Here is a 56032-nt window from a genome sequence, read left to right as displayed (position 1 = left end):
GCTGGCCGGCCTCGCCACCGCCTCGGCGCAGACCGACGGCACCAAGCCGGACGGCGGCAGCGCCGCGACCCCGGTTCCCGGCGCACCCGCCACCATGGCCGACAACCTGCGCCCGACCTTCGTGGCTCAGACCCCCGACGACATGGTCGCCAGCAAGCTGATCGGCTCCAGCGTCGTCAACGGCGCCAACGAGACGATCGGGCAGATCGCCGATTTCGTCCTCGACCAGAAGGGCGCCGTGAAGGCCTGGATCATCGGGGTCGGCGGCTTCCTGGGGATCGGCTCGAAATACGTCGCGGTCGACCCGTCCGTGCTCAAGCTCGACCGTACCGACGGCAAGACCCTTCAGGCACGGATCGACACGACCAAGGACCAGCTCCGGGCGGCGCCGGAATACGTCTATCTCGGCAAGGAGCCGCCGAAGGGCGCCGCTCCGGCGAGCCCCGCGGGGGAGCCGGCGCAGAAGCCCTGACCGCGCCGACGGCGCGGGGCCGGGCGGCCGGCGGCACCGCGCCGGCTTGCCTCCGTGCGCCGTTGTGTGCTGTGCCGGCCTCCCCCGGAGGTCGGAACCCGTCCCATGCGCCGCGCCCTCGTCCCGCTTCTCGCCTTCTGCCTCGGCCTCGTGGGCCTCACCGGGGCGGCGGTGTTTGCGTTCCTGCCCGACAAGGCGCCGGTGGGCGTACCCGGCGTCGGCGGCCCGTTCACCCTCGTGAACCAGGACGGACGCACCGTGACCGAGCGCGATTTCGCCGGGGCCACCCATCTCGTGTTCTTCGGCTTCACCCACTGCCCGGATGTCTGCCCGACCACCCTGCAGCAGATCTCCGCCGTGCTGGCCGCCCTCGGGCCGAAGGGCCAGGCGATGCGGGTCGCCTTCATCACGGTGGATCCCGAGCGGGACGATCCGGCGAGCCTGAAGACCTACCTGTCGAGTTTCGATCCGCGCATCACCGGCCTCACCGGGACCCCCGAGCAGGTCACCGCCACCGAGAAGGCGTACCGGGCCTATGCCCGCAAGGTGCCGGCCAAGGACGGCGACTACACGATGGAGCATACCGCCCTGGTGTACATCATGGACGCGCAGAACCACTTCCTCGGCGCCCTCGACCTGACCCGGCCGGCCGACGAGGTCGCTGCGCAGCTCGCCAGGAAGATCTGAGCGCGGGGTGGTCCGGCCGGGGACGCGCTACAGCGTCATCCCGGCATGGAAGCGGTCGGGGGAGAGGGGCAGCAGGAACTGCACGCCGAAGCCGCCCTCGAAATAGCGGACCAGCCGCCCCGGCGTGCTGCCCACCGTGACGGCGGCGCCAAGGGGCAGCGGCACCGGGCAGGAGATCGCCACGCCCGACATCGAGATGTCGATGAGGCGTGCCCTGATCTCGCGGCCGCTCTCGACGCGCAGGATCACGGCCGTGTTGGTCGGGACGAGACGCTCGTGCGAGCGCCCCTCCGGCAGCCCCAGCATCTCCCGGTTGGCCAGCCAGGTGAGCTGGGAGGCGAGCTTGTCCCGCTTGCGCGGCGTGGCGTTGAGCTGGACCGCAAAGCCGTCCGCGCAGGGGCGGGCGATCACGCCTTCGATCCGGCCGATATGCTCCAGGTAGAGCACCACGCGTTCGCCGACTTCGCCCTGCACCGCGCAGGTTAGCCGCACGCCGCCCGGCGACATGTCCACCGTCTGGCAGGGGTACTCCCGACGATCGGCCAGCATGTAGCGGCCGAGCACGGCGACCCGCACGCGCTGGTGCCGGCGCTGGTCGGCCGCACCGCGCGCCGGCTCGGGGGGCGCCCCGCGTCGATCTGTTCCGGCGGTGGCCGCGACCGCGATCATTCCGAGATAGGTCCTACGCCGAGATAAAGGCCGGTACAGACTAAGCTCGGACTGTTACGAAACCCTTTTTTCCTGCTTCTGCGTGTTTCGGCCCTGTAGAAGCATTCACTATCGGACGTTGCCTCGACGGGCGCGATCGACTTTCGCCGTGACGGTGTTCTCGGATTCCCGCGCGGATCCGCTCGTGGCAGCGAGCGTCATCCCAGTGAATCTTTGAATGAATACAATCCTCAGGCACGCCCGCCGGCGTGGACGAGGAGGTGACCGTGGCGCACCGGTCCGGGATAGGTGGCGCTCGTGCGCACGGCGGTGCGGGCGGGCGGCCCCGCCTCGGGACGGCGGCTGGGCAGGATGCGCAGGGAGGTTGTCTCGGCTTCCATCAGCGGGCGCAGGCCGAGCCAGTGCGGCGCACCGTCGAGGCTCAGGGTGCCGAGGGCGCGGACCTGGGTCCGGCCGCGGTGGCGCAGGGGCAGGAGCAGGAGTTCGAGGTCCGCCGCCTCGCCGGCCGCATTCGTGCCGCGCAGGCCCGCCACGACGCCGAGCGTGTCGCTGGCGACGATCTCGACGATCCGCCAGGGATCCGGGGCCCGGGAGCCCCAGAGCCGGGCGAAGGGCTCACCCTTCAGTTCACGGCCATACAGGGCGCAGACCCGCGTCCCTGCGAGCCGGATCGTCGCGGAACGGGCGAGCATGTCGAGTTCCAAAATCAGGCTGTCGGCGAGAAGGTGCCGGATCTCGCCCGGCTCGATCTCGGCGCGCTCCGGAGCAGCCCGCTCTCCGCGCAGGCGCTCCCAGTAGGCGTGGAGCATGCGGCTGGTGGGATGTTTCATCGGTGTCCCGATTCTCAACGCCTGTGGTTCATCCCCGGATCACTCTGGCACATCCGCGCGGGTGTGACGGGCCGATCCGGGCGCTCACCGCGTCTGGGCGCATGGGCCGTGCCGGCCCGGTGCGTCCGCGCATCGCTGGACCGACCGGCGACGCGCGGCCCGGGGGTTAGCGCGTCAGGGCCGGCGACACAATCGTCGCACCCCGCGCGGCGCTCAGCCGTCATCCGGGGCGGAACCGGTGCGAAGACAGATGGGCGCCGTGTGATGGACTGGTATCCTCTGCGTCTTTGCGAGCTTCAATACGTCGCCGGGGCTTGCCCAGTCGCGCCGTGCCCCGACATGGTGCCGCGATGGATGCCTCCCCCGACTTTCCGCGGCAGAGCCGCGTGCCCGTGTTCAACATGCCGGGGGTTGTCACCCTCGCGATCGGGCTTCTTCTGGCGATCCAGGCGGTGCGCGAGTTCCTGCTGCCGGACACCTGGGACATCCGCCTCGTCCTCGACCTGGCGCTGATCCCGGCGCGCTGGACCCTCTGGTTCGATCCCGGCCAAGCCACCGAGGTGATCCGCGCGGCCGCCGATACGGGCGATCCCAGCCTGGAGGCGGCCCGCGAGGCCTTCGCCCGCTACATCGTGGGCGAGCACGCCCTCCAGCCCTGGACGCTCGTCACCTACGCGCTGCTGCACGGCTCGTGGATGCACGTGATCTTCAACAGCGTCTGGCTCGCGGCCTTCGGCGCCCCGGTGGCGCGCCGCTGCGGCGCCCTGCGCTGGTGCGTCCTCGCCCTTGCCGGCACCGCGGCCGGGGGCCTGTTCCACATCCTGATCGATCCCCTGGGCGCCGGGCCGCTGGTCGGCGCCTCGGCGGGGATCTCGGCCCTGATGGCGGCCGCCGCCCGCTTCGTGTTCCAGCCGCCGGTCTCCGGCTACGGCGCGCCGGCCTGGCAGGTGCCGCCGGCCCGGCCCGCCGAGACGATCCCCGAATTGCTGCGCAACCGGACGGCCGTGTCGTTCCTGGTGATCTGGCTCCTGACCAACCTGCTCTTCGGCCTCGTCAGCATGCCGCTGGTCGGCGAGAACGCCGCCATCGCCTGGGACGCGCATCTCGGCGGCTTCATCGCGGGCTTCTTCCTGTTCCCTCTCGTCGATCCTCGGGAGCCGCGGCGGCACTGAGCACCTTGCCATCCGGCCGGATCGGTCACACACTCGCCACAATGTGAACGCGCCGGGCCCAACCCGGCCGAGAACGCAATCAGGGCGCCGCGGGCTGACGGCGTACCGGACGCGTCACAAGGGAGAGAGCCATGACCGTCGCACGCATCCTCGCCGAGAAGGGAAGCTCCGTCGTCACCGTGAGCCCCGACAAGACACTGGAGGACGTGATCCAGATCCTCGCCGACAAGCGGATCGGTGCCCTGGTGGCCGCCCATGCCGACGGGACGGTGGCGGGCATCATCTCCGAGCGGGACATCATGCGTGCGCTGGCCCGGCACGGAGGCTCGGCCTTCGACGCGCCGGTCTCGGCCCATATGACCACCGCGGTCACGACTTGCGGTCGGAGCACCACGATCGAGGAGGTCATGGCGCTGATGACCGATGGGCGCTTCCGCCACGTGCCGGTCTGCGAGGACGGGCGGCTGATCGGCCTCGTCTCGATCGGCGACGTGGTGGCGCGCAAGATCGCCTCCGTCGAGGCCGAGCAGCAGGCCCTGCGCGACTACATCACGATGGCGTAGGGGCGCGAAGCCTCACGTCTCTCGCGCCCTCCGCCCCCGGGCTTCACCGGTTCAGAGCAGGCGGCCGGTGCCGGAGCGCGACGCGCGCGCCCTCTCCCGCACGGGAGAGGGGACCTGCGCGTCTCCGCGTCGACGGACGAGCGGGCCGACAGCTCAAGCCCATGATCGCCCGCGGTCCGTTTCACGCCTTCACGGGATCGAGGGTGACGTGCCAGAGGTCGGTGTCGGCCGCGTCCTTGAGGGTCACGGTCATCTGCTCGGTCCGACCGTCCACCGCCACGTGCCCGAAGAACTGGTAGCCGGCGGCCGGCGACAGGTTCACCTGACCCTTGTCGGGCGCCTTCACGAAGCGCAGCTGCGGCCCGAACGTGTTGTCCAGGGCGTTCGGCCCGAAGGTGCCCGCGTGCAGCGGGCCGGAGACGAACTCCCAGAACGGGTCGAAATCCTGGAACTGCGCCTTGTTGGGGTCGTAGTAGTGGGCGGCCGTGTAGTGCACGTCGGCCGTGAGCCAGACCGTGTTGCGGATCCCCGCGCTCTTGATGAAGCGCAGGAGGTCGGCGATCTCCAGTTCGCGCCCCAGGGGCGGCCCGTCGCCCTGCGCCACCGCCTCCGAGCCGAAATTCCGGTCGACGTCGTAGGTCACCACGAGGCCGAGGGGCATGTCGGCGGCGATCACCTTCCAGGTCGCGCGGGAGTCGAGCAGCGCCTGCTTCAGCCACGCGAGTTGCTGCGGCCCGAGGAAGTGGGATTCGGGGCCGTACTCCGTCTGCTTGTTCTCGCCGTTCGGCCCCCGGTAGGAGCGCATGTCGAGCATGAACACGTCGACCAGCGGACCGTAGGCGATCTTGCGGTAGACCCGGCCGGGTTCCGCCGGCTCGAAGCGCATCGGCATGTACTCGTGAAACGCCTTGGCCGCCCGCAGCTGCAGGGCCAGGACGTTCGGGTCGGAGTATTTCTTCTTGAGGTGCTCGGCCCGGGTGAGGGGTTCGCCCGGCCACCAGTTGTTGGTGACCTCGTGGTCGTCCCACTGCGCCAGGATCGGCACGGCGGCGTTCATCGCCAGCACGTTCCGGTCGGTGAGGTTGTACTTGTGCCGGCCCCGGAACTCCGCGAGCGTCTCGGCGGGCTTGGCCACCTCCTCGGTGACCCGGTTGCGCCACAGGCTGCCGTCGGGGAGCTTCACCTCGGACTGGATCGGCCCGTCGGCGTAGATCGTGTCGCCGGAATGGATGAAGAAGTCCGGCCGGTTCTTCAGGATGGCCGAGTAGATCGTCATGCCGCCGCGGGCCTCGTCGATGCCCCAGCCCTGGCCCGCCGTGTCGCCCGACCAGCAGAACGACACCGTGCGCCTGTCCGCCGGCGCGGTACGGAACCGGCCGATCTGAGCCGGTCCGACAATCGTCGGGGCGGCGATGTCCTGGAGGCGGACCCGGTAGAACACGTCCTGGCCGGCCGGCAGCCCGGTCAGGGCCACCTTCACGGTGCCATCGGTCTCGGGCAGGGCGTCGGCGAAGACGCCGCCGCGGATGTCGGAAAAGCTCTCGGTGGTCGCCCATTCGACGATCGCCCGGGCGGGCCGGTCGGAGCGCGCCCAGACGACCGCCGAGTCGGTGCCGACATCGCCCGATTGCAGGCCGTGTGTGAGGACCGGCCGGTCGGCGGCACGGCTCAGGCCGGGGCGCCCGAGGCCGGAGGCCAGCCCGACGAGGCTCGCGCCCCCGGACAGCAGGATCTGACGGCGACTCGTATACATTGGAAGCCCTCCAGTATGCAGGGCGCCCATCGCAGGCGGTCGCGACAGCCGGATGACGGGCAAGCACGCAGGCGGGCTGGATCGGGGCCCGACAGCCTCACGCCCGAGCCGCGGCACCTTCCAGCATAGTGCGGATCCGGGGCAGGGCGGCCCGGGCGGCGCGGTGCCCCAGAGCAATGCCCTCCGCGGCGCGGTGGAAATCGAACAGCCCGAAGGCGCCGAGATCCGGGCCGATGGCGACGTCCGGCGGGTCGCGTTCCAGCCGCGCCCGCGAGATCCGATCCTGGGTGGTGTTGAAGGCGTCGAGCACCACCCGGGCGATGCCCGGTACGGCGAGCTCGGGCTCGGGACGGTCGAAACCCGGCAGGCGTCCGCGCACCACCTGCAGAAGGCCCCGGCGCGGGGGCGGGTGCGGCGCCTCGCGCACCACCGGACCGCCGGTATCGCCGTTGAGGTTCACGCAGATGACCAGGTCGGCACCCAGCGCCCGGGCCAACGCCACCGGCACCGGGTTGACCAGAGTCCCGTCCATCAGCACGCGGCCCGCGTGGGCCACCGGTGGGAACAGGCCGGGAATCGCGTAGGAGGCGCGCACCGCATCCACCGCCGGGCCCTCGGTGAGGCTGATCTCGTCGCCGGTGCCGTACTCGGTGGCGACGCAGCCGAAGCGGATGGGCAGCGTCTCGATGCGGCGCGCGCCGAGATCCGCGGCGAGGCGCTGGCGCAGGCGGTTGCCGGCGATCAGGCCGGAGCCCGGCAGACGGGGATCGATGAGCCCGACGACGCGGCGCCGGGTCAGCGCCCGGGCGAAGGCTTCGAGCCGGTCGAGGCGCCCGGCCGCGTAGCAGGCGCCGACCACCGCGCCGATGGAGCAGCCCGCCACAACGGTCGGATGGATGCCGGCTTCCTCGAGGGCACGGATCACCCCGATATGCGCCCAGCCCCGGGCCGAGCCGCCGCCGAGCGCGAGCCCGAACCGCGGTCCGGCACTCGGCGACGGCCGGACCGGCTCGACGGTTCCGGGAAGGAAATGGGGATCGGCGGATTCGTCTTGCCACCGTGTGGCAAGAGGGTGGTTCATCGCCCGGCGGCCTTCAGGACGACCTGGCCGTCCGTCTCACGGACGACGCTGCGGTAGAAGCAGTCCCGCCGGCCGGTGTGGCAGCAGCCGCCGTCGCCCCCGACCTCGACGCGGATCAGCAGGGCGTCCTGGTCGCAATCGACCCGCATCTCGACCACGCGCTGGATCTGACCGCTGGTCGCCCCCTTGTGCCAGAGTTCGCCCCGCGAGCGCGACCAGTACCAAGCCTCGCCGGTCTCGAGCGTGCGCGCCAGCGATTCGGCGTTCATGTGGGCGAGCATCAGCACCCGCCCGTCTTGCGCGTCCACCGCGATGCAGGCGACGAGCCCGTCGCGGTCGAATCGGGGCGTGAGGGCCGTACCTTCCTCGACCTCGGCGCGGGTGCCGGGGGGAGCGAAAGCGATGTCGCGGGCAGTCATGGGCAGGTCGTCGCCTGAGGCTACTTGGCGCCGCCGCGCACTAGGGTCAGGAAGCGGACCTGCTCGTTGGCATTGTCCTTGAAGACGCCGCGGAACTGGCTGGTGATGGTCGAGACGCCGGCCTTCTGGACGCCGCGCATCGCCATGCAGAGATGCTCGGCCTCCACCATCACGGCGACGCCGCGGGGCTTGAGGATGCTCTCGATCACGTCGGCGATCTGGGCGGTCATCGTCTCCTGGGTCTGCAGGCGGCGGGCGAAGGTGTCGACCACGCGGGCGAGCTTCGACAGGCCGACCACGCCCCGGGTCGGGTAGTAGGCGATGTGGGCGAGGCCCATGAACGGCACCATGTGGTGCTCGCAATGGGAGTGGAACGGGATGTCGCGCACCAGCACGATGTCCGAGTAGCCCTCGACCTCCTCGAAGACGCGTTCGAGGAGCTTCTCGGCATCGACCCCATAGCCGCCGAACAGCTGCTCGTAGGCCTTGGTCACCCGGGCCGGCGTGTCGAGCAGGCCCTCGCGGGTCGGATCGTCGCCGGCCCAGCGCAGGAGCGTGCGCACGGCGGCCTCGGCCTCGGCGCGGCTCGGGCGGCCGGTCTCGATCCCGTCCGGGACGCGGGTGGCGGAAGCCGGCTCGGGCGCGACCTCGATGGGACGCCCGTCATCCACCGGCCGATTGTCATTGCGCATGCCGTTCAGCCCTTGCCCATCACTCCCGTTCCGGCCGAAACCCTGGCCATCGCCCTGGTAGGACAAGGATTTGAGCGCGGCATCCATGGCATCTCCGGCCCGCGCGATGCGGGACTTCATCGGGGTGCTGTCGGGCTTTGCGTACATCGTCGGATCGGGTCGGGCGTTCGAGGGAAGTTCCCGGGCTCGAAAAGGTTTCAAGCCGGCGCCCCGGGATGGTCTAAAGCCGTGAGCACCACCGTGGCCGTGGGCGCGACCCTGGTCGACGGCCCGCCTCCTCGCGAAGCGACCGTACGGCGCCTATATCATCGTTCGCGGGGCAACGCGCAATGCGCGATGCACGCGGCAGAGTCCCGATGGGATTGACGCCTCCGGTTGAGGACCCGATGCTCGACGATATCTACAACCGCCGTATCCTGGAACTCGCCGCCGATATCCCCCGGCTCGGTCGGCTGGAGAACCCGGATGCCAGCGCCACCGCCCATTCCCGCCTGTGCGGCTCGACCGTGACGGTCGACCTCGTCCTCGGCGAGGACGGCCGGGTGACGGATTTCGCCCACGAGGTGAGGGCCTGCGCCTTGGGGCAGGCCTCCTCGTCGCTGATGGGCCGGCACGTGGTCGGTACCACGGCGGAGGAGCTGCGCGGCGTCCGCGAGACCATGCGGGCGATGCTCAAGGAGAACGGGCCTGCGCCCGATGGCGCCTGGGCGGACCTCGCGGTGCTGGAGCCGGTGCGGGCGTTCAAGGCGCGCCATGCCTCGACGCTCCTGACCTTCGACGCGGTGGTGGACGCCCTCGATCAGATCGCCGCCAAGCGACGGGCCGCCTGAGGGCATGGTCCGGCGCGCCGCCCATTGGGCGATCCGCCTGTATCAGCTCACCCTGTCGGGTCTGATCGGCCGCCAGTGCCGTCATTGGCCGAGCTGCTCCGAATACACCGATACGGCCATCGCCCGACACGGGGTCTGGCCCGGCGGCTGGATGGGCGTCGCCCGGATCTGCCGCTGCGGCCCGTTCGGAACCCACGGGATCGATCTCGTGCCGGAGCAGCTGCCCGCGGGATCGGCGTGGTACCGCCCCTGGGCCTATGGCCGCTGGCGCGGCGTCGAGGCGCCGCCGTCACCCTTCGCCTGTGAGGCGGTGGCGGAGGGGCGTGGAGCGGACGCACGGTGAAGGTCGCGATCCCGGCCTGTTTCAGCTGAAGCAGCAGGCGACGGGGTCGATGCCCAGGCGCCGAACAGCCCGCCCGCTCCGGCGTCTGGCCGCTCCGGCCCGTCACAGGGCCTCGTCCAGCCGGTACGGGATACGGTCCGCGAGCCGGCGGCGCTCGCCGTGCGACCGGCCGCAACCGAAGGCTTCGACCCCGGTTGTCCTTGCGGAGAGCCCGGCATGTCCGCGGCTCACGGCGAACCGGAGCGGGCACAGAATGTCCACCGAATTCAGAGGCAAGACGCATATCGACATCTATGACCGCGCCATCCGCGAGGAGTGGGCACAGCGCTTCGGCGTCAGCGAGGAGCGGCTGCGCAAGGCTGTGACCATGGTTGGAAGCCGGATCACGAGCGTGGCCGCCTATCTCGACAAGCCGGCCTCCTGAGCGCGGTGGCATCGTGGACGTGCCCCCCGATTTCCGACCGCCCCCGGAGCTTCCGGCGGCGGCGACGCCGTCGGTCGAGCCCGGGCCCTCGTCCGGATCCGACGACGCTGTAACCCAGCCTCCGGCCCGGTCGCCCGATGCCCTCACGTTCGAGCAGATCCGCGAGCGGGCCTACGAACTCTGGGAGCGCAACCACCGGCCGGAGGGTTTCGAGATCGAGTTCTGGCTGCTGGCCGAGCGGGAATTGCGCAAGGAGCGGGAGCGTCGGAAGAGCGCGGATCGGCCGAACCATCCGGCATCCGGCTCGCCGCCGGCCTGAGCGGCGGTCTAGCGAGACCGGGGCATCATCCGCCATCGACCAGGCGGCGCGGGATGACAGCCCCCGGGATGAGGCCGCCCGGGCCGCGGCATCTGGTCGGCGGGGACGGCCTGTGCGAGATCGGTGCAGGGCCACCACAAGGTCGCGGGGGATCGCCCGCATGGCCGCACAACGCGCAGGGCGCGATCTGCGCTGGGCCTTGCGCGGTCGCGCGCCATGAGAAACCTTCGGCCCCGAAGGCCCGGTCTCCACCGCAACGGGCCGTCCGCTCACCCGTGCGACAGGAGCCCCCGTTGAAGCCCTCCGTCCCCGCTGCCCGAGCCCGGCCCGGTGCCAACGCAGGACCGGTCGCGTGACCGGTCTTGCCGCCCTGAACGACATGGATGCGCCGGCCTTCGAGGCGCTCCTCGGCAGCGTCTTCGAGCATGCGCCCTGGGTGGCTCGGGCCGCCTGGGCCCGGCGGCCCTTCGCCGACATCGCGGATCTGCACGCGGCGATGATGGCGGCGGTGCGTGCCGCCCCCGTCGAAACCCGCCGCGCCTTCCTGAACGGCCATCCGGAACTCGCCGGGCCCGAGGCCCGCGCCCGCAGCCTCACCACGGATTCCGCGAGCGAGCAGGGGAGTGCTGGCCTCGACCGCATGGGCGAGGCCGACGCGCAAGTCTTCGACCGCCTGAATGCCGCCTACCGGGCGCGCTTCGGCTTCCCGTTCATCATCGCCGTGCGAGGCCGGGGACGGGCCGAGATCCGGTCCATCTTCGAGGCTCGTCTCGGCCGGGATCCGGCGGTCGAGGAAGCGACCGCGCTGGAGGAGGTCGCCCAGATCACCCGGATGCGCCTGGACCGCCTGATCACGCCGTGAGACGACCCACGACGCGGCGGTCGCGGAACCGGCCCGGGTCTCAGGCCTCGATCGCCGACCGGGCCTCCTTCACGGCCGCCTCGAAGGCGACGAAGGCCGTGGTCGCCTGATCCCAGGCCTGGCTGCGCACGTGGCGGATCAGGGCGGCTGCCTGTTCGCGGGCCTGCGCCAGCGGCCGCTCGATGGCGGTGGCGCGCGTCGAATCGGCGGGGATCCCCTCCGGCGGCGTGTCGGTCGAGCGCATCCCGACCAGGGTCGCCGCGATCGCGCGGCGCCAAGCCGCGCAATCCGCCGAAAGGCGGATCACTTGCTGATCCGCGCTGGTCCCGATCTGGCGATCGAGCAGGGTACGCCCCAGATCCTCGATCCGACTCAACTGCGCCAGGGCATCACCGATCTCCCGGCGCGCCTTGTCGGTGCCTTCCGCGATGCGGCCGACATTCTGGGCGATGTCGCCGGTGGCCTGCATCTGCTGGCCGAGGATCTCCGAGGCCTCGCGCATCTGCGCCGCCACATTCGCCACGGCGCCACTCTCGGCCTCGACGCGGGCATTGGCCCGCATCATCGCGGAGGCGCCGGCCTCGACCGCGTTGCGGCTGCGGGTCACCGCGGCCTGCATCGCCGCCATCTCCTCGCGCAGGCCGCTGACCCGCGCCCGGATCTCGTCGGTCGCCTTGGCGGTCTGCGCCGACAGCGTCTTGACCTCCGCGGCGACCACCGCGAAGCCGCGGCCGGCCTCGCCGGCCCGTGCCGCCTCGATGGTGGCGTTGAGCGCCAGCAGATTGGTCTGGGCCGAGATCGCCGCGATGGTGCCGGCCATCTCCTCGATCCGCAGGGCGGCGGTCGAGAAGCTGTCGAGCCGGCTGCCGATCTCTTCAGTCCCCTCTTCGATCCCGCGCATGCCCTCGGTGGCGCGGTGAAGGTCGCCCACGCAGGTGACGATACCGGCCCGGGCCGTCTCGGCAGTCTCGGCCGCCGAGGAGGAGCGGGCGGCGATCTCCCCCGTCGTCGCGGCGAGTTCCTCGCTCGCTGCCGCGATCAGACGGGCCTGCTCGGCGGTGCCGGAGGCGTCGTGGGTCATCCAGCCGATGGAGGTCCCGGCGTCGGAGGCGGAGGCGGACAGGCGCGCCAGGAGCGACAGCCACTCGCGATCGACGGTCGATTCGGGTTCGGGACGCAGAGGTTCCACGATCAGCGCCGCCGCCGGAATCGTGGACGGCGCAGGCGTTATGACCGGGGTTGCGACCGCGTCAGAAACGTGACGCTGCCGACGCAAACTGAACATGCGGGACACTCCGATATCCGAATCGAAGCGGACCCTCGCACAGAACCTTCAATCAATGGTGAAGGATAACCGGATCTGCCCGCCGCCGATATAGCACTCTGCGGAAGTGCAATCGGCGGCGCTGCCAGAGGTTGCGCCTCCAGATATGGATCTATCTGGAGGCGCAATGCTTCATTCGCCCGTCAGAGCGGCCTTGGTGCGCGACCACCAGCCCGCGCGCTTGGGACGGTCCGGATCGGCGGGCGGCGTCAGAACCACCGCCACGGGCTCCGCGGGGACCTCCGCCGGGGCAGCGGTCGCGGCGTCCGGCGCAGCGGCGGGCTCCCGGTCGGCCGGCACAGGGGCTTCGGCTTCCGCCACCGGCAGATCCACGGCGGTCTCGGTGCGGCCGGCCGCCGGGGCGGCCTCGACCGCCTCCGCCACCGCCTGGGCGCTCACCGGCTCTTCCGCCGACAGGGCCACCGTCTCGCCCACCGCGTCGGGAGCATCCTCCGTCTCGGCGGCGTCCCGCGTGCGGCCCTCGCTCCGTCCGCGACCGCCGCGGCGTCCGCGGCGGCGGCGGCGTCCGCCCTCGTCCTCGGCGCGGGCCGCCTCGTCGGGGCCGGCCACGGCCTCGTCGGTCTCCCCGGCCTCGGCTGCGACGGCTTCGGCCGGCGCCTCGGCTGCGGCCGGCTCCTCGCCGTCCCAGTCCTCGTCCCGACCGTCCTCGTCCGAACGCTCGCCCTCCTGGCGATCATCGTCGCCGCGATCCTCCTCGGCGCGACCGTCCTGACGCCCGCCCCGGCGGCGGCGGCGGCGGCGGCGGCGGCGGCCTTCACCCTCCTCGCGCGTCTCGGCGCGGCCCTCCTCGGCCTCGCCCTCGGCATCCGCCTCGACCTCGGCCTCGACCTCGTCGGCCTCCTCGTCCTCGTCCTCGAACTCCGTGGTGGGCGAGATCGCCTGGGCGCGCACACCCGTCACCGGACCCTCGGCGCGCTGAGCCGGCTCGCCGCGGTCGAGCTGGAAGGCCGCGGTGGCGGCCAGCCGCTCGTCGGCCGCGATCGTGATGGTCACGCCGAAGCGCATCTCCAGCTCGCGCAGGTGCCCGCGCTTCTGGTTGAGGATGTAGAGGGCGACCTCGGTGCGGGTCCGCAGCACGAGGTTGTGGCTCGCCGACTTGAGCAGCGCCTCCTCGATGGAGCGCAGGATGTGCAGGGCCACCGAGGCGGTGGCGCGCACGAAGCCCGAGCCGCCGCAATGGGCGCAGGGGATCGAGGAGGATTCGAGCACGCCCGTGCGGATGCGCTGGCGGCTCATCTCCATGAGGCCGAAGGGCGAGATCCGGCCGACCTGGATGCGGGCGCGGTCGTTCTTCAGGCACTCGTTCAGCTTCTTCTCGACGGCGCGGTTGTTGCGCTTCTCCTCCATGTCGATGAAGTCGATGACGATCAGGCCCGCGAGGTCGCGCAGGCGCAGCTGGCGGGCAACCTCCTCGGCGGCCTCCAGGTTCGTCTTGAGGGCGGTGTCCTCGATGTCGTGCTCGCGGGTGGCGCGGCCCGAGTTCACGTCGATCGAGACCAGGGCCTCGGTCGGGTTGATCACCAGATAGCCGCCGGACTTCAGCGAGACGTGGCTGGAGAACATCGCGTCGAGCTGCTGCTCGACGCCGAAGCGGGCGAAGATCGGCGTCGGGTCGCGGTAGGGCTTCACGACCTTGGACTGGCCGGGCATCAGCATCCGCATGAAGTCCTTGGCCTCGCGGTAGGCGTCCTCGCCGGCGACCAGAACCTCGTCCAGATCCTTGTTGTACAGGTCGCGGATGGCGCGCTTGATCAGCGAGCCTTCCTCGTAGACCAGCGCGGGCGCCATCGAGGTCAGCGTCAGCTCGCGGACCGACTCCCACAGCCGCATCAGGTACTCGAAGTCGCGGGCGATCTCGGGCTTGGAGCGCGAGGCGCCGGCGGTGCGCAGGATGACGCCCATCCCTTCGGGCACCTCCAGATCCTGCACGACCTCCTTGAGGCGCTTGCGGTCGGCCGCCGAGGTGATCTTCCGGGAGATGCCGCCGCCGCGACCGGTATTGGGCATCAGCACCGAGTAGCGGCCGGCGAGCGACAGGTAGGTGGTGAGCGCCGCGCCCTTCGTGCCGCGCTCCTCCTTGACCACCTGAACCAGGATGATCTGGCGGCGCTTGATCACCTCCTGGATCTTGTACTGGCGGCGGTAGTGGCGGGGCCGCTCGGGGATCTCGGCCAGGGCGTCGCCGTTGCCGCCGACCTGGGCGATCTTGGGCTCGGCGTCGGGATCGTCGGAATCCTCGTCCGACTCGTCCTCATCCTCGTCGGACTCGTCCTCGTCGTCCTCCGACTCGTCCTCGTCCTCATCCTCGTCGTCGGATTCCTCGTCGTCCTCGTCGGACGCGTCATCCGCCTCGTCGGCGTCCGCCGGCTCGGCGGTCTCCTCCGCGAGGGACTCGGCCGGCGCTTCGGCGACGGTCAGCGCCCCCGCCACGGCGATGCGGGCCTCGGCCTCGACCGGGGCGTCCTGCTCGGCGGCGGCGTCGTCAGCGACCGGCCCGGCCATGTCGTGCGCCGCCTGCGCCTTGGCAGGGGCGGCCTCGGCGGGGGCAGCGTCGAACGGCGCCTCGGCCGCCGGCTCGGCGGCCTGCGCCGGCTCGTCCCGTGCCGGCTCGTCCAGCGCCACGGGGATGTCGCCGGCCGCGGTCTCGGAAGCGAGGGCCTCCCGCACGGCCTCGGGATGCTCGGCGAGCGTATCGGGCTCGGCGGCCGGATCGAAACCGGCTTCCGTCCGGATCTCTGCCTGATCCTCGGTCTGGGACGCCTCGTGCCCGTCCTCGGCGCTCACGGTCTCGTCGGCGCCGCGGGCGCGGGCCTCGGCGCGGCGGCCGCGGGAGCGGCGCGGCGACCGGCGGCGGCGCTCCTCACGCTCGCGGTGCTCCTCGGCGTCGCGGGCGTCCTCCTCGAGGAGCGCCTGCCGGTCGGCGAGCGGGATCTGGTAGTAGTCGGGGTGGATCTCGTTGAAGGCCAGGAAGCCGTGGCGGTTGCCGCCATACTCCACGAACGCCGCCTGGAGCGACGGCTCCACCCGGGTCACCTTGGCGAGATAGATGTTGCCGCGCAGCTGACGCCGGTTGGCGGCTTCGAAATCGAACTCCTCGACCCTAGACCCGTGGACCGTGACGACCCGGGTCTCCTCCGGGTGCATCGCGTCGATCAGCATTTTGTTGGCCATGTCGGACTCTCGGCATGGCGGCCGACGTCGTTCTCCGTGCCCGTGGTCCCGGCGGCGCCTCGCCCGACGTCAAACCTGTCGGGTGGGGTGCCGGCCTCGTCGCCGAGGCGGATGGGTTCGAGGGGAAATTGCCGTCAACCGCCGTTCGGCGCCCTGGGCGCCTGGGGTTGAAACAGGCCGGGAGGAGGGACGGACCGGTGCGACGCGCCTCTTGCGCCTCCGGGGCACGCGCAGCTCTATGCTGGGCCGTGCGTCCGTCCATCGTGGTCCCGACCTCGCGAAACAATCTCGGCCGATGGGGATCGGCCGTGAATTCTGGGGTGCGGCGGAGAAGCTCCGCCGCGTCGTGTGACACCTGCCCGATCACGGGCGACACCCGTCGCCGTCAGGCGGACCGAAACGGCCCGCCGCGACACCGCGACCGTTTTCGCAAGGAATTCGGTCACGTCCGCGGGCCGTTGCGGCGACCGGCGGGACCGGAGAGGGGTCCTCATCATTACAGACCGCTGTGCGGATTTGGCAAGGGTCAAGCGTGAATAGATGTCACGGGGCTGTCATGGCGCGCGAGGGCGGAGCCGCCGTTCCTGCGTGCGCGGTCCTGCGTCGTAGCGCGTCCCCTGGGCCCGGTGCGTGCGCGCGCGATGCCGGGGCGGCGATCCGGCCGGGAGGATCCTATTCCGCCGCCGCGATCCGCGGTGCCACCCCGGCGAGCGCGGCGGGCTTCGGGCCGCCGGTCGCCCAGTCGAGCAGCTCGACCGTGTGGACGATCGGGATGCCGGTGCCCTTCCCGATCTGCGTGGCGCAGCCGATGTTGCCGGTGGCGATCACGTCGGGGCGCACGCGCTCGATGTTGGCGACCTTGCGGGCGCGCAGCTTCGCAGCCAGCTCCGGCTGCAGGATGTTGTAGGTCCCCGCCGAGCCGCAGCAGATATGGCCCTCGGGCACGTCCTTCACGGTGAAGCCCGCCCGCTTGAGCAGCGTCTTCGGCTCCAGCCGGATGCCCTGGCCGTGCTGCATCGAGCAGGCGGAGTGGTAGGCCACCACGAGGTCGTTCTCGGCCACCGGAGCGAGATCGAGCAACGCCAGATACTCGGTGACGTCCTTGGCCAAGGACGACACGCGCCGCGCCTTCTCGGCATAGGCGGGGTCGTCGCGGAACATGAAGCCGTAATCCTTGATGGTCGTGCCGCATCCGGACGCGGTGACCAAGATCGCGTCGAGGCCCTTGGCGATCTCGGCGTCCCAGGCGTCGATCGTCTGCTTGGCATGGGCGTGGGCGGAATCCTCCTTGCCCATGTGGTGGGTCAGCGCCCCGCAGCAGCCCTCGTTGGCGTGCACCACCTCGATCCCGTGCCGGTTGAGCAGCCGGATCGCCGCCGCGTTGAAGTCCGGCCGCAACACGCTCTGGGCGCAGCCGCGCAGCAGGGCGACGCGCTTGGTCGCCGGGCCGCCCGTCGGCGGGAACCGGCCCGGCCGGTTGGTCGGCTCGCGGGGCGGCATCCCGGCGGGCGCCAGGTCGAGCATGGCGGCGAGGCGGTTGCCGACCCGCGGCAGCCGCGCCACCAGCCCGCGGACCGGGCTTCCGAGCTTGGCGGCGGCGAGGGCGAGGCGGAACCGGTTCGGGTACGGCAGGACCTGGGCGAGCAGCGTCCGCAGGAACCGGTCGCCGGCCGGCCGCGCGTAGGTCTTCTCGATATGGGCCCGGGCATGGTCCACGAGGTGCATGTAGTGCACCCCGGACGGGCAAGTGGTCATGCACGACAGGCAGGAGAGGCAGCGGTCGATATGCTTGACCACCTCCTGCGAGGCCGGCTTGCCGCCCTCCAGCATGTCCTTGATCAGGTAGATGCGACCGCGCGGCGAATCGAGCTCGTCGCCGAGCAGCAGGTAAGTCGGGCAGGTCGCCGTGCAGAAGCCGCAATGCACGCAGGTCCGCAGGATCTTCTCCGAGGCCGCCATGGCGGGATCGGCGAGCTGGGCGGGGGCAAAATTGGTCTGCACGGTCTCTTCCTGCCTGCTCTCCGCCCCCCTTGCGGGGCGGAGTTCCGGGATCGCGGATCCCGCGTGGGGGTGGCGCAGGAGGCACCGTTGCGCCCGGTCCTCAGCCGCCCCGTTCCTGGCCCCTCCCCGCGGGGGGAGGGGATGAACCTCAAACCTGCGCGTACATCCGGCCGGGGTTGAGCACCCCGGCGGGATCGTGCGCCGCCTTGATGCCGGCGGTGAGCCGCATCAGCGGCTCGGCCAGCGGCTGGAACACCGGCACGGCGGCGCGCACGGCGTCGGGGGCGCGGACCAGCGTGGCGTGGCCGCCCTGGGTCTTCACGGCCCGGCGCACCGCATCGGCGCCGGCATCGCCCTCGGCACCGGTGGCGAGCCAGATCAGGCCGCCGCCCCAGTCGAAGAACCAACGCGCGGCGCGCTCCGCCGCCACCGCCGCCGCCAGGGCCGGCCCGTGGGTCGGCGCGGTGGAGATCCGCCAGAGGGCGGCGTCCCGGGGCTCGGCCAGGGGCGCGGCGTCCCGCACGGACCGCCAGAGGGCGGCGCCGGCCTCGCCGTCCACGATCTCGGGCTGGCCGTAGCGCTTGAGCAGGCGGCGCAGCTCGCCCGTGCGGTAGTCGATGGAGTCGGAAAAGCCTTCGAGACGCATCAGGGTCCGCGCCTCCGGGGCGCCGATCCCCGCCGGCAGATGCGCGGCGCCGGTGAGTTCGAAGGGCGAGCCGAGGGCCTCCGAAAGGGCCGTCACCGCCCGGGCATCGTCCAGCCCGGAGAAGACGAGGGTCGCCACGCGCTCGCAGGCCGGCAGCACCTTGAAGGTGACCTCGGTGAGCAGGCCCAGCGTGCCGTGGGCGCCGGCCATCAGCTTCACGAGGTCGAGCCCGGTGACGTTCTTCATCACCCGCCCGCCTGACTTGATCGCCTCGCCCCGCCCGTTGACGAAGCGCACGCCGATCAGGCTGTCCCGGGCCGCCCCGGCATTGATGCGGCGCGGGCCGGCATTGTTGATCGCCGCCACCGCGCCGAGGGTCGGCGCGCCGGAGCTGCCGTAGAGGCCGCGCAGGTCCATCGGCTCGAAGGGCAGCATCTGGCCCCGGGAGGCGAGCAGCGCCTCGACCTCGGCCAGCGGCGTGCCCGCCCGGGCCGCCACCACCATCTCGGCGGGCTCGTAGAGCGTGACGCCGGTCAGCGCCTTCGCGGAGAGCGTCGCGCTGTCCTGCGCGGGCCGACCGAGCCCCGCGGCGGTGCCGCCGCCCGCGAGCCGCAGGCGCTCGCCGCGCCCGGCGGCCGCCCGCACGATCTCCCCGGCCTCCGCCTCGGTGCCGGGCTCGTACACGCCCATCGTTTCCGTCCCGGTCCTGTTTGTATCCATTCCAGGACGGGTGTCGCCGGATCCGGCGGCGGATTCAAGCGGAGGTGGAGTCGCGGGGTTTCAGCGGGCGGGTTTCCTGTGCGGGGCTGCCGCGAAGGCGCCTGCCTGGGGCCTGGAACCCTGCTCCGCCGCCAGGGTCCGCGCGGGACGCAGACGCGCCAGGACCTGACGGCGCAGGCCGGCGATGTCGAAGATCCAGACCAGCGCCCCGTAGAGGGCCGTCCCGGCCGGGACCAGGACCGCCAGCGCGGTGGCGGGCGGCAGGTGCCGGAAGGGGGCGAGCGCGAGGCCCATCGCCGCGCAGGCGAGGGCCGCGACGCCGATCTCCCCCCAGGGCAGCACGATCCGCTCGGCGCCGGTGAGGGCGCGCCAGCCGAGCCACAATCCCGCGGCGGCGAGCCCGGCGGTCTGCGCCAGGGCGACGCCGATCCCGCCCATCCGGTCCGGCAGGATCAGAAGGCCGGCGCCGTTCACCGCGAGGCCGACCAGGGCGGCGGCGACCACCGGCAGGGTCCGGCGGCGGATCTGGAAGACCGGGTTGAGGGCGTAGAACATCATCGACAGGCAGAAGAGGCCCGGCATCAGCACGGTGCTGTAGGTCTCGAACGGCCCGCGATAGGCGTCCGGCACGACCAGTCCCTGGAGGGCCGGCAGCACCGCCCAGAAACCGACCGCGCAGGGTGCCAGCAGGGCGAACACCGTGCCGGCATTGGCGGCGACCTGCGCCTCGGCGGCGGCGCGGCCGCTCTGCTCCTCCGCCTGCACGGCGAGCTGGAACAGGAGCAGGTCGAGGGCGGTGCCGAGCGTCGTCATCGCGCGCGCGGTGACGTCGGCGGCCAGCGCGAAGTAGCCGGCCTCGGCGAAGCCGGCATGGCTGGCGATGGCGCCCCGGTTCACGAAGGCGAGGCACTGATAGGCGGTGTTGGCGGCGATGAGCGGCAGGCCGTAGCGGGCGAAGACCCGCCAGGTCGCCGACAGGCGCGGCCGTTCGAAGGGCGTGTGCGGGTCGCGCAGGGGGTGGCGCAGCAGGAGCACCGCGAGGAGCTGGCTGAGCCCCGCCGCCGCCAGCACCCAGGCCGGCTGGGGCAGCCACCACGCCGCCGCCGCCATCAGGGCGAAGGACAGGACGTTCTTCACCGCGACGAGGCCGAGATAGAGCTTGCCGTCGAACCGGGCCCGGGCGAGGGCCGCGTGGTAGTCGAACACGCCGATGCCGAGCGCCGCGAGGCCGGTTCCGCACAGCACCGCCTCGCGCCCGTCCGCGCCGCCGGCGAAGCCGAAGGCCCCGCACAGGGCGGCGGCGGCCAGAAGCAGCAGGCCGATGCGCAGATAGGCCCGGTCGAGCCCGTGGCGGATCCACGGCTCGTCGACGCGCACCCGTCCCGAGTAGAACCGCGTCGCCGAGAGGCGCAGCCACTCGAACAGCACCGTGTTCAGCACGATGGCGCCGGTGGTCGCGAGGGCGAACCGGCCGAAATCGGCCGGCCCCAGCAGCTTGGCGATCAGCAGGCCGAGGACGAAGTTGAGCCCCGCATTGATGACGAAGGCGGCGATCACGGCCATGGACGGCGTCTCATGCGCGGCGGGGTCGCCCCGCCCGTTCCCGCGCTGTAGCGCGCGAGCCGTAAGACTCCCCTAACCGGGCGAGATCGGGGCGGAGACCCGCGGGGCCTCCGACACCGTCCGGTCAGGCGGCCCGGACGGTGTCGAGGAAGCGCGTGACTTCGGCCGTGAGCGTCGCGGATTGGCGCGACAGCGCGGACGCCGCCGCCAGCACCGCGTCGGCGGCCCGGCCGGTCTCCTCGGCGGCCCCGGCGACGCCCAGGATGGTGCTGGTCACCGCACCGGTGCCGACGGCCGCCTGCCCGACGTTCCGGACGATCTCCCGGGTGGCCGATCCCTGCTCCTCCACCGCCGCGGCGATCGCGTTCGCCACGCCGCTGATCTCCTCGATCCGCCCCGTGATCGCGCCGATCGCCGTGACGGCCCGGCCGGTCACGCCCTGGATGCCAGCGATCTGGCCGGCGATCTCCTCGGTCGCCCGCGCGGTCTGCGCCGCCAGCGCCTTCACCTCGCTGGCGACGACCGCGAAGCCCCGGCCGGCCTCGCCGGCGCGGGCGGCCTCGATCGTCGCGTTGAGCGCCAGCAGATTGGTCTGCCCGGCGATCGCCGCGATCAGCCCGATGACGTCGCCGATCCGCGCGACCGCGCCGCTCAGGTCCCGGACCAGCGTGCCCGTCTGTCCCGCCTCCGAGACGGCCCCTTGGGCGAGCTTGGTCGATCCCTCGACCTGCCGGCCGATCTCCTCCACGGAGGCCCCGAGTTCCTCGGCCGCCGCCGCCACCGTGTTGACGTTGGCGGCGGCCTCCTCGGCGGCGGCCGCCACGGTGCTGGACTGGCTCGCGGTCTGGGTCGCGGTGGCCGTCATGGTCTGGGCCGTACCCTGCAGGGCGGTGGCCGAGTCCGAGACCTGAGCGATGATGCCGCCGACCGTCTGCTCGAAGCGCTCGGCCATCGCCCGCAGGTCGGACCGGCGCCGCGCCTCCGCCGCCAGCCGCGCCTCGGCGGCCTCGGCTTCGAGCTGGCGGCTGCGGATCAGGTTGTCCTTGAACACCTGGACGGCCCGCGCCATCGCGCCGATCTCGTTGCGGTAGGCGCGCGCCGGGACCGTGGCGGAGGCGTCCCCGTCCGCCAGCGCCTGCATCGTCGCCGTCAGCGCCCGGAGCGGGCGCAGCACGCCGCCGAACAGGGTCCACAGGCCGAGGCCCACCAGCAGGATCACCGCCAGCAGCGCCGCGACGCTGTGCACGACGTCGGTCCGGGCCGCGTCGGCGAGAGTCTCGGCGCGCGCCACCATCGCGTCGAGGGCCGCGTCGCAGAGGGCCACGAGGGAGCGCTGGTTCTCGGTGTTGCGGTCGCGCAGCTCCGCGAAGGTGTGGCGCGGGGGCGTGTGCGTGCTGAGCGCGTCGAAGACCGCCTGCGCGATGGCCTTGGTGTCGCCCTCGAAATTGTCGGCCTTCGCCCGCACGAACGCGGCCCGCACCGTCTCCGAGACGTCGGTCGCGGCCTCGGTCGTGCGCCGCCACGCGGACAGAAGTTCGGTCCGCTCCTCAGCCGCCGCGACGGTCTCGGGCAGGGACCACGACGTTCCGGCGATCAGGGAGGTCTGCACCCGCACCGCGACGTTGCCGCTGGCGACGCGCGTGTCCCAGGCCGCCTGTTTGAGGGCGAGATAGCGCTCCAGGACGGGATCGGACCGGGGAATGGCCGCGTCGACCGCCTTCAGCGTGGCCGTCAGGGCCTCGAGCAGGTCCTGGAAGGCGGCCATCGCGGCGTCCCGCAGCGCCGGCTCACGACGGGCCTTCGGCAGCCTGAGGGCCGCGTCGATGCGGGGGCGCAGGGCCGCCATCGCCTCCTGGGCCGCGTTCAGGCGATCGAGCGTCGCGCTGACCGTCGGCTCGGCCAGATCGCTCAGGCTGCGCTGAGCCTGGCGGTAATTCTCGATCAGCGCCTGCCGGCTGCCCGCGATGGTCGACAGGGTCTTCGCGTCCGCGGGCGCCTCACCCCCGAGGGCGAGGGTCGATCCGCGCTCCAGCCGCAGCGGCAGGATGGTCCGGAGGAGTCCCTGGCTCGCCTGCGTCAAGGTCACCGCCCTGACCGCACCCATCGCCTGCGCCCGCTCGTCGACGAGGGTCCTGACGGCATTGACCAGCGCCATGCAGGCCATGATGACGATCACCAGGGACAACAACGTCCGGATCGAGAAGCGCCCCAGCCAGCGAATCATGGGTAAAGTCTCAAGGTCTGCGATGCTTTGTCTTAAAACGTTAGGTTTCTTCAGGCAATCGTCTGATGATATGTTGAATACTTGCGATTTTATAATGATATTTTCATTCAGATTTTATAATAGAACGCGAATTTGATTGAGGGGCGAGTCAATTTACGGGGGTTGTGCCGAATTTATGGGCGCTGAAATCAGCGTGGCCTGGGCGGCGCGGCGGGGCTGCTCCCCGCGGTCGAACGGCGCGAGGCGGATCTGGCGCCCTGCGGTCGCATCCGCGAACGGCCCGAGGCCGAGCGCGGCCGGCCTGCCGGCGCCCTGCGGGAGCGTGCGGTGAAGCAGTCTCGGGCGGCGCTCGCCTGCTCGGCGTCCTGCTCGGTGTCCTGCCCGTCGGGCCGCCGCGTCCCCTCGTGATGACGAACAGGGCCGCGGGAGGGGACGGCTTCGATCGCATCCGGATGTCAACGTGATGGCTGCCGGCCCGCAGGCGGCCCGCGTATCGGCGGCAGCCCTGCGCGACGCCTACAGCCCGCGCTCGTAGCGCCAGGCTTCCATCCCGTCCTCGTAATAGTCCGGCCGCACGGCGAAGCGGGTATAGCCCCGGCGCTCGTAGAGGCGGATGCCGGCGCCGTTGTCGGCGCGCACCTCCAGCCGGAGCCGGTCGCAGCCCTGGCTGCGGGCCTGCGCCTCCGCCGCGTCGAGGAGTCGGCCGCCGAGGCCGAGGCCGCCGCGATTCGGCGCCACCGCGATCGACGCCAGCCGGGCGATCCGGCTGCTGCGCCGCCGCTCCAGCACCGCGGCGCCGACGAGGACCGGCGTCGGGTCCGCATCCGGCGCGTCGATCAGCGCCGCCAGCACGTCCATGGTGGGCGACAGGATCGCGTGGCGGATCGCCCGGCGCTCCGCCCGGTCTGTGGCGAAGGCGGCGTGCTCCAGGGCGACCAGGGCGTCGAGATCGGCGAGCGTGGCGGTCCGGATCGTCGGCTCGGGGAGCCCGTCGCCGACCGGGTTGCGCAGGGGGGCGCTCACGCCCGCGCCGTCGCGGTGGATCTGGTCGGCCCGGCCATCGCTTGCTTACCTGCGTGTTCTGCCCGCTCCGGTCAGATGCCCGCTTCCGCCCCGCTTGGGAAGCCCGCACGGCGCCTTCGGCCCGGTCGGGCTGCGTCGTTTTTGCAACGGGCCGCACGGGGTGTGGATTCCGGGCGGAAAAGCGGGCGGTCCGGGGCGTCTTCCCCTTGCCGGGCCGGGCCTGTCTCCGTATATGCGCCGTGCCCAATTTCGCACGTGCCTGTGGCCGCGTGTCGGTTGGTGGGCATCCGGTCAACTGCCGGACAGCCGCCAGGGGTCTTAAAGGATCGATGGTCGCAAGGGTGGATCCCTACGGCCGGCATCCAGGTGGCAACACCGGACCCCGACAACAACCGGCAGCCGGAGGCGAAACCGGCGAACCCCGCTCTCCACGGGGGACGCAGCTTAAAGCAACGACGAACGGGCTTTTTTGGTCTCGTCGGCCCTCCACAGGCCGGCACCGAAGAGGCTTGTTTCTCTTTGCCCGGCGTGCGGTGGGGGTCATCCCTTCCAATCCACGGCAGCTTCCGGGTGCTCTGCGCCCGCACTGACGCACGCGTCTCCAAAGCGCGTGGGTCCGCGCGACGCATCGCCCCCTGACGCCGACGGCCAGTCCTGGCCGTCATCTTCGACAGCGCGCCCCGCGTAGGGCGCTCGCGAACCCGTGCCGGGAGACGACTATGACCGACCGCATCCGTGACTTCCTGCGCGTGCGCCGCGACCTCGGTCAGGACGAGGGCCCCGTGATGGTCCTCGATCTCGACGTCGTGCGTGACAACTACACCGCCTTCGCGCGCTCCCTGCCGGACACCCGCGTGTTCTACGCCGTGAAGGCGAACCCGGCCCCCGAGGTGCTGCGGCTGCTCGCCGAGATGGGCTCCTGCTTCGACACCGCCTCTGTCGCCGAGATGGAGATGGTGCTGGCCGCCGGCGCCACCGCCGACCGGATCTCCTTCGGCAACACGATCAAGAAGGAGCGCTGCATCGGCCGCGCCCTGAAGCTCGGCATCCGCCTGTTCGCGGTCGACTGCCAGGCCGAGGTCGAGAAGATCGCCCGGGCCGCCGTGGCCACGGACGTGCCGACCGGCGAGATCCGGGTGTTCTGCCGCATCCTGTGCGACGGCGCGGGCGCCGACTGGCCGCTCTCGCGCAAGTTCGGCTGCGTGCCCGAGATGGCCGCGGACGTGCTGGAGCACGCCCATCGCCAGGGGCTGGAGGCCTACGGCATCTCGTTCCATGTCGGCTCGCAGCAGGGCAACACCGAGGCCTGGGACGGGGCGCTCGGCTCCGCGGCGGCGATCTTCCGCGAGTGCGCGGAGCGCGGGATCGGCCTGTCGATGGTCAATCTCGGCGGCGGCTTCCCGACCAAGTACCTCAAGGCGGTGCCGGGCGTGGAGAGCTACGGCGAGGCGATCTTCCGGGGCCTGACCAAGCATTTCGGCAACCAGATCCCCGAGACGATCATCGAGCCGGGCCGCGGCATGGTCGGCAATGCCGGCCTGATCGAGGCCGAGGTCGTGCTCGTGTCGAAGAAGTCCGCGGACGCCGACGAGGTCCGGTGGGTCTACCTCGACATCGGCAAGTTCGGCGGGCTGGCCGAGACCATGGACGAGGCGATCCGCTACCCGATCCGCACCGCCCGGGACGGCGACGCGACCGAGCCCTGCGTCATCGCCGGGCCGACCTGCGACTCGGTGGACGTGCTCTACGAGCGGCAGCTCTATCCGCTGCCGGTCTCGCTCTCGATCGGCGACAAGGTGCTGATCGAGGGTGCGGGCGCCTACACCACCACCTACGCGGCGGTGGCCTTCAACGGCTTCCCGCCCCTTCAGCAGATCGTCATCTGACCTGCTGCAGAACCTCCCGGCAGCGTGTCGCTGCCGGGGGCGATCTCCCGCTGTCGCATCGACGGATCGCCTTCGGCCGTCCGTCGGAACCCACCGCTTCTCCCGCTTGCCGGCCCGGGGAGGGCACAGCCATGATCGAGATCCGCGCGGAGCATGTCCACGACGTCCCGGCGCGCGAGCGCCTGCTCGACGCGTGCTTTCCCGGCAACCGCCATGCCAAGACCTCGGAGCGCCTGCGCGAAGGCCGTCGGCCGGCCCGCGGCCTCGCCTTCGCGGCGATTCGGGGCGGCCGCCTCGTCGGCACCCTGCGGCTGTGGCACGTCGAGGCCGGGCTCGCTCGCCCGGCACTGCTGCTCGGCCCGCTCGCCGTCGATCCGGCGATCCAGGGGCAGGGGCTCGGCTCGGTGATGATGCAGGCGGCCCTCGGCCGGGCGGAGGCCCTCGGCCACGGCGCCGTGCTGCTGGTCGGCGACGCGCCCTACTACGCCCGCTTCGGCTTCGACCGGGCGCTCGCGGAGGGCCTGACCCTGCCGGGGCCGTTCGAGCGCGAGCGCTTCCTCGGTCTCGAGCTGCGCGCGGGCGCTCTGGCGGGCGTCGAGGGGATGGTCCGGGCGACCGGCGTGCAGTCGCCGGTGGGCGCGGTGGCCAACGAGGCGGGGGTGGCGCGACGACGCGCCGCCTGAACGGGGACACCAGGCGCCGCAGGGGTGAGATCGGCTTTCCCCAACGCGATTTCATCCCGAGGTGCCCGCGTGAGCGGGCCTCGAAGGAGCCCTCGAGCCAGCCGCGCGAGCCCTGGAGGCCTCCTTCGCGGCCTCCCTGCGCTGCGGCACCTCGGGTTGCGGAGAGGGTCGGAGGGGCGTCCCTTCCGGATGGCGCAACCCGGTCATGCCCGCGACGGCGGCCGCGTCCACCCGCTTGGCCGGTCTCGTGCATTGCGCCCGGCGCCCGCGATCCCGCATAGACGGTCCGCCGGCCTCCCGGAGAAGGTTGCTCGACCGATGCAGATCGCCACGCCCTACCTGATGTTCCTGGGCGACGTGCCCGACACGCTGGCGGCCAAGACCGCCTACGGCATCAAGGACTGGCGCCCCGAATGGTGCGTCGGCCAGATGCGCCTGCCGGGCTGCGCCGCCGATCTCGGCATCCCCGACATGACACTGCCCGAGGCCCTGGCGAAGGGCTGCCGGACCCTTGTGATCGGCGTCGTCAATGCCGGCGGCGTGCTGCCGGATCACTGGGTCAAGGAGATCGTCGCGGCGATCGAGGCCGGGCTCGACGTGGCGAGCGGCCTGCACGTCAAGCTCGGTACGATTCCGGCCATCGCGGAGGCCGCCGCGCGGCGTAACCGCCAGCTCCACGACGTCCGCCACACCGACGAGCGCTTCCCCACCGGCAAGGGCACCAAGCGGTCGGGCCGGCGCCTGCTCACCGTCGGCACCGACTGCTCCGTCGGCAAGAAGTACACCGTGCTCGCCCTGGAGCGCGGCATGCGCGAACGCGGCCTCGACGCCGATTTCTGCGCCACCGGCCAGACCGGCGTGTTCATCTCCGGCCGGGGCGTCGCCATCGACGCCGTGGTGGCCGACTTCATCTCCGGCGCCGTCGAGACGATCTCGCCGGAGGCGGCCTCCAACCACTGGGACCTGATCGAGGGCCAGGGCTCGCTCTACCACCCGTCCTTCGCGGGGGTGAGCCTCGGCCTGCTGCACGGCGCCCAGGCCGACGCCTTCGTGGTCTGCCACGAGCCGACCCGCACCACGATGCGCGGCGTGAAGCACCCGCTCCCCACCATCCGCCAGGTGATCGACCTGACCGTCCAGCTCGGCAGCCTGACCAACCCGGCGATCAGGCCGGTGGGCATCGCGGTCAACACCCAGGCGCTTGCCGAGGGCGAGGCGCGGGCGCTCCTCGAGACGCTCGCGTCCGAGCACGACCTGCCCGCCACCGACCCGGTGCGCTTCGGCGTCGACGGGCTGGTCGACCGGATCGTCGCCGAGTTCCCGGAGATCTGACATGGCCCGTCGCCTGAGCCTCGCCGTCGAGCGCTTCCCGATCGCCGGCGCCTTCACGATCTCCCGCGGCAGCCGCACCGAGATCGCCGTCGTGGTGGCGACGCTCACGGACGGCGACACGGTCGGGCGCGGCGAGTGCGTGCCCTATCCGCGCTACGGCGAGAGCGTCGAGAGCGTCAGCGCGCTGATCGAAGGGCAGGCGGAGGCGATCGCGGCCGGGATCGGGCGCGATGCGCTGATGACCCGCATGAAAGCGGGGGCGGCGCGCAACGCCCTGGACTGCGCGCTGTTCGACCTCGAGGCGAAGCTCCAGGGCCGCCCCGCCTGGGCGATCGCCGGTCTGCCGGCGCCGCAGCCGGTCATCACCGCCTACACGCTGAGCCTCGGCACGCCGGAGAGCATGGAAGAGGCCGCCCGCAAGGCGGCCCACCGGCCCCTGCTCAAGGTCAAGCTCGGCGGGGTAGGGGATCCGGAGCGCATCGCCGCCGTCCGGGCCGGCGCGCCCGATTCCCGGCTGATCGTCGACGCCAACGAGGCGTGGCGGCCCGAGACCATCGAGGCCAACCTCGCCGCCTGCCTGAAGGCCGGCGTCGCGCTGATCGAGCAGCCGCTGCCGGCCGACGCCGATGCCCTGCTCGCCGAGATCGCGCATCCGGTCCCGGTCTGCGCCGACGAGAGCCTGCACGACCGCGCCGGCCTCGACGCGCTCGCCGGGCGCTACGACGCGATCAACATCAAGCTCGACAAGACCGGCGGCCTGACCGAGGCGGTGCTGCTCGCCCGCGAGGCGAAGGGGAGGGGGCTCGCGATCATGGTCGGCTGCATGCTCGGCACCTCGCTGGGCATGGCGCCGGCGGCGCTCCTCGCCGAGGGGGCCGACTTCGTCGATCTCGACGGGCCGCTGCTGCTCGCCCGCGACCGCGACCCGCCGCTCCGCTACGACGGTAGCCTGATGCACCCGCCCACGCCGGAGCTGTGGGGATAGGATTCGCCTCGCCTGTCACCGGCGGGGCGTCACAACGGGTTTGGGATTAGGTATACCAGAAGGCTTGCGTTCCGCCCGCCCGGCTGCCATCCATCGGCGGTGCGATGGGGCCGTGGCGTGGACGCGCTGTTCCCCGCAGCCAGACAACACAACAGCAGTCTTCAATGCTGGGGAGGAACGACGTGGCCAGAAACATCCTGATCCTGGGGGCCTCCTACGGCTCGCTCCTGGGGACCAAGCTCCTGATGGCCGGTCACAACGTGACCCTGGTCTGCCGCAGGAAGACCGCCGACCTGATCAACCGCGAGGGCACCGAGGTCCGCATCAAGCTCCGCGACGAGAAGGAGCACCGCGCGATCCACTCGCGCGACCTGCCCGGCAAGGTCGACGCCATGCCGCCGGAAGACGTCGACGTGTCGCGCTACGACCTCGTCGGCCTCGCCATGCAGGAGCCGCAGTACAACAACCACACGATCCGCGTCCTGATGATCAAGATCGCGGCGGCGAAGCTGCCGTGCCTGTCGATCATGAACATGCCGCCGCTGCCCTACCTCAAGCGGATCCCGGCGCTCGCCGCCATGGATCTTGAGGATGCCTACACCAATGCCGGCGTCTGGGACCGGTTCGAGCCGGGGCTGGTGTCGCTCTGCTCCCCCGACCCGCAGGCCTTCCGGCCGCCGGAGGAGGAGGCCAACGTCCTCCATGTCGGCCTGCCGACCAACTTCAAGGCCGCGACCTTCGCCGACGAGGCGCACAACACGCTTCTCCGCGAGCTGGAGGCCGACATCGACGCCGTGCGCCTCGACGGGCACGACGTGCCGGTGAAGCTGAAGGTGTTCGACTCGCTGTTCGTGCCGCTGGCCAAGTGGTCGATGCTGCTCACCGGCAATTACCGGTGCATCACCCCGGGCGCGCCGCAATCGATCCACGACGCCGTCCACGGCGACCTCGCGCGCTCGCGGGCGATCTACGACCATGTCGACGGGATCGCCCGGAAGCTCGGCGCCGATCCGGCCGATCAGGTGCCGTTCGAGAAATACGCCAAGGCGGCCGAGAGCCTGCTGAAGCCGTCCTCGGCGGCGCGCGCGGTCGCCAACGGTGCGCCCTACATCGAGCGCGTCGACCTGCTGGTGAAGCTGATCTCGCACCAGCTCGGTGATCCGAACGCCGAGATCGACCGCACCGTCGAGACCGTCGACCGCAAGCTCGACGAGCGCATCATCGAGGGCTGACGGGCGCCGTCGCTTCGCTCCGCCCCGGTATCACGGGCGCAGCGAAGCGATTGAGGTCGCGCGACATCGGCGGCCGTGGCGTCGCTGGATTGCTTCGCTGCGTTCGCAACGACGGCGAGCGGGCGCTGGAGCCGCTCCCCCGGAGCGCCTCGCGTCACGGGACACGGCGTTCTGGCCTTCGGTCATTCCGGCCCTCCCCTCATCCTGAGGGGCCGGAGCGCAGCAGAGGCCTCGAAGGAGGGTTACAGCCAGCCGCGCGATCCCCGGAGGGCTCTTTCGAGGCCGCTGCGCAGCACCTCAGGATGCGGGCGATGTGTGGGAGGGCCCTCCGTCAGGCGCAGCCCGACCGGGCGCGGCCCTCCATCACTCCGCCAAGTCCAGGAAATGCCGCCCCTGGCGGTCGTCGATCTCGATGATCCAGAGATCGGAATCGAACCGGATCTCCTTTGTCAGGCGCTCCTCCACGTCGAGCGGGCTGCCGCCGGTGACGATCCCGGCGAAACGGCGGTCGCCGCTCTCCTCGGCCTCGAACAGGGCCTGCGGCGCCGGTCCGTAGAGGTCGGCGCTGCCGTCGAGCCGATCGACCTTCACGAAGATCGCACCCGCCTCCGCGGACCCGCGCCGCCGCAGCACGGCCGGGATGCCGGCGACATCCAGACGCCGCAGATGGGCCGAAACCCAGAAATCGGAGCGCAGGCGCATGCGTCTGTAGCCCTGTGAGGATCCGTTCGCCGCAGGGCCTGTGTCCCGGCGGATCAGCCGGATCCGGAACCCTGCGAGCGCCGGGTGGCGCGTCCTCCGCCATGCGCGAAAGCGCCGGTCCGGGCAACCGCCGGTGCACGGCCCGGCATCTCCATAACGGTTCAGGCGGCGGAATATTCCTTCAGAAAATCGAGTATTTATCGGGATTAAAATAGAATTGATCGATGTGCGACAACGCACATCTATAGTATTGTTCGCTGATTATCTGAGCAAAGGGCGCCCGAATTTGCATCTCACGATGATTTAAGGAGCACTCCGATGTGGAGAATGACCTCGCTTGCGGCGCTGATCGTCGCCGGCCTGTGCGGTGTTGTGCCGTCGGCCCACGCCCGTCCGGAGACGCTCATGGATTTACTGGGCAACCGCGATTCCGCATCCTGCCCGCGCTACCAGCGGACGCCGCAGGATCGCTGCAACATCGTCGTGCATCGACCCGGGGGTAATCCCACGCAGGACATGACCGGATCGATCGGACACGCGAAGTCCTGGCAGGCCAATGGCGGTCCACGCTGCAAGACGATCTGCCGGTTCACCGGCACGCAATACTGAGGGCCCGCCTCCGCGCTCTCACGCCGATCGGCACCCGCGCCGCAAGCGCGGCGGGGGTGCCGCCCTGTCTCGCTAACCGTGGCCGGCCCGGGCCATCAGCTCGCGCAGGGTCCGGCCCGTCGCCTCGCCGGTGACCGGCAGCTTGGCGCTGCGCTCGAACTTCTCGATCGCCGCCCGCGTGCCCGGTCCCATCGCGCCGTCGGGCTTCACCGCGTAGCCGAGCTTCGACAGCGCCTTCTGGGCCCGCATCACCGGATCACCGTCCTTCTCGGGCTTGGCGGTCTTGGCGGCGTCCTTCGTCTCCTTCGGAGCCGGCTTCGCGGCCGGGCGGACCGGCGACGCCTTCGGGGTAACCGAGGCGGTGGTCTCATCGGATCGGATCAGCTCGCCGATCGCGTCCCGGGCCGCCGGCTTGGCGGGCGCCGGCGCGGCGACGCGTTCGGGATCGATGACGCGCACCGGATCCCGGGCCGCCTCCCGGACGGGCTCCTTGGCGGCCGGGGCCGCCTCGCGCGCGGCAGGCGCCTTCTGGGCGAGCTTGGGCAGGATCGGCGCCGGATGGCGCCCGGTCTGGTAGCCGAGGGCGTTGACGCAGACGAAGCCCGCCGCGCAGAGGGCCGCGAGGCTGCCGAGAACGGTGCCGGGGCTGGTCCGGCAGGTGGCGCCCGTCGCCTTCAGCGCGCCGACGAGGACGGCACGCCAGTCGCCCTGGACGGCGGCGCGGCGCGGCGCGGGACGGCGTGCGCGGCTGGGTTCGCCCGGTACGGTGATCTCGCGGTAGCCTGACATCATGTCTCCTTCCGGGGGATCTGCCGATCAGGCGGTGCGGCGCAGGACCGGGTCGGCCGGGACCGAGGCGGCGCTCGGCTCCGCGTCGAACAGGCCGAGCGGCAGGCGCACCACGCGGCGCGACACCGGGGCGCCCCGCACGGCGGTGCGGATCGGGGCCGGCCCATGGTCGGCCGCCGGAGCCGGGCAGACGAGGGGCAGGGTTACGGTCACGACGGTCCCGGCCTGCGGGGCGCTCTCGATCAGCAGGGCGCCGCCGTGCAAGCCGACCAGGCCCTGCACCACCGAGAGTCCGAGGCCGGTCCCCTCGTGCTGGCGCTTGTAGCCGCCGCTGCCCGCCTGGAAGAACGGGGTCCCGAGCTTGGGCAGGTCGTCCGTACCGATGCCGACGCCGGTATCGGCCACGACGATGTCCAGGCTGCCCGCGCCGCGGCGCAGGGACAGGTCGACCCGGCCGCCGCGCGGGGTGAACTTCACCGCGTTCGAGATGAGATTGATCAGAACCTGCCGGCAGGCGGCGGGATCGGCGGTGATCTCCACCGGGCCCGACGGGGCGACGGTGAGGACGATGCCGGCGGCGTCGGCCTTCAGGCGCATCAGGTCGCAGCAGGCCCGAAGCAGGCCTGCGATGTCGAAGCATTCGGGGGCGCAGTCGAAATTGCCGCTCTGGATCCGGCTCATGTCGAGCAGCGTGTTGACCACGCCGAGCAGATGGTGGCCGGAGGCGCCGATAATGCCGGCATATTCCCGCGCCTGGTCCGGGCCGAGGCTGACGGCGCCTTGGCCCGCCAGGACCTCGGAGAAGCCGATGATCGCATTGAGCGGCGTGCGCAGCTCGTGGGTCACGTTGGCCAGGAACCGGCCCTTGATCGCGTCGGCGCGTTCGGCCTCGGCGCGGGCGCGCTCCAGCTCCACGGCATGCCGGTGGTGCTCGGTCATGTCGCGGGTGACCGCCACCACCGCCATGGCGGCCTCGTGCGGCCCGTGCTCGATCCGGTGGGCGCGCATCTCGGCGTGGATCAGGCTCACGCCGTCGGGCCGGCCGGCCTCGGCCTCGACGTGCAGGCGCAGGGGCAGGGTCGCGGGCCGCCCGGTCGCCGCCACGTCGCTCACCGCCTTGAGGAAGGCCGGCCGGTCGGCGACATGGACCCGCTCCAGCAGCCCATGGCCGCGCAGCCGGGCCGGATCGCTGCCGAGCAGCCGCGTGGCCGAGACCGAGGCTTCCAGCACGCGGCCGTTGCGGTCGTGCCAGGTCACGAGATCGTCGATCGCCGAGAGCAGCAGCCGGTCGCGGGCCTCGTTGTCGCGCAGCCGCTCGCGCCAGACGCCTTCGTTGCGCATGTGCTCCAGAGCCTGGGCGGCGACATGGCCGATCGCGGTGATCGCGAAGGCCGGGAGCGCGATCCCCGCCGAGATGTCCATGACCGGCAGGGCGCCGGCCCAGGCGCCGAGGGCCACCACGGTCAGCACGCCGAGAACCGCCATGACGGAGGCCGCGATCGTCGCGCGGAGCGAGCCGGAGACCAGCGCCTCCAGGGGGATCGCCACCAGCCAGACCGCGGCGGGCGAGGTGGCGCCGCCGGTGACGCCCGCCAGGGCGACGACGAGGCCGGTCAGGCCCGCCGAGGAGACCGCGTGGGCGATCCAGAGGGACCCGGTGCGGGCGAGCAGGACGGCGGCGAAGACCGGCAGCAGCAGGCTCGCGATCGCCAGGACCTCGAAGCCGGACGGCACCCCGCGCCAGAGCAGATAGGGCGGCAGACCGACCATCATGACGGCGCCGGTCGCCAGCCGCGACACCAGGAAGCGCTGGTGGCGCGCACGGGCCGGCGCATTGTCGGCCACGGATTCGTGGACGAGACCCGCGAGCCGGTCGTCGATCAACGACGTCAGGACAGTCTTAATGGTCAAGGTTGGCACGCGCCGCGCAGAATGCGTTCCCGCATCCGTCGCGCCTCCGGTTCGACTTCGAACGACTTCCGGACGGTCGCAGAGCCGGCTTAAACGAGTGTTGCGGGACTTGTCCGATTGATCGGGATGCTTTCCGCGAGGTAACCAGCCGATTGCGGACAAGCTTCATTCACCATCGCGCGGAAAAGCTCGGGTCGGTTGAGGCCCGGTTGAGGAAATCCGTCGAATGCTTCCGCTTGATCTCGAGCGGAGGAATCGTCTCATGACCGTCCTGCTGCGCGCCGCGCTGGTGATCGGCGTGCTCTCCTACTTTGCCTTGCTGCGAGCCGGGACGGATCCGGCCGCCGAGGCGAGACGGCTCGCCGACGCGGTGCCCAGCGCCCAGGCGGCGCTGCCGGCGGCCCTTGACGCGGTGCCAGCCGAGGCCCGCGAGCGGGCGGTGCGCGCCGTCCTGGCCCGCGGCCTGATGGCCGAACTGAGCCGCCGCGCCGCGGAGCCGACGGCCTCAACCGACACCCTCGAGGAGACCGATCGGCAGCCTGCTTGGCGGGGCGCCGATCCGCAGCGCGATCCGCCCGTGGATCCCCGCTGACGTCCGGCCCGTCAGGCCGGCTCCCCGCCGCCCGCCGCCCGGGCGCGCACCGGCAGGGAGGGGCGCTGCGCGGCGACGCGCTCTGCGCCCTGGCGCAGCTTCGCCTCCGGGCCGTGCAGCGGCTGATGGGCCTCGCCGCGCCCGCGCTCGGCGAGGGGCCGGTCGAGGATCGCGGCGATCAGGTCCCGGGAGGCTGGCCGGCTCACGGTGCGGAACAGCCGGACGAGGTCGGCCACCCGCTCGGCCGAGCGCGCGACACCCTGGTTGAGGGTCAGGAAGATGTAGACCGCCTCCTCCTCGTGCAGGCCGGCAGCCCGCAAACCCAGGGTCAGGAGGTCGTAGCGGGCGCTGGCGTCGGCGACCACGGTCAGGAAATCGCGCGGCAGGCCGAGACCGTCGGCCAGGGCCGCCATGAAGGCCGGCACGTCGCGGGCGGCGGACAGGCCGGTCAGGGTCTCGCCGAGGCCGCGGGGCGCCGGTGGGCAGGGGCGCAGGGCGGCGGTCGCCTCGACGGCCCGGCCGATCACCGTGCGGCGGATCGGATCGGCGTGCAGGTACAGGGGCACGAGGTCGGCGGCCGAGACGTCGGGCCGGACCAGGAGGAGCCGGGCGAGGTCGGGGGCGCCGCGGCCGCGGTTCACGAGCCGCGCCAGGGCTGCCCCCCGCAGGGTGTGGCCGAGATTGGCGGCCAGCGCGCGGTCGATCTCGGGGCGGCCCTCGCGGGAGAGCTCGTCCACCGCCTCGCGGCTCAACCCGGCCCGGGCGGCGATGCGGGCGGCGATATCCGATCCCTCGGCCAGGGCCGCCTCGATCAGGCGATGGCTCAGGGTCGGGGCCAGTTCCACCACCGCGTCGCGGGCCTCGCCGCCGCGCAGCGCGAGCGCCTCCAGCACTGCCGGCGGCGTCTCGGGGCAGGGGGCCAGCTTGCGGGCCACCACCCGGGCGGTCTCCTCATCCACCGTGGGGATCAGGCCGCAGGCGAGCGATTCGAAGATCTCGATCTCGGTCCTGTCCCGGGCCGCCGCCCGGACGAACAGGTCGGTCTGAACCCGGAGGATCACCGGCTTGAGATCGAGATTCTCGATGCGTGAGAGTTCGAGGAGCCCGGACAGGTCCGGCGGAGCATCGACGGATGGGGGCATGGAGGATCGGTTACGCAAGACTGCAGTAAGGTCACGCTAACCGCATCGACGTGAATCGACCTTTAAACCGCCTCCGCCGCGACCGTGCCGTCCTGCATCATGGTGGCCCGCGCGCGGCCCCGCTTCGGCCTCAGCGCGTCAGCCAGAGAACGAGGCCGAGCCCCAAGGCCGCCGCGACGATGATGCCGACATAGAGCGGCAGGACCCAGGGCTGCCGCTGGTGCACGTAGCCCTTCGCCGCCCGCTCCGAGGGGGCACGCTCGTTCTGCCGGGCGATCCGGACCTCCTGGGGCGTCGGCGGCGTCCCGCCGGCCTCCTCGCAGGTCCCGAGCGGGGCCGCGCCGATATCCATGTGCGGGGTCTTGTCGGCGGTGCGGCCGCTGTCGATGTCACCCTTGAGCTGCGCGGCGGTCGGCGCGTCGGAATCCGGTGGCGGATCGCAGGGCAGGTTCGCTGGGGGCGGCGGGGTCTCGGATCGCAGCGTCATCGGGGGGACTCCAGTCTCCGGTCACAACGCCCGATGGGCCCGGTCGGCTGCGGCCAGGATGTCGCGGCTTTCAGGCCTCTCCGGCGCCGCGCTTCAGCAGCGGCCGCGCGAGCATTTGCCCCGCATCGGTGAAGCCGGCCGCCCTGCAGAAGGCGCGCAAAGCCTCCTGGTCCGGCGCCGCGGCCAGGAGCAGCCGGTCGCAGCCCGCCTGTCGCGCCGCCCGGCCGGCCGCCTTCAGCAGCACCCGGCCGATGCCCCGGCGGCGGGATTCGATCGCGACCGCGAGGCTGGTGATCAGGCCGAAGGGCCGCGGCGCCTCGAGGGTCCGGACGGGGGACACGGTGATGAGGCCGCTCGGCGGTCCCCATTCCACGGCGACGAGGGCGGTGCCGCCGTCCTGTTGCAGGGCGTCGAGCCGGGTCGCGAGGTCCGCGGCGCTGACCGCGATCCCCGCCTCACCCAACAGGGCCGCGAGCCCGGCGGCGTCGGGACTCGCGGCAGCGCGGATCTCCAGCCCGTAGCGAGTGCCCAAATTCCGCTCCTGATCGGCCGGCCCGGACGTGCAACGCGGCGCATCGCGATCCGTCCCCCGCGGGCGCAGCCCGCACGGGCCGCGTCGAGGCCGGTGCCGTCGCGGCCCTCGGCCTCGTCCTTCGACGGGATCTGGAGAGCGTCTTCAGGAAGGCGAACGAGCGCCGGACCGGGCTTCGGCGGGGTCACCCGCAGTGTTCGCGGGAGTGTTCGCGGGGCGGAACACGCACGGGCTTTGGCGCTTTGCTTCCCAGTTCAAGTTCGGGGAGCGCGCAGCATGGCGGGTCGGGTGACGGATCAATCCACCGACGACGCGGCCGGCAAGGCGCATCCGGAGACCGAGCGGCCGGTGCCGCGACCCGGGACGGCCGAAGAGGCCGAAGCGGTCGAGCGGCACAGGGCCGAGACGGACGTCGCTGCGGGCGACGTGGCCGACGATCTCGCCGACTTCGCGTGATCCGGCCGGCACGCGGGCTGCGGGCCGGCCGGGATCCAGGGGCCCGGCCGAGGGGCCGGGCTCAGGCCGTTTCTTTGGCCTTGCGGGGGCGGCTCACGCGCTTGGGCTTCTCGGCCACCTCCGCGACGGGCTCCGGAGCCGGCGCCGGCGCCGGAGCAGCGGACTTGCGGCGCTGCTGGCCGAGGCCGAGGCTGCGGGCGAGTTCCGAACGCTGGGCCGAGTAGCTCGCGGCCGTCGACGGGTAGTCGCGCGGCAGGCCGAAGCGCTCGCGATACTGCTCGATCGTCAGGCCGTTGCGCGACAGATGGCGCTTCAGCGTCTTGTACGGCTTGCCGTCGATGAACGAGATCAGCGCGTCCGGCGTCACCGACTTGCGGATCTGGGCCGGCGTCGGCTTGTCGGCCGTCTCGGTCACGGTCGCCGCGGGGGCCGAAAGCTTCGTCAGCGCGGCGTGAACGCCGGCGAGCAGACCGGGCAACTCGCTGATGGGCACCGAATTGTTCGAGACATACGCCGAGACGATGTCCGACGCCTGCTCGATAAAGGTCTGCTGCTGCTCAGTGGCGGTGTCGTCCATCGATGATTCCCTCTATCCGACCGTGGTGAGACGGTTCTAACGTCTGTGCAGCAAAATCAAGTCGTCGTCGAGCATTTCCCTACACAATGCCCCGGTCATGAACACGCATATTGTTGAAGCCGTGGGTCGAGCTGAAATCGTTGGTCGAGCAAACCGACATGCCGGAGGCGAGGTTGGATGTGGCCGCGGCCTGCGGACGGGCGCCGATTATGCCTTCTGTCGCGATCTAGCGGCGGGCTTCCTCTGCGAAGATCCGTTTCGGGTCTGATGAGACGCCCGGAACTTCACGCGGCGGCCCGCCGCGATGTCCCGTCAGCGCATCGACGCGGGATGAACGTTTCGGCCGGACTGTCACGTGATCTGCGCGTGGCCGGTCCTGGCCTCGGGCGCATCTGGGCCATAAACGTCCGGGTGAGACGGGATCCGGGGCGATCGACGTGGACCAGCAATCGGAACCGGGCACCGTCTTCGGCGCCACCATCCCGTTCGTGGATCATTGCGGCATCGAGGCCCTCGACGTGCGCGCCGGCCGGACGCGCCTGCGCCTAGCCCTGCAGCCGGAGCACGCCAACAATCTCGGCATCGCCCATGGCGGCGCGCTCTGCACGTTGCTCGACGTCGCCCTCGGGACGGCGGCCCGGCTGCAGGCGGGGCGCCCCGTGGTGACCCTCGACATGCAGACCCGCTTCCTCGCCCCCGGGCGCGGTGTCCTGATCGCCGAGGGGCGGGTGACCCGGGCGGGGCGGTCGGTGATCTTCTGCGAGGCCGAGATCCGGGATGCGGCGGGGGATCTGGTGGCGACGGCCACGGGGCTGCTCAAGCCCGTCGGCGAGCGGCCGGGACCGGCGTAGGCCGCCCGCGCCGCCGCGGCGGGTGGCGGCTCCGGACGCCTGCGCGGTCACGTCGGGCCGCGCCCGCATTGACGTGCGCCCGGCACGGTGGAAAAGCCTGTGTCATGACGATGCCGGATGACGCGCGCGCAGCCCTGGCTGCGCCTCCCTCAGAGGCCGACGTGGCGGCCATGAAGTCCGAGGCCGCGGCGTGGTTCGAGACGCTGCGCGATCGCATCCTCGCGGCCTTGGAGGCCATCGAGGCTGAGGCGACGGGCCCGTTCCATCCCGATGCGCCCGAGGGCCCCGGAACCTTCGAGAAGACCCCGTGGAACCGGACCGACCATACCGGCCGGCCCGGCGGCGGCGGCGTCATGGCGATGCTGCGCGGCCGCGTCTTCGAGAAGGCGGGGGTGCACATCTCGACGGTGCATGGCGAGTTCGCGCCGGAATTCCGGGCCCAGATGCCCGGCGCCGCCGAGGATCCGCGCTTCTTCGCCACCGGCATCTCGCTGATCGCCCATCCGTGGAATCCGCACGTGCCGACGGTGCACATGAACACCCGGTTCGTCGCGACGACGCGGGCGTGGTTCGGCGGCGGGGCCGATCTGACGCCGGTGCTCGACCGGCGCCGCAATCAGGACGATCCGGACAGCCGCCATTTCCACGCCTGCCTGGCGCGGGCCTGCACGGCGCACGGCATCGATCACGCCCGCTACAAGGCGTGGTGCGACGAGTATTTCCACCTCAAGCATCGGAACGAGCCGCGCGGTATCGGCGGGATCTTCTACGATTATCTCTGGAGCGGCGATCCGCAGGCCGACCTCGCCTATACCCGCGACGTCGGACAGGCCTTCCTGGAGGCCTATCCGAAGATCGTGCGCGACAACGTCACCACGCCCTGGACCGAGGCGGACCGCCACGAGCAGCAGGTGCGGCGCGGCCGCTACGTCGAGTTCAACCTGCTCTACGACCGGGGCACGATCTTCGGCCTGAAGACCGGCGGCAACGTCGCCTCGATCCTCTCCTCGATGCCGCCGACCGTGCGCTGGCCGTGAGTGCGGGGCTGCCGGCCGCCTACGCCCCGCAGCAGGACGCGGCGCTGAAGGCGATCGCCGCGTGGCGGCGGGACGGGGGATCCCAGGTGTTCCGGCTCTTCGGCTATGCCGGCACTGGCAAGACCACGCTCGCCCGCCGGATCGCCGAGGATGTCGACGGCACGGTGGTCTACGGGGCCTTCACCGGCAAGGCGGCCTCGGTGATGCGCCAGAAGGGCTGCTACGACGCCGCTACGATCCACTCGCTGATCTACCGCACCAAGGAGGCGGAGGAGGGCGGGCCGACCTTCACGCTGAACCGCTCGGGGCCGGCCGCCAAGGCCGATCTGATCATCATCGACGAGTGCTCGATGGTGGATTCCGATCTCGGCAACGATCTTCTGTCGTTCGAGCGGCCGGTGCTGGTCCTGGGCGATCCGGCGCAGTTGCCGCCGGTGCGCGGCGGCGGCTTCTTCACCGAGGCGGAGCCCGACGTGATGCTCACCGAGGTGCATCGGCAGGCCAAGGATGACCCGATCGTCCGGATGGCGATGACGATCCGCGAGGGCGGGCGGCTGGAACTCGGCAGCTATGGGCAGAGCCGGGTCGTGTCGCGCCGCACCCTGGATCCGGCCGAGGTGCTCGAATGCGACCAGGTGCTGGTCGGCCTCAACAAGACGCGCCGCCTCTACAATGCCCGGCTCCGGGAACTCGCCGGCCACACGGATCCGATGCCGGCGATCGGCGAGAAGCTGGTCTGCCTGCGCAACGATCGGGTGAAGGGCCTGCTCAACGGCTCGACCTGGACGGTCCAGGCGCTGCGCGCACCGCCGCGGCCGGATCTGATCCGGCTCGACGTGGTGCCGGAGGACGATCCGGCCCTGCGCCGGAAGCCCACCGACATCAAGGTGCTGCGGGCGATGATCACCGGCTCGGACGAGGAGATCCCGCTGTTCCTGCGGCGCGAGACGGACGAATTCACCTACGGCTACGCGCTGACGGTGCACAAGGCCCAGGGATCGCAATGGGACCGGGTAACGTTGTTCGACGAATCCTACGCGTTCCGCGAGCACCGGGCGCGCTGGCTCTACACCGGCCTGACCCGCGCCGCGCAGGCGATCACGGTGGTGGTCTGATCCGGCGCAGGCGGGCGACGTCTCGCTTGTGAAGCTGCGCCGCGCGTGCTAGGCACCGCCGGTCTCATCGAGGCACCTTGCGGAGAGGTGGCAGAGCGGTTGAATGCACCGCACTCGAAATGCGGCATGCCTGCAAGGGCATCGGGGGTTCGAATCCCCCCCTCTCCGCCAGTCGTCCCGTGACGCACGCCATAGATTTTCGTTTTTGGGCGCGTTTCCGGCTACGATCTCATCATAATTTATCGCTGAGGCGCGTGCGTCATCGATAAATAAGGACTGTTCGCCCTGGCAATTCGATGCCTCGCGATCCGATCGTGGCAGGCCTGGAACCCGCCGCGCTCCTGTACAGGCTGAACCGCATCTACTGCTGAGACATGAGGCAGGAGGATGCCCTCTCGCATCCAATGCGTGTGTTCCGGCGGGCGATGGATTTCGCTAGAGCGTTTTCGATTTGATCTGGCTCATATCCTGCGGCGGCGCAGAAGTTGGCACACTCATCGGGCGTGATCGTATCGATGAGCCGACCGATGGCTGCCCACAATCCCTCGACAGTGCGCTCGGCGGCCTTGCGCAGCAGCGCCTTGAGCTTTGAGAAGGCCATCTCGATCGGGTTGAAGTCGGGCGAGCCGGGCGGGAGGAAGAGCAGCCGCGCGCCGGCCGGCCCTGTGTGGCTGCCGAGGTTGTCCATCACGACGGTGTCGCCGGGAGCGAGTTCGGGCACGAGCACGCGCTCGACGGAAGTCTGGAAGGCGTCGCGGTTGATCGAACCGTCCAGCACGAACGGCGCCGCGAGGTCCGACAGGCGCAGGCCCGCCACGAAGGTCGTGGTCTTCCAGTGACCGTGCGGCACGCTCGAGCGAAGCCGTTTGCCGCGGGGGGGCCGCAGGTGCGGGCCATGTCGGTCGAGGGCCAAGTCTCGTCGAGGAACACGAGGCGGGCGAAGTCGAGATCGGGCTGGCCCTCGAACCACGCCTCGCGAGCGGCCTTCACGTCCGGACGGTCGTGCTCCGTGGCGTGGGCTGTCTTTTTGTGTACGTCAGGCCGCGCGCGTCAGGAAACTGCACAGCGTGCGCAGCCCAACCGTTCGGTCGTGCTCATCCTTCAAGCGGACCTGCATCTCCTCCAGGGTGACGTCATCCCGCTCGGCGATCAGGGCCCGCAGAAACGCCTCGTGCGGATCGAGCTTGCAGCGGCGTGCCCGACCTTGCGGACGGGTCGCCACCGTTCGGGTCGTGGCCAGTGCCGTCATAAAGCGGATCGCGGTCGCAGCACCCACCTCGAAGTGCTTGGCCGCTTGCCGGCGCGAGGTCGCGCCTGCCGCGTCAACCACCCGCTCACGCAGATCCTGGCTGTCGGGTCGGCCCATGCCGTGCTCCTCACAGGGAGCGCGCAATGAATCAGCCCAAATGCCCGGTGTGAACCCCAGCCGTCCGACTCAGCGCATTCCGAAAAATCTCTAGTCGGTCTGGAAAATACTTGAATATAATGTTAGATGAAATGTTTTATAGTTTTGTTGATTTCAAATAATCTTGGATTTTTTGGTTCAAAAAACAATCTCTCCGCTAGCGATCCTTTGCGACATAAGTTTTCGCGAACACAGAGACCGCCTCGGCGACATGGTCCTTGATCTGATCGGGATCGATGGCGAAGGTGTGCGGGGTGAACAGCATCAGCGGAACGAATTTGCCCATGATGCTGCCGGTGAAGATCTCCGCCGCCCGCGCCGGATCGTCGCCGGTGAATTCCCCGCGGGTCCGGGCCTCGGCCAAGTAGCCCGTGAGCTTCTGCAGGGTACGGCCCGGCGCCATCGCGTAGAAGGCCTCCCCGAGCGCCGGATGCCTGTGAGTCTCGTTCACGATCATGCGAGCCAGCGCGACCACCATGGGGCTGCACATGCATTCCAAAAGTGCGATGCCGACCGATTGCAAGACGATTGGAATGGGCCCATCGCTCTCCAGAGTTGAGTCGAGAACTTGTCGGACTTCGTTGTTCCGGTTGTCCACCACTTCGATGAACAGATCTTCCTTGCTGCCGAAATGCCGATAGAGCGTTTCTTTGGACGACCCAGCCGCGAGAGCGACCATCTGCATCGTCGTCTCAGCGAAACCGTGCTCGAGGAATACCTTCTCGGCAGCCTGGGCAATCTCCGCGCGGCGCCGCGCCCCGCGCGGGATTGGCCCACGCGCGGCCTTCTGATCGACCTCTGCGGCGCTTGACATCGCTCCGTCCACCCTCGCACATCCGAACCGCCGGGTTCGGTTATGTTGACCGCGTCTAAGGCAAGTGGGCCGCGTGATCGAGTGTTCCTTCGGCTGCGCGGTCGATAGGGTTGCGAATCCGATTCATGGCCGACGATGATACTGACCGTCGATCGCGCTCCGGTGGCCGCCCGCGCGACCGCCGCGACTATATCGATCTCGGCTCCGAAGCCGATGATCGCGGGCGCCGCGCGGCACGCGCATCCGACCGCGAGGAACGGTGGGACGGTGCAAGGTCCGTGGCGTTCGAGACGAGCCGCCGCAGCTCCGACCGCGCCCGGGACGAAGCGCAGGACAATTATCCCGATGACGATCAGGACGATGACGGAGGCGAATCCGTAGGAGATCGCGGGCGTCGGGACGCGGATCGATCGGCCGATGCCGATCGCCGCGGGCGTCAGCAGAACGAAGAGCACCCCCGCGGCAAAGGATCGGACGGGCAGGACGGATCGGGCCGCGATGGGCGGACCGGCAATGCGGAACAGGGCGGCCGGGATCAGGATGCTGAACGGCGCAGCAAGCGCCGACCGCTCGTGATCGGCATCGGCGCGGTCGTGGTCCTTCTGATGGTGGCTGGCGGCCTCTATTTCTGGTTGTCGACCCGCGGCAAGGCCTCGACCGACGATGCCTATACCGACGGCAACATCGTCAGCATTGCGCCCCAGGTCGCCGGGCAGGTGATCTCCCTCGATGTCACCGACAACCAGTTCGTCCACAAGGGCGACCCGCTGTTCCGCATCGATGCCCGGCAATACGTCTACCGACAGGAGCAGGCCCAGGGTCAGCTCGACGCGAGCAAAGCGCAGATCGCCAATCAGAAACTCGGCGTCGAGATCGCCAAGAAGAACTTCCCGGCCGCGCTGGCGCTGGCGCAGGCGAACCTCGCCTCGGCCAAGGCCAACCTCGCCCTGCAGCAGGCGAATTACGACCGGCAGAAGAGCCTGCCGAAGCTGGCCACCACCCAGCAGGATGTGGATACGACCGCCGCGAACTACCAGCAGGCGAAGGCGCAGGTCGAGCAGGCCGAGGCCCGGGTCATCCAGGCGATGCCGGTCCAGCAGAATATCGGCCAGTCCGAGCAGCAGGTCGACCAGCTCCAGGGGCAGGCCGAGCAGGCCAAGGGCCAGCTGGACCAAGCCGTCCTCAACGTCGAGTGGACTGTCGTGCGCGCGCCCCAGGACGGCTGGGTCACCCGGCGCAACGTCAATGCCGGCGACTACCTGACGGCGGGCCAGCAGGTGATGTCGCTCGTCACCACCGACGTCTGGATCACGGCCAACTTCAAGGAGACCGAGCTGGACGGCATGCGGCCCGGCCAGCAGGTCACCATCACGGTGGACGCCTATCCCGACCTCGACTTGCATGGCCATGTGGACTCGGTCCAGCGCGGCTCGGGCTCGAAGTTCTCAGCCTTCCCGGCCGAGAACGCCACCGGCAACTTCATCAAGATCGTCCAGCGCGTGCCGGTGAAGATCGTGATCGATTCCGGGCTGAAGAAGGACGAGCCCCTGCCCCTCGGCGTCAGCGTCGAGCCGACGGTGCTGCTGAAATGAGCGGCGATCCGAACCAAGGCTGGAAACCCGCCTACAACCCCTGGCTGATCGCCATCACGGTGACGCTCGCCGCCTTCATGGAGATCCTCGACACCACGATCGTCAACGTGGCGCTGCCCTACATCGCGGGGTCGCTCGCCGCCTCGAGCGACGAGGCGACCTACACGCTCACCGCCTATCTCGTCGCCAACGGCATCGTCCTGACCATCGCCGGCTGGCTCTCCGACACGATCGGGCGCAAGCGCTACTTCCTGATCTGCATCGCGATGTTCACGGTGTCGTCCTTCCTGTGCGGCATCTCGCAGAGCCTGGGCCAGATCATCGTGTTCCGCTTGATGCAGGGCTTCTTCGGCGGCGGCCTGCAGCCGAGCCAGCAGGCGATCATTCTCGACACGTTCCCGCCCGCCAAGCGCGGGGCGGCCTTCGGGGTGACCGCCGTGGCGACCGTGGTGGCGCCCGTGCTCGGGCCGACGCTCGGCGGCTACCTGATCGAGCACCTGGACTGGCGCTGGATCTTCTTCGTCAACGTCCCCGTCGGGATCCTGGCGGTGATCGCCAACAGCATCCTGGTGCAGGACCCGCCCTCCGAGCAGGAGAAGCGCAAGACCAAGCGCGGCATCGACTATATCGGCCTGTCCCTCATCGTGATCGGCATTGGCTGCCTGCAAATCGTGTTCGACCGCGGCGAGGACGACGGCTGGCTCGGCTCGCCGTTCATACGGATCATGGCGACGATCGGCTTCCTCGGCGTGTTCGGGGCGATCTGCTGGCTGCTGACGGCGAAGAAGCCGATCATCGACCTCGACGTGTTCAAGGACAAGAACTTCGCCATGGGCTGCGTGCTCATCGGCGCCATGGGCTTCGCCCTCTACGCCAGCGCCGTGGTGATCCCGCAATTCGCCCAGAACGTGCTGGGTTACACCGCGCTGAAATCCGGCCTGATCCTGTCGCCAGGCGGGATCGTGGTGATCATCCTGATCCCCATCGTCGGGCAGCTCATGAAGGTCGTCCAGACGCGCTTCATCGTCATGTTCGGCTTCGCCTTCATGGGCGCGGCCCTGTTCTATTCCAGCCGGCTCGCCCCCGACATCGACTTCAGGACCCTGGTGCTGATGCGCTCCCTCCAAACCGCGGCGCTCGGCTTCCTGTTCGTGCCGATCTCGACCATCGCCTACCTGACCCTGCCGCAGAAATACCGCAGCGACGGCGCGGCCCTGTTCTCGATGTTCCGGAACGTGTTCGGGTCGCTGGGGATCTCGCTCTCGACCGCAGCCATCACCGAGCGCACGCAGGCCGACCAAGCGCACCTGTCGGGGTTCATGACGCCGCTGCGCTCCGGCTACAACACGCTGATCCAGGAGAGTGAGCACACCCTCCGCTCACTCGGCCGCGCAGCCTCCGTCGTGCATCAGCAGGCGGTCGCCCACACCTACCAGACCTACATGAAGCAGGCGCAGGTCTTGGCCTACAGCAACATCTTCCAGTACACGGCCGTCATCGCCCTGATGGTCGTGCCGCTCTGCTTCCTGATCTCGGCCAAGACCGCGCAGGGCGGCGGGGGAGGACACTGACATGACCTCCCGCATCTCCTCTCGGCCCCGCCCGTGGCTGCGCGGCGGCGCGGCCCTCGCCCTATCCGGGCTGACGGCTTGCACAGTCGGACCGAACTTCCTGCCCCCCGCGGCGCCGCTCGCGGAATCGAGCGATTACCTCGATACCGGCCAGCCGGCCCGGGCCCCGCTGCCGCTTCTCGCCCACACCAGCGCGGTGGAGCCGGCGGTGACGTGGTGGCTCGCCTTCCGCGATCCGATCCTGGCGCAGCTCGAGGACCGCGTCGCGGCGCAGAACCTCGACGTGCAGACCGCCACAGCGCGCCTGTTCCAGAGCCGGGCCCAGCTCGGCACCGCGGCCGCCGCCGGCCTGCCAACCCTCAACGGCCAGGGCAGTGTCTACCGGCAGCAATTCAGCAAGAACGGCACGATCGGCCTCCTGTCCAACTCCCTCGGCGGCGTCACGGGTGGCAGCGGCTCCAGCGCCTCCAGCAGCGACCTGACGGCGCCGCTGACCAACGGCTTCGAGAGCTATACGCTGGGCTTCGACGCCTCCTGGGAACTCGACCTGTGGGGCAAGGTCCGCCGGTCGGTGGAATCCGCCCAGGTGCAGGCGGACGCGGCCGCCGAGCAGCGGCGCGACGCGCTGGTCTCGAGCCAGGCGGAACTCGCACGCGACTACGTGCAGCTGCGCGGGACGCAGGAACAGATCCGGATCGACCTCACCAACATCAAGGTCAACGAGCAGATCCTCGACGTGGTGCGGATCCGCCAGCAGCGGGGTCTCGTCACGGGCCTCGACACGGCGAACGCCGCCCAGCAGGTCGAAGCGATCAAGGCGCAGCTGCCGCAGCTCCAGCAGCAGGAGATCCAGCAGATCAATGCCATCGCGCTGCTGCTCGGCGAGCCGCCGCTCTCCCTGTCGCAGGAGCTGGTGACCGGCCGCGCGATCCCGCCGGTGCCGCCGCGAATCCCCGTGGGGGTACCGTCGAGCCTCGTGCTGCGCCGCCCCGACATCCGGCGGGCCGAGGCCAACCTGCACGCGGCGGTCGCCGAGATCGGCGTCGCCGAGGCGCAGTTCTTCCCCTCCGTGACGCTGTCGGCGAGCCCGGTCGTCAACGCGGTCGATCCGGGCAAGATCTTCCGGGGCTCGTCCCTGCAATACATGAATGTGGGGCCGTCGATCTCCATCCCGCTCTTCGAGGGCGGTCGGCTCAAGTCGAACCTCGTCCTCCAGCGGGCCCGCCAGCAGGAGGCGGCGATCGCCTACCAGAAGGCGGTGCTCCAGGGCTGGCACGACGTCGTCAACGCGTTGGCTGCGCTCAGGGGCGACGAGGGCCGCCGGGCGCGGCTGGCGCGGCAGGTGGCCGATGCGCGGCAGGCGCTGGCGCTGTCCCGGGCGCGGTACACGCAGGGCGTCGAGATCTTCACCACCGTCCTCCAGGCCTCTCAGACCGTGCTGCAGGCCGAGACCAACCTCGTCCAGGCGACGGCGGCGATGTCGACTGACTTTGTGGCTCTGTCGAAGGCGCTGGGGGGCGGCTGGGAAAGCACCTTCCCGGCGGGTCCGACACCGGCGCTAGACCTGTCCCGGGTCTCTGTCCCGGCTGCCGATCTCACCCATGCGGGCGCCGGGCCGATTCTGTGAGATCAGGCCCGAGCGGCCTGGTGTCGGCGTCGCCTTGAATGCTTGCCCGAACGGCTTCTTCGCCTGGAAGAGCCGCCCGGCTGCGAGGCGGCAGCGCGAGGATCTCGTGCTGCTCACCCCTGTTCGCTCCACCTTCGCGCTCTCGCACGAGACCTATGGCAGCCCCGTGTGACGCACGAGCTGCACCAACAGGGCATGGCGGCAGGCCGGCGACGCGTGGCCTGGCTGATGCGGGGCGACGGGCTCAGCGACGATGTGTTCCCCGGTCACGGAGAGCCTGCGATCCCTTGCCTAACGAGAATGTGTAGCAGTTGAAATTTATCGCCAGCATCGAAACAAAAATGGCAGTTCATGGCATAAATTCACGTCTATTTGATCCTGAATGCGAGTTAAATTGCTACCGATGGTCATTTTTGGAATCATTTATGGGGCAGTGCAGAGATACGGAAACAAAGAGAAACGCGATTTGCATCCAAATTGCTCGATTGTTTCTGATAAACAGGGGTATTTTGTTGTAAAATGACCACATTTTCTTCGCGCTGTTCTTGAGATGGATTAAGCCTCATTGCTCAACCGTGCCGACCCGCGCATGCTGATCCTGCATCGGGGCATCGCAGTCCAACGCCCCGTACAAGCCTGCCTTCAGATGCAGGCGGCGATGCACTTCGCGGCGAGATCCGGAAAACGGGCGCTGCCGCACCACGGGTCTCGAAGCTTTGAGGATATCGATGAGTGTCTTGAAAAGCGCGCTGCTTGCGTCTGCTGCAGCATTCATAGCGGCGGGGGCAGCCCATGCCGCAGACCTGCCGGTCAATAAGGCTGTCCCCGTCGAGTACGTCCGCGTCTGTGGCGCCTATGGCGCCGGCTTCTTTTACATTCCTGGGACTGACACTTGCCTCCGTATCGGAGGCCGTGCGCGGTTCGAAGGTGGCTACCAGCCCAGCTACACCCGCCAAAGCGGCACCAACAGTGGTGACACCTCGGGATACCAGGGGCGCCTGCGCATCAATCTCGATGCCCGCACGCAAACCGCTTATGGGACCCTGCGAGCCTTCGTGCGCCTCGATGCCGGCGCCCGGACGGGCTACTCCGGTGTCGGCACTTCAGGGACCCAGCAGCGCATCGGTCAAGCCTTTCCCGGTCTCGGCATCGATCAGTTCGGCCGCGATCAGCAGTATGTGAATGTCGACAAGGCATTCATTCAGTTCGCGGGGCTCACCGCTGGTCGCGCCTCCTCATTCTTCGATTTCTACGCCCACGATTTCGAGTTCGCCGGCGCCACTCTCGGATCCGACGTGTTCTCTACAAATCTGCTGGCCTACACGGCGACCTTCGGCAATGGTTTGTCGGCGACCCTGTCCATAGAAGACCCTGTGTTCCGTCGAACCCCGATCTTCTCGCCGACGAACAACCCAGCTGGTGTCACGGTCAACGCCAGCGTTGCGAACTTCGCACAAAGCAATTCGCCAGCTCCGGTGTTCATCGGCTATACTAACGGTATTCCAACCCGCTATAGTCAGGTCGATGTGATCCAGCGCGAGCGGATGCCCGACTTTGTCGGCGTCCTGCGCGTCGATCAAGCCTGGGGCACGGCCCAGCTCTCAGCTGCGGCGCACGAGTTGAACGTCGGCGACGTCGCCAACGGCGCCGGTACGGGCACGGGCTCAAACGTGAGCATCCCACACACCAACAGTGTGTACGGATGGGCCGTACAGGGCGGCTTGAAGATCAACACGCCCTTCATCGCGCCGGGCGACTCTCTTTACTTGCAGGGCGCCTATGGAAATGGCGCGCAGATGTACACCGGGTACTGCGCCTATACCGGCTGCTACACGCAGAGCACGCAGACCATTCAGGGCCAGAAATTCAATCAGTATTTTGCCGACGCTACACTCAATCCATTCACTGGTCAGCTTGAGACGTCAACGAGTTTCACGACCACGATCTCGTATCTGCACTACTGGACGCCGGAATGGCGCTCGGCCTTCTTCGGCTCGTATGGCGAGCAGAGCTTCTCGAATGGGGCCCGCCTTGTGCAAGGTGCCATCTTCAGCCTAGAAAACCCCAACGGTACGAATGCCTTCGGCTCCAACGCCGTCGGTGTGCCAGGCACTCGGTTCTACCAGCTGAGCCAAGCGCTGCGCGACACCTACCAGTTCGTCGCTGGTGGCAGCATCATCTGGTCGCCGGTCAAAGACCTCGATATCGGCGTCGAGGCGTTCTACACGCAAATCGGACTGAAGAGCGGCCGCGCTATCGATTTGGACAAGAGCCCGACGGCTTACTCCAATATCTCCGGCATCAACAACGGAACCTTCGCTGTTGCCACCGCGACGAAAGACTCGATCTCTCAGGTTCGTTTCCGCGTCCAACGCGATTTCTAATTCCAGATCGAGACCGGTTATCTCCAAAGCTTCCCGGTCTTGATGTCCCCGTGCAAAGGGACCTTACTCACCCGGCCTTTGTGCCGGGTTTTTTGTGTCCGACGATGCGACAATGCGGCAATGCGGCAGCGACGACATCCATCGCCGCCCGATGCCCTCCGAAAGGGCCTGGGCAAGGTCCAAATACTCTTTGGGATAGGCATGAATATATAAAAGATTTAGCGCGCGGATCTGACGAATTTCATGCAGAAATGAATCGGCAACATCGATCGCGATATTGTGTTCAATGTACGGTCATGCCGTGTGGATTGGCACACTGTGTTCAAGGTGCGACCGCTCAGGCCGGATCGATAGTGGCCAATCCGTGTTTGACACCACCCAGGGGATAATGCCCCACGTTTCTCTACGGTGCATTCTGTGAACAAGATCGTTTTGTGTGCAGTCTTCGCTGCAATCCTCGCGACCCCTGCCGTCGCACAGGCGGTGATCGAGACGCCGACCAGCACAACCGTCGTCGTCCCGCCTGGCGCGCCAGGTGTGATCACGCGTCAGCCGGGCTCCACCGGCGATGAGGATGCGTTCACCTACTCGCCGTCCGGCCGAGCGGAAGATGGCATCGCAACGGACTCGGCCGCCGCCGGCAATGAAGCACAGCCCTCACGCGTCGGTTCGACCGGGAGCGGCGGAGGCAAGTGACGCTCTAGGGTGTGGACTTGATCAGCACCAGAAGACGATGACGGCGGCCAGAGCGAGGGCCAAGGCGTAGTTGCGGGCGAGTTTGTCGTAGCGGGTGGCAATGCGGCGGAAGTCTTTGAGGCGGTCGGAGGCTGCTGTCGAGGGCGGCTGCATCGCCTGCCCATTCGGCCTTGGCCAGCGCGGCGAGCGTGGATTTCCAGAAGCCGCGCCGCGATCGGCGGTTGAAGCGGGCGTAGACCGTGGTACGCGGGCCGTAGGCGACCGGGCAATCGCGCCAGCGAGAGCCCGATGTCAGCACGTGCAGGATGCCGGAAATGATCTGCCGGTCGTCCTTCCGCTCGGGTTCGGGATGATCCTTGGGCATGAACGGTTCGATCACCGCCCACTGCTCATCGGACGAGCCAGAACAGGTCCGCCATCGCCACCTCCAGGCCGCAAAACGGCCGCCCGGAATCACAAAACGACAAACTCTGCAACGCCTTGGTTCGGTCCACACCCAGCCGAAAGACCTGAGATTTGCGTGTTCCGGCCCCTCGGCTTCAATGGCGATGGGCTTCGAAACCAGCCCGGGAGCAATGCGTCCAACCCGGACGGTCAAAACCGATGGACAACGCCCCCGAAGCGGACGTCGAGCCAGACAGATTCACAGGTCAGGGCGGGCCGGAGCACCGCGTCGGCGGCGTGCTGGTTGGCGGAGATTCGCAGGAATTCGAAGGGCGCGCGATCGCTCCGGCGTGATGTCGACGCCCCGTGACTCGTCGTCAGGGGACCAAAGCGGTGGAGCCCCGTCTCACACCGCGCCCCTGAATCGAACCGTAGGCGGTGCACCCGCCTCAAGCAGGCCCGCCAATTTCTCCAGTGCCTCTCGAAGCGTTTCGCGATCGGGCGCTGCGTTGACGCAGACCCGGACGGTATCGCTTTGGTACAACGACGACACCTCGAACAGGCTGATCGGCGTAACCCCGACCCCGGCTTCCTCCGCGGCCTGCGTATAGGCTTCCGCCGACCAGCCGTTCCCCAACTTCAGACAGAAATAGTACGCGTTCGGTTGGGTGAGGATGGCTTGCCGAGGCAGGAGACCAGCCACGAGTGCCTGCCGCGCTTGCGTTTCCGCACGCATCGCGGCGACGACTTGATCGATCCGCCGCGACTCCAGAAGGCGCGTCGCCCATTCCGCGTTGAACGGCGATGCCATCAGCGTGGTCGCACGCAGCGCGATACCGAAAGCAGAGACCAGTTGCCGGGGCACCCGCAGGAAGCCGATGCGCAATCCCGGGCCCGCAAGCTTCGACAAGCTTGAGATGTGCACGACCCGGTCCAGCGCTGACGCAGCCAGCGGTCTCAGGATTGGGTCGGGCAGGAAGCCGTAGACATCATCCTCGACGATCAGGACGTCGTGGCGCGCACAGATTTCGGCCACCTCCCGCCGCCGTTCGTCCGACATCGTGGCGGTGGTCGGGTTGTGCAGCGTCGGCGTGCAGACGAGGACTTTCGCTCGGGTCCGGCGGCAGACCACGTCGAGGTATTCGGGCACGATGCCTTCGCGGTCCATGCGGACCCCAACCAGCGAGCGCCCCAGCATGCCGGCCGCGGATTTCAGGCCGTAGAAGCTCAGCTCCTCGACCAGGACGGCATCGCCCGGATGCGTCAGCGCCATCAGGGAGAGCAGCAGGCCGTGCTGGCCGCCGCAGGTGACCAGCACCTCGTCGGCCGGGGCTTCAATCCCGAAGCGACCGAGCCATCGTGCTGCAATGGTCCGATGCCTGAGAAGACCGACGTCGACTTGGCTCGCGAGCAGGCCCCCGAGATCGACGGCGCCGTCGAGTTCGGGGCGGATCAGCGCCAGCGCAGGGTGATGCATCGCATGCGCCGGGAAGTTGTGGGACAGGTCGACGAAGGTCTGGCGTGGGACCGGCTCCCGAAGGGATGGCGGTCCGTCCGGATCCTGCACTGGGTTGAGGAAGGTGCCGCGGCCGACCTCGCCTCTGACAAGGCCCAGCCGCTGCATCTCGGCATAGGCCCGGCTGACCGTCCCGATGTTGAGCGACAGCCATGCGGCCAAGTCGCGCTGCGGCGGCAGCCGATCGCCCGGTCGCAAGACGCCGGCCCGCAGCGCGATCTCGACCGCGCCGACGATGGCCGAATAGCGAGCCCCGGCCGTCCGCTCGACGGCATCGATCCATCCGGGTCGACTCATACCTGCACCGATTGTCCTACACATTGTCTCGGTCGGACCGCAGCCACGACCGAAATTCAAGCGCGATGCCGCTCATATCCGCGCGCCAGGTCCGACAATGTCGCCTAACTTGATCATGACAATACGGTCCCGACCCTGGGTCCGGGACATCACGCGGGGCAAGCCTGCGGAACGGAGATCGCGGTGCCGAAGCCAGAATCAGACCCGTCGGCCATGCTCTTCCACATGGTCTCCGACGGGCCGCAGCCGGTCGCTCCCTTCAGTCACGCGGTCGAGGTCGACGGCTTCGTCTTCGTCACGGGGCAGATGCCAGACACGCCGTCCAACCCCGGCCTCCTGCCGGACGGCATCGAGGCGCAGACCCGCAACGTCATGGCCAACCTCACAACGATCCTGGCCGGGCTCGGCCTGGGATTGGAGCACGTGGTCGTCGCGCGGGCCTTCCTGACGGAGTTCAAGCGCGACTACGCGGCGTTCAACGCGACGTACAAATCCTTCTTCCCACACGACCGCCTGCCGGCGCGAACCTGCGTAGGCACGACGGGGCTCGCCTACGATGCCTTGGTCGAGATCGACCTGATCGCCCGTCGGGGCGCCGCGCCATCCCTTTCGTCGAGCGAGCAAAAGGACTGAGCCATGGCTTCCGTTCGGGACAAGATCCTCGCCATCGCCGCCGCGGCGGCGCTGAGCTTGAGCGTCGGGGCGTCCCCGTCCTCTGCGGCGAGCCTCGACGACATCAAGGCCAAGGGGTCCATGGTCGTCGCGACCGAGGACAGCTACAAGCCGTTCGAGTACGTCGAGAACGGCAAGCCGATGGGCCTCGACCACGACCTCCTCGCGCTGCTGCGCAAGGAGGCGCCGTTCAAGATCGACCAGCAGATCATACCCTGGACGGGGCTTCTGGCCGGGGTCGCGACCGGGAAATACGACGTGGCCCTGACGGCGGCCGTCATCACCCCCGATCGGATCCAGAGCCTGAGCTTCACGATGCCGATCGCCGAAGCGACGCAATACTACGTCGTCCGCGCGGACGAGACCCGGATCAAGGGTGTCCCCGACTTGGCCGGCAAGACGGTCGGCGTGCAGTCCGGCGGCGCGTCCTACGCGGCCCTGGCCGATCTCGAACCCACGCTGGCGAAGACAGGCGGAAAGCTCGGCAAGGTGGTGCAGTACACGTCGCTGCCGGAGGCATATCAGGACCTCGCCAATGGCCGGCTCGACTACGTGATCAATGGCGTCGTCAACCTCGTCAGCCTGACGAAGGACCAGCCGAAGCGCTTCAGGATGGGCGAGGCGGTCGGCGCGCCGACCTATGCGGCCTGGGCCGTCGCCAAGGGGAACGACGGCCTCCTGGCCTACCTCGACCAGTTCATGGCGAAGGTGCGCGCGAGCGGAGAGCTCTACGCTCTGCAGGAGAAGTGGCTCGGCCGGGCCTTCAAGGACATGCCGTCCGCACCGACCAAGTAGCCTGGGAGCGCGGGGCGACAGACCCGGACGCGGAGAGTGACGGCCATGACGTGGCCAGCGATACGCACCATCCTCGACGGCGCAGTGGTTACCGCCGCGCTGGCAGCGGTCAGCATACTGCTGAGCCTGCCCCTGGGCCTCCTCCTCGCGCTCCTGCGTGAAGGCCGCATCCCCGGGATCCCGGCTCTTCTCGCCGCTTTCGTCAGCCTCATCCGGGCGACGCCGTTCGTAACGCTCGTCCTGTTCGTCTACTTCGTCCTGCCGGCGGCCGGATTGGAGCTCGAACCGGTTCCGGCCGCCATCGTCGCGCTCACGCTGAATACGGCGGCGTTCAGCAGCGAGATCTGGCGCTCGGCACTCGTGACGTTTCCCCGGGATCAACGTGAGGCGGCTGCCGCCTTCGGCATGTCGGAGCGAGCCACCTTCATCCGCATCGTCTTCCCGCAAATCTGGCGGGCCAATCTCGGGCCCCTGGTCAGCGAGGTCACGATCCTCCTGAAGTGCACCCCAGCCGTGGCCGTTATCGGGGTGGTCGAGATCACCCGCGCAGCCGGCCGGATCGGCGCAGAGACCTACGAGCCGCTGCCTCCCTTCCTCGTCGCGACGCTCATCTACACCGCGCTGATCGCGACGCTCGTGCGCGGCCAGCGCGTCGTCGAGCGCAGGATCGCCCGGCGCTTCGGATTGGCGCGCCCGTGAACGGACTTCTGGTCGTCTGGGAGAGCCGGGACGTCTTCCTCTGGGGGGCGGCCAACACCCTGTCGCTCGTACTGGGGTGCCTCCTGCTCAGTATCCCGATCGGCATCCTCGGCGCCGTCGTGCTCACGGAGGCGCCGGATCCGCTGCGCCGCCTGTTCGCCGAGGCCGTCGATCTCCTGCGGTGCGTGCCGTTCCTGCTGCTCGCCTACGTCGTCTATTACGGCCTGCCCGAGCTCGGCCTCAGACTCGATCCCTGGTGGGCCGGACTGATGTCGCTCACGGTCTACACGACGGCCTACCTCGCGGAGATCTTTCGGGCGGCCTTCCGCGCCGTCGCTCCGGACAACATCGAGGCGGCGCACGCCTTCGGCCTGTCCCGCAGCCTGATCTACCGGCGCATCATCCTGCCCCAGGTCGCCATAACCGCTGCCCCGGTGATCGGGAACCAAGTGATCACGACCATCCGGGACAGCGCGCTCCTCATGATCATCACGGTGCAGGAACTGACCTTCGCGGCGAATTTCGTCAGTGCGAACCATTTCACGCCCTTCGAGCCGTTCGCCGCCGCGGTCGGTCTCTACCTGCTCATGTCGTTCGTGATCGAGGCGGGCGTGCGCCGCATGGAGCGGGTGAGGAAGCTACGCTATGGCTGAGACTGACGCCGCGATCTCGGTCCGGGGTTTGTGCAAGGATTTCGATGGGTTCGAAGTCCTGCGTGACATCGACCTCGACCTCGCGCCCGGCACGACGACCTGCATCCTGGGGCCGAGCGGCTCGGGCAAGTCGACCTTTCTACGCTGCCTCAACTGGCTTGAGGAGCCGAGCGCGGGCTCCGTTCACATCGACGGCAAGC

General features: G+C 69.9%; 53 protein-coding genes, 1 tRNA gene and 4 pseudogenes (2 of these 58 cut by a window edge). 33 read left to right on the top strand and 25 right to left on the bottom strand.

The window, feature by feature from the left end; all coding sequences use genetic code 11:
* Positions 1–472, top strand: the 3' portion of a protein-coding gene (locus A3862_RS08385; protein WP_043355339.1) for a PRC-barrel domain-containing protein. The gene continues 32 nt to the left of window position 1, outside the view; 472 of the gene's 504 nt are visible here — the last part of the coding sequence; its start codon lies beyond the left edge, outside the window; its stop codon occupies positions 470–472.
* 105 nt (positions 473–577) lie between these two features.
* Positions 578–1159, top strand: coding sequence for an SCO family protein (locus A3862_RS08380; RefSeq protein ID WP_043355341.1), 582 nt, complete (start codon positions 578–580; stop codon positions 1157–1159).
* A 27-nt stretch (positions 1160–1186) separates the two neighbouring features.
* On the opposite strand, the gene A3862_RS08375 is transcribed toward A3862_RS08380, so the two are convergent.
* Both A3862_RS08375 and A3862_RS08370 read right to left on the bottom strand, forming a co-directional pair.
* Positions 1187–1828 carry a PilZ domain-containing protein gene (locus A3862_RS08375; protein WP_043355343.1) on the bottom strand — a complete coding sequence of 214 codons (642 nt, stop codon included), beginning with the start codon at positions 1826–1828 and terminating at the stop codon, positions 1187–1189.
* A gap of 230 nt (positions 1829–2058) precedes the next feature.
* Positions 2059–2658, bottom strand: a complete 600-nt coding sequence (locus tag A3862_RS08370; RefSeq protein ID WP_043379090.1) for a PAS domain-containing protein — start codon at positions 2656–2658, stop codon at positions 2059–2061.
* Positions 2659–3008: 350 nt separating this feature from the next.
* On the opposite strand from A3862_RS08370, the gene A3862_RS08365 reads away from it, so the two are divergent.
* Together A3862_RS08365 and A3862_RS08360 are read left to right on the top strand one after the other, a co-directional pair.
* Complete coding sequence (locus tag A3862_RS08365; protein ID WP_043355351.1) at positions 3009–3830, top strand: rhomboid family intramembrane serine protease; 822 nt, start codon at positions 3009–3011, stop codon at positions 3828–3830.
* Positions 3831–3961: 131 nt separating this feature from the next.
* The gene (locus A3862_RS08360) at positions 3962–4393 is read left to right on the top strand and encodes a CBS domain-containing protein (RefSeq protein ID WP_043355353.1); all 432 of its coding nucleotides are present in this window, start codon (positions 3962–3964) and stop codon (positions 4391–4393) included.
* Between the two features lie 181 nt (positions 4394–4574).
* Here the strand turns inward: A3862_RS08360 and A3862_RS08355 are convergent, their stop codons facing one another.
* From A3862_RS08355 to folE, 4 genes are all read right to left on the bottom strand, one after another.
* The gene (locus A3862_RS08355; protein WP_111473503.1) at positions 4575–6146 is read right to left on the bottom strand and encodes an alkaline phosphatase D family protein; all 1572 of its coding nucleotides are present in this window, start codon (positions 6144–6146) and stop codon (positions 4575–4577) included.
* A gap of 97 nt (positions 6147–6243) precedes the next feature.
* A complete protein-coding gene (locus tag A3862_RS08350; protein ID WP_111473502.1) occupies positions 6244–7227 on the bottom strand; it encodes a patatin-like phospholipase family protein in 984 nt (327 codons plus the stop codon).
* Positions 7224–7646: a phosphoribosyl-AMP cyclohydrolase gene (gene hisI, locus A3862_RS08345; protein ID WP_043759872.1), complete on the bottom strand. Its 423-nt coding sequence runs from the start codon at positions 7644–7646 to the stop codon at positions 7224–7226. Before hisI ends, A3862_RS08350 begins: the two co-directional genes overlap by 4 nt.
* 20 nt (positions 7647–7666) lie before the next feature.
* On the bottom strand, positions 7667–8485 hold the full coding sequence (folE, locus tag A3862_RS08340; RefSeq protein WP_043379097.1) for a GTP cyclohydrolase I FolE: 819 nt from the start codon (positions 8483–8485) through the stop codon (positions 7667–7669).
* A gap of 239 nt (positions 8486–8724) precedes the next feature.
* Between folE and A3862_RS08335 the strand changes: the two genes are divergently transcribed.
* The 5 genes from A3862_RS08335 (at position 8725) to uraD (ending at position 11116) form a co-directional block, all read left to right on the top strand.
* On the top strand, positions 8725–9168 hold the full coding sequence (locus A3862_RS08335) for an iron-sulfur cluster assembly scaffold protein (RefSeq protein WP_043355362.1): 444 nt from the start codon (positions 8725–8727) through the stop codon (positions 9166–9168).
* A gap of 4 nt (positions 9169–9172) precedes the next feature.
* Positions 9173–9511: a membrane protein insertion efficiency factor YidD gene (gene yidD / locus A3862_RS08330; protein ID WP_043355364.1), complete on the top strand. Its 339-nt coding sequence runs from the start codon at positions 9173–9175 to the stop codon at positions 9509–9511.
* Between the two features lie 253 nt (positions 9512–9764).
* Positions 9765–9935: a DUF3606 domain-containing protein gene (locus tag A3862_RS08325; RefSeq protein WP_075381142.1), complete on the top strand. Its 171-nt coding sequence runs from the start codon at positions 9765–9767 to the stop codon at positions 9933–9935.
* 13 nt (positions 9936–9948) lie between these two features.
* Positions 9949–10254 carry a DUF2934 domain-containing protein gene (locus A3862_RS32505; protein ID WP_043759875.1) on the top strand — a complete coding sequence of 102 codons (306 nt, stop codon included), beginning with the start codon at positions 9949–9951 and terminating at the stop codon, positions 10252–10254.
* Positions 10255–10606: 352 nt separating this feature from the next.
* The gene (gene uraD, locus A3862_RS08315) at positions 10607–11116 is read left to right on the top strand and encodes a 2-oxo-4-hydroxy-4-carboxy-5-ureidoimidazoline decarboxylase (protein ID WP_043759877.1); all 510 of its coding nucleotides are present in this window, start codon (positions 10607–10609) and stop codon (positions 11114–11116) included.
* Positions 11117–11156: 40 nt separating this feature from the next.
* On the opposite strand, the gene A3862_RS08310 is transcribed toward uraD, so the two are convergent.
* From A3862_RS08310 to A3862_RS08280, 7 genes are all read right to left on the bottom strand, one after another.
* Positions 11157–12305, bottom strand: a complete 1149-nt coding sequence (locus A3862_RS08310; protein ID WP_236961862.1) for a methyl-accepting chemotaxis protein — start codon at positions 12303–12305, stop codon at positions 11157–11159.
* Between the two features lie 267 nt (positions 12306–12572).
* Positions 12573–15632 (bottom strand): Rne/Rng family ribonuclease, encoded by a 3060-nt coding sequence (locus A3862_RS08305; RefSeq protein WP_043759881.1) that lies wholly within the window; start codon positions 15630–15632, stop codon positions 12573–12575.
* Positions 15633–16304: 672 nt separating this feature from the next.
* The gene (glcF, locus tag A3862_RS08300) at positions 16305–17633 is read right to left on the bottom strand and encodes a glycolate oxidase subunit GlcF (protein ID WP_043379110.1); all 1329 of its coding nucleotides are present in this window, start codon (positions 17631–17633) and stop codon (positions 16305–16307) included.
* Between the two features lie 148 nt (positions 17634–17781).
* The gene (locus A3862_RS08295) at positions 17782–18969 is read right to left on the bottom strand and encodes an FAD-binding protein (RefSeq protein ID WP_043759885.1); all 1188 of its coding nucleotides are present in this window, start codon (positions 18967–18969) and stop codon (positions 17782–17784) included.
* A 90-nt stretch (positions 18970–19059) separates the two neighbouring features.
* Positions 19060–20562 carry a lipopolysaccharide biosynthesis protein gene (locus A3862_RS08290; RefSeq protein ID WP_051045044.1) on the bottom strand — a complete coding sequence of 501 codons (1503 nt, stop codon included), beginning with the start codon at positions 20560–20562 and terminating at the stop codon, positions 19060–19062.
* A gap of 124 nt (positions 20563–20686) precedes the next feature.
* A complete protein-coding gene (locus A3862_RS08285) occupies positions 20687–22786 on the bottom strand; it encodes a methyl-accepting chemotaxis protein (RefSeq protein ID WP_043759887.1) in 2100 nt (699 codons plus the stop codon).
* Positions 22787–23302: 516 nt separating this feature from the next.
* On the bottom strand, positions 23303–23809 hold the full coding sequence (locus A3862_RS08280; RefSeq protein WP_043355384.1) for a GNAT family N-acetyltransferase: 507 nt from the start codon (positions 23807–23809) through the stop codon (positions 23303–23305).
* 719 nt (positions 23810–24528) lie between these two features.
* Here A3862_RS08280 and A3862_RS08275 point away from each other — a divergent pair.
* The 5 genes from A3862_RS08275 (at position 24529) to A3862_RS08255 (ending at position 29927) form a co-directional block, all read left to right on the top strand.
* Complete coding sequence (locus A3862_RS08275; protein ID WP_043355385.1) at positions 24529–25695, top strand: type III PLP-dependent enzyme; 1167 nt, start codon at positions 24529–24531, stop codon at positions 25693–25695.
* A gap of 131 nt (positions 25696–25826) precedes the next feature.
* On the top strand, positions 25827–26378 hold the full coding sequence (locus A3862_RS08270) for a GNAT family N-acetyltransferase (RefSeq protein WP_043379117.1): 552 nt from the start codon (positions 25827–25829) through the stop codon (positions 26376–26378).
* Positions 26379–26696: 318 nt separating this feature from the next.
* Complete coding sequence (gene dgcN / locus A3862_RS08265; RefSeq protein WP_043355388.1) at positions 26697–27710, top strand: N-acetyltransferase DgcN; 1014 nt, start codon at positions 26697–26699, stop codon at positions 27708–27710.
* 1 nt (position 27711) lies between these two features.
* Positions 27712–28695: an N-acetyl-D-Glu racemase DgcA gene (gene dgcA / locus A3862_RS08260; protein WP_043759890.1), complete on the top strand. Its 984-nt coding sequence runs from the start codon at positions 27712–27714 to the stop codon at positions 28693–28695.
* Between the two features lie 182 nt (positions 28696–28877).
* Positions 28878–29927: a ketopantoate reductase family protein gene (locus A3862_RS08255; protein ID WP_043355391.1), complete on the top strand. Its 1050-nt coding sequence runs from the start codon at positions 28878–28880 to the stop codon at positions 29925–29927.
* 363 nt (positions 29928–30290) lie between these two features.
* On the opposite strand, the gene A3862_RS08245 is transcribed toward A3862_RS08255, so the two are convergent.
* Positions 30291–30629 (bottom strand): DUF1491 family protein, encoded by a 339-nt coding sequence (locus A3862_RS08245; protein ID WP_043355392.1) that lies wholly within the window; start codon positions 30627–30629, stop codon positions 30291–30293.
* Between the two features lie 318 nt (positions 30630–30947).
* Here A3862_RS08245 and A3862_RS08240 point away from each other — a divergent pair, with 318 nt between their 5' ends.
* The gene (locus A3862_RS08240) at positions 30948–31238 is read left to right on the top strand and encodes a hypothetical protein (RefSeq protein ID WP_043355394.1); all 291 of its coding nucleotides are present in this window, start codon (positions 30948–30950) and stop codon (positions 31236–31238) included.
* A gap of 72 nt (positions 31239–31310) precedes the next feature.
* Here the strand turns inward: A3862_RS08240 and A3862_RS08235 are convergent, their stop codons facing one another.
* On the bottom strand, positions 31311–32027 hold the full coding sequence (locus A3862_RS08235) for a peptidoglycan-binding domain-containing protein (protein ID WP_043355396.1): 717 nt from the start codon (positions 32025–32027) through the stop codon (positions 31311–31313).
* 27 nt (positions 32028–32054) lie between these two features.
* Positions 32055–33947: a sensor histidine kinase gene (locus tag A3862_RS08230; RefSeq protein ID WP_043759894.1), complete on the bottom strand. Its 1893-nt coding sequence runs from the start codon at positions 33945–33947 to the stop codon at positions 32055–32057.
* A 253-nt stretch (positions 33948–34200) separates the two neighbouring features.
* Here A3862_RS08230 and A3862_RS08225 point away from each other — a divergent pair, with 253 nt between their 5' ends.
* Positions 34201–34530 (top strand): hypothetical protein, encoded by a 330-nt coding sequence (locus A3862_RS08225; RefSeq protein ID WP_043355398.1) that lies wholly within the window; start codon positions 34201–34203, stop codon positions 34528–34530.
* An 11-nt stretch (positions 34531–34541) separates the two neighbouring features.
* Here A3862_RS08225 and A3862_RS08220 read toward each other — a convergent pair whose 3' ends face one another.
* The 3 genes from A3862_RS08220 to A3862_RS08210 form a co-directional block, all read right to left on the bottom strand.
* The gene (locus tag A3862_RS08220) at positions 34542–35672 is read right to left on the bottom strand and encodes a DUF2336 domain-containing protein (RefSeq protein ID WP_043759897.1); all 1131 of its coding nucleotides are present in this window, start codon (positions 35670–35672) and stop codon (positions 34542–34544) included.
* 130 nt (positions 35673–35802) lie between these two features.
* The gene (locus tag A3862_RS08215; RefSeq protein WP_043759899.1) at positions 35803–36159 is read right to left on the bottom strand and encodes a hypothetical protein; all 357 of its coding nucleotides are present in this window, start codon (positions 36157–36159) and stop codon (positions 35803–35805) included.
* Positions 36160–36229: 70 nt separating this feature from the next.
* Positions 36230–36691 carry a GNAT family N-acetyltransferase gene (locus A3862_RS08210; RefSeq protein ID WP_043355405.1) on the bottom strand — a complete coding sequence of 154 codons (462 nt, stop codon included), beginning with the start codon at positions 36689–36691 and terminating at the stop codon, positions 36230–36232.
* A 276-nt stretch (positions 36692–36967) separates the two neighbouring features.
* Between A3862_RS08210 and A3862_RS08205 the strand changes: the two genes are divergently transcribed.
* Positions 36968–37147: a hypothetical protein gene (locus A3862_RS08205; RefSeq protein ID WP_043355407.1), complete on the top strand. Its 180-nt coding sequence runs from the start codon at positions 36968–36970 to the stop codon at positions 37145–37147.
* Between the two features lie 61 nt (positions 37148–37208).
* Here the strand turns inward: A3862_RS08205 and A3862_RS08200 are convergent, their stop codons facing one another.
* Positions 37209–37724: a MucR family transcriptional regulator gene (locus tag A3862_RS08200; protein WP_043355409.1), complete on the bottom strand. Its 516-nt coding sequence runs from the start codon at positions 37722–37724 to the stop codon at positions 37209–37211.
* 437 nt (positions 37725–38161) lie between these two features.
* Here A3862_RS08200 and A3862_RS08195 point away from each other — a divergent pair, with 437 nt between their 5' ends.
* The 4 genes from A3862_RS08195 to A3862_RS08180 all read left to right on the top strand — a co-directional run bounded on the left by A3862_RS08195 (position 38162) and on the right by A3862_RS08180 (position 40898).
* Positions 38162–38575 carry a PaaI family thioesterase gene (locus tag A3862_RS08195; protein WP_043379135.1) on the top strand — a complete coding sequence of 138 codons (414 nt, stop codon included), beginning with the start codon at positions 38162–38164 and terminating at the stop codon, positions 38573–38575.
* A gap of 104 nt (positions 38576–38679) precedes the next feature.
* On the top strand, positions 38680–39612 hold the full coding sequence (gene hemF, locus A3862_RS08190; RefSeq protein WP_043759901.1) for an oxygen-dependent coproporphyrinogen oxidase: 933 nt from the start codon (positions 38680–38682) through the stop codon (positions 39610–39612).
* On the top strand, positions 39609–40727 hold the full coding sequence (locus A3862_RS08185) for an ATP-dependent DNA helicase (RefSeq protein WP_043379141.1): 1119 nt from the start codon (positions 39609–39611) through the stop codon (positions 40725–40727). Before hemF ends, A3862_RS08185 begins: the two co-directional genes overlap by 4 nt.
* An 81-nt stretch (positions 40728–40808) precedes the next feature.
* A tRNA-Ser gene (locus A3862_RS08180) sits at positions 40809–40898 on the top strand.
* A 283-nt stretch (positions 40899–41181) separates the two neighbouring features.
* Here the strand turns inward: A3862_RS08180 and A3862_RS08175 are convergent.
* Positions 41182–42093: pseudogene (locus tag A3862_RS08175) on the bottom strand (IS630 family transposase); the annotation flags it as partial.
* Positions 42094–42289: 196 nt separating this feature from the next.
* Complete coding sequence (locus tag A3862_RS08170; protein ID WP_051976314.1) at positions 42290–42946, bottom strand: TetR/AcrR family transcriptional regulator; 657 nt, start codon at positions 42944–42946, stop codon at positions 42290–42292.
* Positions 42947–43518: 572 nt separating this feature from the next.
* On the opposite strand from A3862_RS08170, the gene A3862_RS08165 reads away from it, so the two are divergent.
* The 6 genes and pseudogenes from A3862_RS08165 (at position 43519) to A3862_RS08140 (ending at position 50816) form a co-directional block, all read left to right on the top strand.
* The gene (locus tag A3862_RS08165) at positions 43519–44538 is read left to right on the top strand and encodes an HlyD family secretion protein (RefSeq protein WP_236961860.1); all 1020 of its coding nucleotides are present in this window, start codon (positions 43519–43521) and stop codon (positions 44536–44538) included.
* Complete coding sequence (locus A3862_RS08160; protein ID WP_043388087.1) at positions 44535–46109, top strand: DHA2 family efflux MFS transporter permease subunit; 1575 nt, start codon at positions 44535–44537, stop codon at positions 46107–46109. Before A3862_RS08165 ends, A3862_RS08160 begins: the two co-directional genes overlap by 4 nt.
* A gap of 1 nt (position 46110) precedes the next feature.
* A complete protein-coding gene (locus tag A3862_RS08155) occupies positions 46111–47736 on the top strand; it encodes an efflux transporter outer membrane subunit (protein WP_111473501.1) in 1626 nt (541 codons plus the stop codon).
* A 46-nt stretch (positions 47737–47782) separates the two neighbouring features.
* Positions 47783–47982: pseudogene (locus A3862_RS08150) on the top strand (IS3 family transposase); the annotation flags it as partial.
* Between the two features lie 482 nt (positions 47983–48464).
* Positions 48465–50120, top strand: a complete 1656-nt coding sequence (locus A3862_RS08145) for a porin (protein ID WP_111473500.1) — start codon at positions 48465–48467, stop codon at positions 50118–50120.
* 417 nt (positions 50121–50537) lie between these two features.
* The gene (locus A3862_RS08140) at positions 50538–50816 is read left to right on the top strand and encodes a hypothetical protein (RefSeq protein ID WP_100794048.1); all 279 of its coding nucleotides are present in this window, start codon (positions 50538–50540) and stop codon (positions 50814–50816) included.
* 21 nt (positions 50817–50837) lie between these two features.
* Here the strand turns inward: A3862_RS08140 and A3862_RS32585 are convergent.
* A pseudogene (locus A3862_RS32585) lies at positions 50838–50942 on the bottom strand (IS5/IS1182 family transposase); the annotation flags it as partial.
* Between the two features lie 4 nt (positions 50943–50946).
* Positions 50947–51235, bottom strand: a pseudogene (locus A3862_RS08135) (transposase); the annotation flags it as partial.
* Positions 51236–51419: 184 nt separating this feature from the next.
* On the opposite strand from A3862_RS08135, the gene A3862_RS32340 reads away from it, so the two are divergent.
* On the top strand, positions 51420–51554 hold the full coding sequence (locus tag A3862_RS32340; RefSeq protein WP_257787389.1) for a hypothetical protein: 135 nt from the start codon (positions 51420–51422) through the stop codon (positions 51552–51554).
* A gap of 52 nt (positions 51555–51606) precedes the next feature.
* Here the strand turns inward: A3862_RS32340 and A3862_RS08130 are convergent, their stop codons facing one another.
* Positions 51607–53013, bottom strand: a complete 1407-nt coding sequence (locus tag A3862_RS08130; RefSeq protein WP_111473499.1) for an aminotransferase-like domain-containing protein — start codon at positions 53011–53013, stop codon at positions 51607–51609.
* A gap of 213 nt (positions 53014–53226) precedes the next feature.
* Here A3862_RS08130 and A3862_RS08125 point away from each other — a divergent pair, with 213 nt between their 5' ends.
* The 5 genes in view from A3862_RS08125 to A3862_RS08105 are tightly spaced (at most 45 nt apart) and all read left to right on the top strand, a layout consistent with a single transcriptional unit that may run on beyond the window.
* Positions 53227–53646 carry a RidA family protein gene (locus A3862_RS08125; RefSeq protein WP_051044636.1) on the top strand — a complete coding sequence of 140 codons (420 nt, stop codon included), beginning with the start codon at positions 53227–53229 and terminating at the stop codon, positions 53644–53646.
* A 3-nt stretch (positions 53647–53649) separates the two neighbouring features.
* The gene (locus tag A3862_RS08120) at positions 53650–54480 is read left to right on the top strand and encodes a transporter substrate-binding domain-containing protein (RefSeq protein WP_043759965.1); all 831 of its coding nucleotides are present in this window, start codon (positions 53650–53652) and stop codon (positions 54478–54480) included.
* A gap of 45 nt (positions 54481–54525) precedes the next feature.
* Positions 54526–55179, top strand: coding sequence for an amino acid ABC transporter permease (locus A3862_RS08115; RefSeq protein ID WP_111473498.1), 654 nt, complete (start codon positions 54526–54528; stop codon positions 55177–55179).
* Positions 55176–55832, top strand: coding sequence for an amino acid ABC transporter permease (locus A3862_RS08110; RefSeq protein WP_043759967.1), 657 nt, complete (start codon positions 55176–55178; stop codon positions 55830–55832). The genes A3862_RS08115 and A3862_RS08110 overlap by 4 nt, the downstream gene beginning before the upstream one ends.
* Positions 55825–56032: the 5' portion of an amino acid ABC transporter ATP-binding protein gene (locus A3862_RS08105; protein WP_043759968.1), read on the top strand. Its footprint extends 560 nt past the window's final position; 208 of the gene's 768 nt are visible here — the first part of the coding sequence; its start codon is at positions 55825–55827; its stop codon lies beyond the right edge, outside the window. The genes A3862_RS08110 and A3862_RS08105 overlap by 8 nt, the downstream gene beginning before the upstream one ends.

The organism is Methylobacterium sp. XJLW, assembly GCF_003254375.1.
In the GTDB taxonomy this organism is placed as follows: Bacteria; Pseudomonadota; Alphaproteobacteria; order Rhizobiales; family Beijerinckiaceae; genus Methylobacterium; species Methylobacterium fujisawaense.
This window is presented reverse-complemented; position numbering and strand designations above follow the sequence as displayed.

Excerpts from the sequence above, each read along its gene's own strand:
- A3862_RS08380 (WP_043355341.1), top strand. The coding sequence starts at position 578 with ATGCGCCGCGCCCTCGTCCCGCTTCTCGCCTTCTGCCTCGGCCTCGTG.
- A3862_RS08375 (WP_043355343.1), bottom strand. The coding sequence starts at position 1,828 with ATGATCGCGGTCGCGGCCACCGCCGGAACAGATCGACGCGGGGCGCCC.
- A3862_RS08370 (WP_043379090.1), bottom strand. The coding sequence starts at position 2,658 with ATGAAACATCCCACCAGCCGCATGCTCCACGCCTACTGGGAGCGCCTG.
- A3862_RS08365 (WP_043355351.1), top strand. The coding sequence starts at position 3,009 with ATGGATGCCTCCCCCGACTTTCCGCGGCAGAGCCGCGTGCCCGTGTTC.
- A3862_RS08360 (WP_043355353.1), top strand. The coding sequence starts at position 3,962 with ATGACCGTCGCACGCATCCTCGCCGAGAAGGGAAGCTCCGTCGTCACC.
- A3862_RS08355 (WP_111473503.1), bottom strand. The coding sequence starts at position 6,146 with ATGTATACGAGTCGCCGTCAGATCCTGCTGTCCGGGGGCGCGAGCCTC.
- A3862_RS08350 (WP_111473502.1), bottom strand. The coding sequence starts at position 7,227 with ATGAACCACCCTCTTGCCACACGGTGGCAAGACGAATCCGCCGATCCC.
- hisI (WP_043759872.1), bottom strand. The coding sequence starts at position 7,646 with ATGACTGCCCGCGACATCGCTTTCGCTCCCCCCGGCACCCGCGCCGAG.
- folE (WP_043379097.1), bottom strand. The coding sequence starts at position 8,485 with ATGTACGCAAAGCCCGACAGCACCCCGATGAAGTCCCGCATCGCGCGG.
- A3862_RS08335 (WP_043355362.1), top strand. The coding sequence starts at position 8,725 with ATGCTCGACGATATCTACAACCGCCGTATCCTGGAACTCGCCGCCGAT.
- yidD (WP_043355364.1), top strand. The coding sequence starts at position 9,173 with ATGGTCCGGCGCGCCGCCCATTGGGCGATCCGCCTGTATCAGCTCACC.
- A3862_RS08325 (WP_075381142.1), top strand. The coding sequence starts at position 9,765 with ATGTCCACCGAATTCAGAGGCAAGACGCATATCGACATCTATGACCGC.
- A3862_RS08305 (WP_043759881.1), bottom strand. The coding sequence starts at position 15,632 with ATGGCCAACAAAATGCTGATCGACGCGATGCACCCGGAGGAGACCCGG.
- A3862_RS08295 (WP_043759885.1), bottom strand. The coding sequence starts at position 18,969 with ATGGGCGTGTACGAGCCCGGCACCGAGGCGGAGGCCGGGGAGATCGTG.
- A3862_RS08290 (WP_051045044.1), bottom strand. The coding sequence starts at position 20,562 with ATGGCCGTGATCGCCGCCTTCGTCATCAATGCGGGGCTCAACTTCGTC.
- A3862_RS08285 (WP_043759887.1), bottom strand. The coding sequence starts at position 22,786 with ATGATTCGCTGGCTGGGGCGCTTCTCGATCCGGACGTTGTTGTCCCTG.
- A3862_RS08275 (WP_043355385.1), top strand. The coding sequence starts at position 24,529 with ATGACCGACCGCATCCGTGACTTCCTGCGCGTGCGCCGCGACCTCGGT.
- A3862_RS08270 (WP_043379117.1), top strand. The coding sequence starts at position 25,827 with ATGATCGAGATCCGCGCGGAGCATGTCCACGACGTCCCGGCGCGCGAG.
- dgcN (WP_043355388.1), top strand. The coding sequence starts at position 26,697 with ATGCAGATCGCCACGCCCTACCTGATGTTCCTGGGCGACGTGCCCGAC.
- dgcA (WP_043759890.1), top strand. The coding sequence starts at position 27,712 with ATGGCCCGTCGCCTGAGCCTCGCCGTCGAGCGCTTCCCGATCGCCGGC.
- A3862_RS08245 (WP_043355392.1), bottom strand. The coding sequence starts at position 30,629 with ATGCGCCTGCGCTCCGATTTCTGGGTTTCGGCCCATCTGCGGCGTCTG.
- A3862_RS08240 (WP_043355394.1), top strand. The coding sequence starts at position 30,948 with ATGTGGAGAATGACCTCGCTTGCGGCGCTGATCGTCGCCGGCCTGTGC.
- A3862_RS08235 (WP_043355396.1), bottom strand. The coding sequence starts at position 32,027 with ATGTCAGGCTACCGCGAGATCACCGTACCGGGCGAACCCAGCCGCGCA.
- A3862_RS08225 (WP_043355398.1), top strand. The coding sequence starts at position 34,201 with ATGACCGTCCTGCTGCGCGCCGCGCTGGTGATCGGCGTGCTCTCCTAC.
- A3862_RS08220 (WP_043759897.1), bottom strand. The coding sequence starts at position 35,672 with ATGCCCCCATCCGTCGATGCTCCGCCGGACCTGTCCGGGCTCCTCGAA.
- A3862_RS08215 (WP_043759899.1), bottom strand. The coding sequence starts at position 36,159 with ATGACGCTGCGATCCGAGACCCCGCCGCCCCCAGCGAACCTGCCCTGC.
- A3862_RS08205 (WP_043355407.1), top strand. The coding sequence starts at position 36,968 with ATGGCGGGTCGGGTGACGGATCAATCCACCGACGACGCGGCCGGCAAG.
- A3862_RS08200 (WP_043355409.1), bottom strand. The coding sequence starts at position 37,724 with ATGGACGACACCGCCACTGAGCAGCAGCAGACCTTTATCGAGCAGGCG.
- hemF (WP_043759901.1), top strand. The coding sequence starts at position 38,680 with ATGACGATGCCGGATGACGCGCGCGCAGCCCTGGCTGCGCCTCCCTCA.
- A3862_RS08170 (WP_051976314.1), bottom strand. The coding sequence starts at position 42,946 with ATGTCAAGCGCCGCAGAGGTCGATCAGAAGGCCGCGCGTGGGCCAATC.
- A3862_RS08160 (WP_043388087.1), top strand. The coding sequence starts at position 44,535 with ATGAGCGGCGATCCGAACCAAGGCTGGAAACCCGCCTACAACCCCTGG.
- A3862_RS08155 (WP_111473501.1), top strand. The coding sequence starts at position 46,111 with ATGACCTCCCGCATCTCCTCTCGGCCCCGCCCGTGGCTGCGCGGCGGC.
- A3862_RS08145 (WP_111473500.1), top strand. The coding sequence starts at position 48,465 with ATGAGTGTCTTGAAAAGCGCGCTGCTTGCGTCTGCTGCAGCATTCATA.
- A3862_RS32340 (WP_257787389.1), top strand. The coding sequence starts at position 51,420 with ATGGACAACGCCCCCGAAGCGGACGTCGAGCCAGACAGATTCACAGGT.
- A3862_RS08130 (WP_111473499.1), bottom strand. The coding sequence starts at position 53,013 with ATGAGTCGACCCGGATGGATCGATGCCGTCGAGCGGACGGCCGGGGCT.
- A3862_RS08125 (WP_051044636.1), top strand. The coding sequence starts at position 53,227 with ATGCTCTTCCACATGGTCTCCGACGGGCCGCAGCCGGTCGCTCCCTTC.
- A3862_RS08120 (WP_043759965.1), top strand. The coding sequence starts at position 53,650 with ATGGCTTCCGTTCGGGACAAGATCCTCGCCATCGCCGCCGCGGCGGCG.
- A3862_RS08115 (WP_111473498.1), top strand. The coding sequence starts at position 54,526 with ATGACGTGGCCAGCGATACGCACCATCCTCGACGGCGCAGTGGTTACC.